We start from the raw sequence: 57,671 nt of genomic DNA on the forward strand, positions 1-57,671 counted from the left end.
TCAAAAGCTTCTTCGGCACTTTTAGGTTTTCCTAAAGCTTTTCCCTCATGCCATACTATCGTGTCACTGGTGACTAATATTTCATTGTCTTTAAGTTCACCCTCAAATGCACCTGCTTTCAATTCAGATAGAAAATCAGTGATTTCAACCCCTTTTAATTCCGGTGGATAAATTTCTTCGATATCTTTCAGTCTTATTTCGAAATCCAGATTTAAATCTTTGAAAAATTGCTGTCTGCGGGGTGAACCCGAAGCCAGAATTATAGTATATTTTTTTAATTTTTCTTTAAGCATTGTACTTAATATTTAAGGTGATAACCAGAATTGATAAAATCCCGAAAAGCAAAATCAATTTTAAAACGGTACTCAAATGATGAAAATCTTTTTGAGATTTGGCTCCAAATATTTTTACAATAAAATATAAAAGTGGAGCTAATACAAAAGCAAAAGCATATAGCGTAACGATTAAAAGATCGTTTTCCATGAAATATTTGTTGATATAAAGCAACGATAATATAAATGGAATAATGGCAAAGCCCAAGGCAATTTTTGCGGCTCTGCTAATTCCGATTGCAATTGGTAAAGTATTCATTCCTTGGTTATAATCGCCATTTACGTCTTCAATATCTTTAACTATTTCACGAATAAAATTAATCATAAAAGCGAATAATGCATAATCGATTAATATAGAAAACAAACTCGCCATTTGCGCCTGATTGTCCACATTTGTTGCGGGAAAAATATCAAAAACGCCAATTATAATAACGCTTAATGCCAATAATAATGCCACTACAAAATTTCCTAAAAGCATGATTTGTTTTAAGGTTGTAGAATAAAAATAAAGCAAAGAAGCAATCAGAATAAAAATAGTAGCGAAACCAGGTCGCATGATCACATTTGATAAATAAAATCCAATTGCGACACCGGTAATATTTAATCCGAAATAAATATTATAAGCTCTGGTTTCAGAGATTCCTTTTCCAATAACAACATCATTGGGTTTATTAATGGTATCAGATGCAACATCAAAAATATTATTGATTACATATCCTGCCGCGGCCAATAAAACTGTACTCAAAACCAATAATCCATATTGCCAATCAGCTAAAGCCAATGGAATATCCTGTTGCTTTAAAAAGGAATAGCGAAATAAAAGCTGCATAAACGCAAGCATCAGTAGGTTTTGGTATCGAATGAGTTTAAGGTATTTCATTTTCTGAAGGTTCTGAGGTTCTGAGGGGCTAAGTTGCTAAGGTTCTGATTTTTTATCGAATTAATAATTTACAATTTATAATTAACCATTATTAATCGTGTTTCCCACTAAAATGTTCCATCCATTTTCCCTGCACTTTCATTACTTGTTCGATTACATCACGTGCGGCACCTCTTCCTCCTTTTACGTGTGAGATATAGCGGCAGATATTTTTAATTTCCGGACTTGCATCTTGAGGACAAGCTGGTAATCCTACTAATTTCATTACATGGTAATCCGGAATATCATCACCCATATATAATACTTGTTCTGGCTTTATATTATAAGTATCAGTGTATTCTTTAAAGGTGAGCACTTTATCCGGAGTTCCTAGATGAATGTCTGTAATTCCTAAATTACGAAGTCTCACACGGACACCTTCATTGCTTCCTCCAGAAATAACGCAGACATTATAGCCACTTTCTACAGCCGCTTTCATGGCGTAACCATCACGAATATTCATTGTGCGAAGAATTTCTCCCTCATTCGTTACAAAAACTGAACTGTCTGTTAGTACGCCATCAACATCAAAAACAAACGTTGTGATGTCATTCATTATTTCCTTATAACTTTTTGCCATTATGCTGTATAGATTGTGTTAGTATTTTATAAATATTCTTTTGATTTTCATTGGTTAGATATTCCAAATGTGCTTCAATTGTATTGGAATCATTGCGTTTTGCAGGTCCGGTTTGTGCGTCGACCGGATCTAAAGTTTTTATTTTTTCAGCGGTTTCCTGAATCAGCGGTTTTAAAATATCGAACGGAACCTGATTTTCTTCGCAAATTTCCTGACCAATCTGGTATAAATGGTTTGTAAAATTATTGACAAAGACAGCTGCTACATGTAATGCTTTACGCTGCTCTGAATTTATGGGAAAAACAGCTTTAGAAATACTTTTCGCAACTGTTTCTAAAACGCGGAAATCAAAGGTGTTATCGGCTTCTAAACATATCGGAATCACCGAAAAATCAATTTCTTTATTTTTAGAAAAAGTCTGAAGTGGATAAAAAACGCCTTTACGATTTTTATCATCCAAAGTTTCTATTGAAGCAGTTCCCGAAGTATGAACCACTAGTTGATTGTTAAACGGTAATTGTTGAGAAACTTCTGTAATGGCGTTATCTGTAACTGCGATAATGTAGAGATCAGATTCTTTTAGATCCTCATAATTGCTAACAATTTTTTCAAATTCAATTAGAGAACTTAATTTTTCTTTTTTTCTCGAAAATACTTGTACAATTTCAACAAGCTCACTTTTTGTGAAAGCCTTAATCAGATGCTGTGCAACATTTCCGGAGCCAATTAACGTTATTCGAATCATATCGCAAAATTAGTATTATTTTTTTTAAAGTGGATTGCTTTTAGCTGGTTTGTCTTTTGTTAAAAAAACACCAGAATTGTAGAATCTTTACCGCAAAGTAAAAACCCGTTACTTAACTAATTATAAGTAACGGGTTTATCCTGAATTTTAGTGTATTTATAGTTTTACTGCGCCTTTTGAAACACTTTCACTAATTGTAGTTTTGGTAGTATAATCTGTTTTTTTAGTAGAAATTAATTCAATTTTTTCACTGGCAGAACCATCAATTGTAACCGCTTTTGAAGAAGTGGAGTTGAATTCAACATCTTTTAAAACTATATTTTTACCGTTGTAAATTTCAAATATTGACGGGCTTTGGATATCTAATTTGGCGTTGGTGATTTTAATTCCGGTTGCATCAATTATAGAAATACCTTTTTCAGCTGAAATAATCAAATTAGAAAGCTCGATATTTTGAAGATTCATTTCAGGCAAACCTTGTAAAAATACAGCTTGTTGCGCTCCTTTAATCGTAATGTTTTTGATTGAAATGTTTTTAAACTGAGGTGTTTCCTCGTTTACCGGAACAACTTTAGTATTGATTTTAGTTCCGCCTTCTGCCAATGTTTCGGCAATAGATTTTCCTCCATAATAAAGATCAAACGAAATAGCTTGTGATGGAATATCAGTCATATAAATATCAGAAATAAAGATGTTTTCAACGATTCCGCCGCGTCCGCGAGTACTTTTAAAGCGAAGTCCAACATCTGTTCCCATAAAAGTACAGTTTGAAACATGAAGGTTTTTTACGCCTCCAGACATTTCACTTCCTACGGTTACGCCGCCATGGCCGTGATATACAATATTGTTTTTAACGATAATATTTTCGCACGGAATACCTCTTTCACGACCATCTTTGTCTTTTCCTGATTTAATGCAAATTGCATCATCACCAACATCAAAACTCGAGTTTTCTATCAATACATTTTTGCATGATTCTATGTCAATACCATCTCCGTTTTGAGAATACCACGGATTTCTAACGGTTATATTGCGAACTATTAAATCTTCAATCATAAGCGGGTGAATGTTCCATGCCGGTGAATTTTGAAAAACCGGTCCATCAAAAAGAACTTTTTTACTGTTTTGAATGCTCACCAATACAGGACGAAGAAAATCATGAATAGGCTCAAAGTCTTCTTTTGTTTTTAAATCAAGACGCACATTTTGATCTGCTCCAACGGCAGCTTTCTTAAAATTTTCAGACGGATACCAGGTATCTTTTTTTTCATTCAGAACTCCACCAGATGCAACAAGTTCTTTCCATTGACTCTCAGTTAATTTATTCTTTTTAACTTGTCTCCAGGCATCTCCAGAGCCATCCCAGACACCATTTCCGGTAAAAGCAACATTCTCAAGATTTTTACCATAAATAGGAGAGATGCAACGCCACGTATTAAGACCTTCAAAGCTGGTCTGAATGAGGGGGTATAAATTTTTATCGCTTGAAAATTTTATCAATGCACCTGTTTCAGCATGTAATTCTATATTGCTCTTTAATATAATTGGTCCAGTAAGCCAGATTCCGGGAGGAATAATTATTTTTCCACCTCCTTTTTTTGAAACGGCATCTATGGCGTCGGCGAAAGCCTTGGTATTTAAAACAGAGCCTCCGTTGACAGCTCCAAAATCTTTTAAGTTTACTGTATTGTTTGGAATCGTAGGCTCCTGAATTTTAGGCATTTTAAATTCAATATTCTCATAGGAATCATAAGACTTTGAATTTTGGGCATTTGTATAATTAGACCAACTTGAAAATAGGGCCGCCAGTGCAAAAGCGAATAAATTAATTGATTTAGTTTTCATGCTTTTAATTATATGAAGTTTGGTTTGTTAGCTGCTACAATTCTTATAAATGAGTTTTTTTATTAGTTGAAATTTAAAAAATACTTTCATTAATAAAAAAACCAATAATGTAATCGATTACACAAATCTAATAAAAAATATTAAGTATTAAGTAAAAAATTTAACTCAATTATATGACGATTGTTAATGAAACTTAAAAGTAAAACTAGTCTTTTTTGGTTTTTATTAACAAAAGACAAATATTGGAACTCAACATTTTTAAGTACTTTTGTGGCACTTTTATACAATGTAATTCCTCAGAAATGGATAAAAAAATATTCTCTTTTTTGTTTTCTACACGATTAATGGCCGTTCTTTTTTTAACATTTGCAATCGCAATGGGTGTTGGAACTTTTATCGAAAGTAAGTACAATACTGACACAGCCAGAATTTTAATTTACAATACATGGTGGTTCGAGGCTATAATGGTCTTCTTTATGATCAACTTCTTCGGAAACATCAAACGTTATCAACTATTAAAAAAGGAAAAATGGGCAACTTTATTGCTGCACGTTGCCTTTATATTTATTCTTTTAGGAGCTTTTATTACACGTTATATTAGTTATGAAGGTGTAATGCCAATTCGCGAAGGGGCAGCTGAAAACCAGATCCTTTCTGAAAAAACATTCTTAACTGTTTTTGCAGATGGAGAATATAAAGGAGAAATGAAACGCAGAGTTTTTGAAAAAAATCTACTGTTATCTCCCGTGACAAATAATGATTTTAGCCTTTCTGGTAAATTTGACGAAACACCTTTTGAAGTTTCCTATTCAAATTACATTTTGGGAGCTAAAGAAATGGTTAAACAGAATCCTAACGGTACTTTATATCTTAAACTGGTTGAAGCAGGAGAAGGCGGGCGTGAAGAACATTTCTTAAAAGAAGGAGAGGTTCAAAATATTCACAATGTATTATTTGCTTTGAATAAGCAGACCGATGGAGCAATTAATATTAATACTACAGGGGAAAAATATACAATTCAGACACCATTCGAAGGTGAATTTATGCGAATGGCTGATAAATTTAAAGGAAGTGTAACAAAAGATAATGTGCAGCCTTTAATGATGCGTTCTCTATACAGTATTGGCGATATCAGAATTGTTTTCCCTGATCCGGCTGTTAAAGGAGTTATAGCTTATGAATCAAATAATGATTTTAAAGCAAAAAACCATAACGATGCTTTAATTGTAAAATTAAAAGCAGACGGGCAGGAAAAAGAAATTACACTTTTGGGATCTAAAGGTAAAATTGGGGAACCAAAATCAGTTAAAATTGGTAAGATCGACTACACTTTATTCTATGGAAGTAAGGCATATATTACACCTTTCAAAATTAAACTGAATGATTTTATTGCTACAAAATATCCAGGGACAGAAAAAAGTTATTCTGCTTTTGAAAGTAAAGTAACCGTTCAGGATTCATCTGAAACTTTTGACGCCAGAATTTATATGAATCATGTATTAGATCATAAAGGATATCGTTTTTTTCAATCAGGATTTGATCCGGATGAGAAAGGAACAATTTTATCTGTAAATCATGATTTTTGGGGAACTTCAATTACCTACTTAGGCTATTTTATGTTATTCTTCGGTTTAATGGCAATTATGTTTACCAAAGGTTCTCGCTTTACAGATTTAAAAAGAAAACTGGAGAAAGTAAAAGAGAAAAAAGAGAAGCTAATTACTATTTTGGTTTTAATGATTGGTTTAAGTGGTTTTGCTCAGGCTCCACATGTTCACACACCAGGTCATGATCATAATCATTCAGCAGATCCAAATGACCATGCCAATCACGTTACAGCGGCACCAAGTCAGAGACAATTAGACTCTTTATTGTCAATCTACAAAGCTCCGGAAGCTCATGCTGCCAAATTTGGACGATTGATCATTCAGGATGCTGGAGGTAGGATGAAGCCAATTAATACTTTTTCATCGGAATTATTAAGAAAGGTAAGTCATGATGACAAGTACAATGGAATGAATTCTGATCAGGTATTTTTGTCAATGACGCAATATGCTCAGGTTTGGATTCAGATTCCTATTATTTACATCAAACCAGAAAACGACAGTATTCGTAGAATTATCGGGATTGAAAAAGGAGCCAAATTTGCTCCCTTTGTAAAGTTCTTTGATGAAAATGGAAATTATAAACTTTCTCCTTATTTAGACGCAGCTTATAAAGCAGCTAATCCAAATAGTTTTGAGAAAGATTTTATCGAAACAGATAAGAAAGTAAACTTGATGGAATCTGCATTAAGCGGCAGTATTTTGAGAATTTTCCCAATTCCAAATGATCCAAATAACAAATGGATTTCATATTTAGAAATTGATCACGCTGGTTTAAAGGGAATAGACGCTACTTATGTAAAGCAAATTCTTCCTTTGTATTTTAGTGCTTTAAACAATGGTTCAATTTCTAAAAACTTTAATACCGCTGATCAGTTGGTTGAAAGCATTAATGGTTTTCAGAAGAAATTTGGAAGTAAAGTTCGTCCAAGTGAAAAGAAAATAGATCTTGAAATCGCGTACAACAAATACAATATTTTGCCAAAAATGTTTTATTGGTATTCGTTGTCTGGAATCTTGATGTTGATGTTTACTTTGTTTAGTATTTTCTTTGATAAAAAGTTTTTGCGCATTACAGTAAATGGTTTTCATATTTTAATTGGGTTAATATTCGCGCTTCATACCGTAGCTCTAATAGCTCGCTGGTATATCTCAGGACACGCACCGTGGAGTAACGCTTATGAAGCAATTGTGTACGTGGCGTGGTCAACAATGTTCTTTGGATTGGCTTTTGACAGAAAATCAAAGCTTACGGTGGCATCTGCAGCGTTTGTGACGGCCATGATTTTCATGGCATCAAACGCCAACTGGGTTGATCCTGAAATTGCCAATTTACAACCTGTTTTGAATTCGTATTGGTTAATGATTCACGTTGCCGTTATTGTGGCAAGTTACGGGCCTACTGCACTTGGAATGATTCTAGGTTTTGTGGCCTTGGTATTGATCTTCTTTACCAATGAGAAGAACAAAGCCAAAATGGAACTAAACATCAAAGAAATTACCTATATCAACGAAATGTCAATTACAATTGGTTTGATTATGTTAACTATTGGTAACTTCTTAGGTGGACAATGGGCCAACGAAAGCTGGGGACGCTACTGGGGATGGGATCCAAAAGAAACCTGGGCTTTGATCTCCATTATGGTTTATGCGTTTGTAATTCATGCTCGTTTTGTTCCATCTTTGAGAGGAAAATGGTTGTTTAACTTAATGACAATGTACGCTTTTGTTTCAATCTTGTTTACCTATTATGGAGTAAATTTCCACTTAGTTGGATTGCACTCTTACGCAAGTGGAGAAGCTCATTCATTAAGCTGGATTTGGTATTCATTAGGAACAATAACTTTAATAGGAATTGTTACGTATCCGAAATACAGCAAATATTATAAAACTAAAAAAGTCAAAAAATAGATAATTATTGAAAGTAATTATTAATTCATAAAAAAGGTTCAACATTACGTTGAACCTTTTTTTATGAATTACTTGAAACAATTTATTTATATAGCAATAAGACTTTTTGGGTTTAAGAGAAATATCTTTTTCTAAACCAAAAAGCAACATTTACTAAAGCTATTAATGCAGGAACCTCTACTAAGGGGCCAATAACACCTGCAAAGGCCTGACCACTATTTATACCGAATACCCCAATAGCTACCGCGATTGCCAATTCAAAATTATTGCCAGTCGCCGTAAAGGCAATTGCAGTGCTTTTTGAATAATCAGCGCCAAAATATTTTCCAATGAAGAAACTTATTAGAAACATTATAACAAAATAAAGTACCAGCGGAATGGCAATACGTATCACATCCATCGGAATCTGAACAATCAGTTCACCTTTCAGACTAAACATCAGTACAATTGTAAAAAGCAGCGCAATCAAAGTAATGGGGGAGATGAAAGGGATATACTTACGCTGAAACCATTCTTCACCTTTTAATTTTATCAAAACATAACGACTAGTAATTCCCAAAGCAAAAGGAATTCCTAAATAGATTCCAACACTTTCTGCAATTTGCTTAATGCTGATATCAATGTTAAAACCAGTATAACCAAAATAAGGTGGCAATACGGTAATAAAAAGATACGCATAAAAACTATAAAGCAAAACCTGAAAAATACTATTTAAAGCGATTAATCCGGCAGCATATTCTCTGTTTCCATCGGCTAAGTCATTCCAAACGACAACCATGGCAATACAACGAGCTAATCCAATTAAAATCAGGCCCATCATATAATCAGGATAATCTTTTAAGAAAACTAATGCTAAAAGAAACATTAAAATTGGACCTATAATCCAGTTTAAAAACAAGGAGGCTCCTAATATTTTGGTATTTTTAAAAACGCTACCCATTTGTTCATACTTCACTTTTGCTAACGGAGGATACATCATCAAAATAAGTCCAATAGCAAGTGGAATATTTGTTGTTCCACTGGAGAAAGAATTAATTATGCTCCCACTTGATGGAACAAAATATCCAATAGAAATACCAACTGCCATAGCAAGGAAAATCCAAAGGGTTAAAAAACGATCAAGAAAACCAAGTTTTTTTCGTTCTGCAGCTGGGGCGCAATGATTTACTGGCATATTATTTTTTTAATTCAGAAAAAACATATAACATTTCAGTCGCAATCTGCAAGCTTCGTTCCTGATATTTTTCGGTTTGTTGTGGTGAATTATCAAAAGCTTTAGGGTCTTCAAAAGTAATAGGAATACGTTTTGCTGCACCCGCAATAAAAGGGCATCCATCGTCTGCTTGTGAGCAGGTCATAATAGCTGCAAAATCATTTTCCGGATTAAAAACATGATCATACTTTTTCGAAAATCCGATTACAGGAGATTGTGCTGCTGCAAATTTTATCGCATAAACTGGATTACTTCCCTTGGAAAGTACTTCAATAAGAAACCCTGATTTTTCAAGAGTTTCTGCAACTTTTGGAAATAATGCTGTGGCTTCCGTTCCGCCAGAATAGCAAAAAACATTTTTTACATCAAAATGATAGGCCGCCGTTTGCGCCCAAACCTGCGATAAATGACTCCGTCTTGAGTTGTGGGTACAAATAAAGTTTAATCTGATCTCTAGATTTCCATTTACCTTTGACCGGATAAAATCAATCAGAGGTTGTAATGTTTGTTTACGATCTGCTGTAATATTTTCAAAATCAAATAAAGAAACAGTTTTATTTAATTCTGATAATAAAGTATTTGAATTTGACATTTTTTCTAAGAATTAATTAGCAGCATCCGCCACCAGGTGTGCAAGAATTGGCAGTATCGGCATTTAATTGGGTAAGTTTTAATTTGGGTTTCTCAGATGGAACTCCACATTGTTCCTGCGCTAAGCAAGCTGTCTTTTTATTAAGTAGTTCAAAATCTTTTCCGTTAAAACCTAAGTCATATTTGCCAATTGTAGTATCCTGATATTCGACTTCGATTTCATGATCTTCTATTCCCAAAACTTTTTCTGAAAGCTCAATAATATGAATTAATTTTTGAGGTTTTAAACGGTGTTCAAAATCATTGGCATCCCAAAGTTGGAAATTCACAACGGTTTCTTTTCTAACGGTTCCGCCACAATCAATAAAGTTTTTGGTAATTAAACCCACTTCGGTAACATGAAAATGTTCCGGAACAAAGCTCCCGTTAGGTAATTGAAAATTTACTGTTTCAACAGTAGTAAGCAATTTTTTAATTTCTGAAAGTTTCATAATAATCTGATTTAATAATTAGCAACATTCTTTTTTATTTTTCTCAATATGAAGCGCGATAGTTTCAAAGAAACCTTTTATTTTTTCAAAACCAGCTTCGTTAATGCAGTAACAAATAGCGTTTCCATCAATATTACCTTTTATTAGACCTGCGCTCTTAAGTTCTTTTAAATGCTGTGAAACAGTTGGCTGCGAAAGAGGTAGTTCGTTCACAATGTCACCACAAATACATGTATTTACTTTTAAAAGGTATTCTATAATAGCAATTCGTGCCGGATGGCCTAAAGCTTTTGTTAAAGTAGCCAGTTCGTTTTGATGATCTGTAAAGTGATCTGATTTAGATGCTCCCATTGTTTTATATTTATATTGCAATATTACGATATAGATTCTAATAAAAAAAGAAAATAACGCATTATTTTCTTTTTTTACTCGTCTAACCCATGCTTAATCAGTCATTTTTCCAGACAATACTAGAACTATGGCTACTATAAGTAAGAAACAGGTTAAAAATATAATATGACTTAGTAGCGTTAACAAGAATGCTTTTGTTTTTGACATCTTATTAAAAAATTGAATGTTAGTCCAAAATGTCAAAATAACTCCTATTATATAAGTCATCGTTGAAAACTTCTCAACATGATTTTTACTACTTAAATATAATAGGATAGGAAATGTCAAAATTTGTACAAAGAGTCTTTGTGAAGCTTTGAAAGTATTGAGAACAAAAAATTCAAAAAAATTATAACCTTGTTTCCTGAATACTATAAAGGTTCCAATAGTATAAATTGGTATAGTAGCAATGGTTACCCATGAAAAATGTGCTGCCATCCATTCGTTGTAATCACTCAAATCTATACCATCATCATTGGTATTTGCAAATATATTGATTTCGTAATAATGACATAAAAACCCGTATAAAGCCCCAAGAACAGCAACTAACGACAAAGGCTTAAAATGTTTCACACGTTTCCCTTCGATAAATTCTCTGATTGAATGTCCAGGTCTTGTAAATAATTGCTTTAAAGAATAGGGAATTCCTTCGTCAAAATGCAATAGACCATGTTGGATATCATGCCATAAAAAATGAGCATTAATCTTATGTGTTTCGGCCGTCTGTCCACAGTTGTTACAGTAGTGGCCTTTAAAAATCTTATTACAGTTTTTACAGATTATTTCCATTCTAATTTTCTTTATAATTTTTTATTTCAAATTATTCAATTGCATTCTTTTTAAAACCATTAGGAAACATAATAGCGAATAGCACTACAATCAATAAAAAGTTGTATTCAACGCCATTTCTTCCTCCGCCAACTACAAACCAGCCTTCTTCAAAATGAACTAAAACAATTCCCATTAGTAAAACAAAAATGGTTACAAATCCTGCCAGTTTTATATATTTATTCAGGATTAAAAGTAGCGCTGCCACCACATGTGATAATTTAATTGACCAGGCGAGAAAAACACCAAAAGGAGCAAACCCAATCTGATTCAGATATAAATTCCCGAAATCATTAATACCGTTATTAAACATTCCGAAAACGGAGTGGGTGAGAAGAATAATGGCCACAGCAATTCTTAATAGTAAAGTTCCGTTCATGATTTGTTTTTGTTAGTTGAATTAAAAATAATAAAAAAACGCACATTAAATAAATTAATATGCGTTTTGAGTTTTAAGCGACCTTTATTTTATACTTTTCCTAAAGTATACAATTGTGTCATTGTTGGTGTTAAGCTTCCTCCAGCTGGCTCAAGCGTAATTCCAAAGGCTTCAGCTTCGTTAGTACGATCTACAGCGAATATTTTATTTGAGTTCCCTTCAAAATCGCTTAATAAACCAATACTTGTTGGTGTAAGCACCGGACTTAATTTAAGAGCCCAAACCTGGTAAACCATTCCTTTTGGTGGTTTTGGTAAACCTGCGGCATCAATATAAGTTGTTTTGGTGTCTTTGTTCCAATACACTTTTGCAAATGATGTCGGCGAAACAGCCTGACCACCAAGTGTCACACCAGTGTTTTTAATGTCTCTAACAATAGTTAAATTCTTTTCTGTTTCTTTATTTTGCTGATCTAAGTAAGCAAACTCTCTTTCGATTTTAGTTTTTTCGTTACCAACCGTTGCAATGGCATCTTTGGTTTTAGTTAATTCTAAAGTTTGATACCCAAGTCCCAAAAGTAAAAGAACTGCCGCGGCCCAGCCTACATATTGAGACCATTTCGAAGCAGGTTTCATTTCTACTACTTTGCCATGTTTCAATTCTAAACGAGCTTTTATTTTCTCAAAATTCGCTACCGAATGAAAAGGAGAGAAACTTGACGATAATGCTACAATTGCTTTTTCTATCGAAATGATTTCCTGATCAACTTCTGGGCTTTTTTTAGCCATTTCGGCTATTTCTATATTTTCAGTTTCGGTCAATAAACCATAAACGTAAAGTTCTAGAATTCCTGAGTCTATATATTCTTGTGCTTCCATTATATTTTAAGATAATTACGTAAGTCGTTAATACAGTTTCTGTTTTGCGTTTTGATAGTTCCCAATGGCATTGCCAATTCTTCTGAAGCTTCTTGTTGGGTATATCCTTTAAAAAATAATAAATCAATAATTTCAATACATTTTGGTTTCAGTTTTTTGACGAATTCCTGAATCCCAATAGTATCAATTCTATTTACTAATTTATTACTGTCGTCTAACAGATGTACGAAATTATCTGAGGGAAGGTTTTTTTGGCTGTTATTAAAATCTTTAGATCTTAATTTATCTATAGAGGTATTTCGGGCTATATTAAGGATCCAAGTGTAAAAACGACCTTTACTTTCGTTGTAAGAATCAATATTTTTCCAGATTTTGACAAAAACTTCCTGCAAAACATCTTCAGCTTCTTCTCTGTTTCGGATTAGAACATTGATGACCGAAAATAAACTTTTGGAATACATATCATACAAGTGGGTAAAAGCTCTTTCGTCTTTCTTGTAGATTAAAACTAATAATTCTTCTTGACTCATTGATTTAAGGTTTTTAAGTTTTTAAATAAAGTTTCAATACTTTTTTCATTCCCTGAGATAAAGATAATTTATTTTTCTGTTAATATTTTATTTTTTTTAACAGTCTTAACCCTAGTAAAACAAAGCCTTGAGAAAAAATATCACTTTTTTTTCATTTTTTTAAAACCAAAAGCAATCCAGTCTCGTATATGCTATTATAACATAGATAAATAAATATTGAAAATAGCAAAATGCCCGAAAACATATTGAATGACAATTGCTTAAGCGATATTAAAATTTAGCCTTAGTGGAAAAGATTAAAAAATAAAATCTAACAAGTAAAAAGTAAACTATGAAAAATCTGAATAAATTAAAAATTTTGATTGTAGCGCTGACTTCTGTTTTGGCATTGACCAATTTTGATTCCAAAGACTCCCGAAAAGGAATAGTCAGGCTCCATCATTCAACTTTAAATAGTACACTTTGTCATAGTTATTTTATTCAATTTAGTCATAAAGTATAAAAATATAATAGTTGGTGTCCCCGGACTTCCAACCCGAAAATTATTAAAAAACTGTATTTCCAAAATTAAACGAATTTAGAATTTTCCTTATACACGCCATTAAAAAGATCAGCTGGGAAATATGAATTAAAGTTTAAATAATTTTCAATATAACCGGGAGGCATCAACTATAATTAAAAGATAAAACAACTATAATATAAGAATTCAGGATAGCACCAATTCTTATTTTACAAGATTAAATAATATTAATTCATGGTTTGATTTGTTTGTATGGGGAGAAGCCTAACGAGTGATTAACGTTAGGCTTCGTTTTTTTATTTAACTTATGTTTAATAAAAATAAAGCAATCAAAATCTTTACGGAAAATAGATTTTAACTAATTTTATAAAAAATTAAACGATGAACAAAATAGTATTTTTAGTTTGTAGTGCAGTCTTTTTAATGGCTGCACAACTTCAGGCGCAAACAAGTATTAATAAATCTAAAACAGAAAAAGTTATGGGAAAACAAACCATCTATCAATTTAAAGTGGAAGATTTATCAGGAAACACTTTTGATTTTGCTTCTTTAAAAGGAAAAAAAATCATGATTGTAAATACGGCTTCAAAGTGTGGATTAACACCTCAATACAAAGATCTTGAAGCGGTTTACAAGGAGTATAAAGATAAAGGTTTCGTAATTGTTGGTTTTCCAGCTAATAATTTTGCATCTCAGGAACCAGGTACCAATGAAGAAATTCAAACATTTTGTCAACAAAATTACGGTGTGACTTTCCCAATGATGGATAAAGTTTCTGTAAAAGGAGATGATATGTGTGAGGTATATAAATTCTTAACGCAAAAATCTAAAAATGGTTTGCAGGATTCTGAAGTAGAATGGAATTTCCAAAAATACCTTATCAATGAAAAAGGCGAGTTGGTTAAAGTAATTAAGCCAAAAACATTAGTAACAGAGCCAGAAGTGATTAATTGGATTAAAAGTTAATTCAAAATAATCGAAACCAGAAAATCCACAAATTTGAATGTAAATTCAGGTTTGTGGATTTTTTTTTAGGAGCAGGGCTAGAGGACTTGTTTTTGAAAAGAAGTACTTAATTGTATTTAATTTATTTCTGCAAAACTGCAATAATTCTTTTTTCAATAGCTGGTTCAGCATCTGAATGTCCTCCATCTTCAAGGTATACAACAGATCTTTTAAGTTTATGGTGTAAGGTTTCAGCATGTTCAACAGGGCAAATTGAATCCTGTTTTCCATGGATGATAGTTACTGGAATGTCATCGAGAGCATTTGTATTATTCAAAATATAGTTTTCTTCAATGAAACAATTATTACTTAAATAATGCGCTTCCATAATTGCTAAAGATTCGAACGGGAATTCTTGAATAATAGCTTCAATTTCCATTTCAGTAATTCCTTTTTTAAAAATAGATATTTCGTAAAATACCCATTCATAACAATAAAAAGCCCTATTTTCTGGAGTTCCATTCAGCATTTGATCCAAGTAATATTCAGATATGCTTAAAGCTGAATCTTTCGGAACGTTCTTCTTAAATCTGTTCCATTCTTTAGGAAATTCATTTTCAACTCCACCATTTAGAAAATGATCAATTGATTTTTTGTCTCCAAGAAAAACACCTCTTAATAAAAGACTTTTTACTTTTTCAGAATTTTGAATAGTAAAGACAAGACTTAGTGTTGTTCCCCATGAACCACCAAAGACATTGATTTTTTGGATGTTTAAATGTTTTAAAAGAACATTGATATCATCAACAAGATCTTGAGTTGTATTTTCTTTTATACAACCAAAAGGTTTGCTTTTTGAAGAGCCTCTTTGGTCAAAAAAGATAACTTTATGTTTCTTAAAATCAAAGAAACGTTTGTCTTGTTCAGAAAATCCTGCGCCAGGACCTCCGTGAAGAAATAAATAAACTTCTCCATCATCAGCGCCACAAACTTCATAATAAATTTCATGAATTTCACTAACTTTAAGATAGCCATTCTCTAATAAGGAATTTGTCTCCAATATTTTTTTGATTGAATTTATTTTTGAAACATCTATACAAAGTTCGTAAAGTGTTTATTGATAAAGCTTTGCGAACATTACGTTTTCTAAGCATAAGCTAAGCTTTGCGTTCTTTGCGATTAAGCAAGAATCAGCTGCATGAAAACCAAATCCAACCAGTGATCAAATTTGTAACCCACTTCCCGAATTGTTCCAGTTACGACAAATCCAAATTTTTCATGAAAAGCGATACTTCCGGAATTATCTGCATCAATTGCACCAATCATTACATGATAACCTTGTTCTTTTGCTAACCGAATCAATTCCGTTAATAATTTTGATCCAATCCCTTTTCCAATCACATTATCAACCACATAAACGGAATGCTCAACCGTATATTGATAACCAATTTTTTCACGGAATTGCCCATAACTTCCAAAACCAACTACTTCACCATCTAAATCAGCGACTACAATAGGAAGATTTTTGGCAGTTTTATCTTCAAACCATTTTGTTTGCACTTCCAGAGTTTGAACATCATAGTTATAATTTGCTGTTGTGTGCAAAATAGAAAAGTTTACAATGTCCAGAATTTTTTCTAAATCATTTACTGTTGCAGGTCTCAGAGTAAGGCTCATGGTTTTATAGGATATTATTTTGTGTTTAGTTCAGCTAACAAAGTATCGACTTCTTTAGTATTCCAGGTCATTTCTGTACAAATGACTTTGGCATCGTTGGCATACTGCAAAGCTAATTTTTTGTCTTTAATTTTATTGTAAAGCCGTGCGATGAGCAAGTTTCCATCATAAGAATCATTTAATTCTAAAGAATGTTTAACCCAGAAAATAGCTTTTTTAAGACTTTCAGTATCTTTAATATGTTTCAGGTATGTTTGCCCAATATCTTTTAAAAAACTGGCATCGTTCCAAACTAATTTCTGAGTATCTGCAAGTGTTACTTTTTTATAAAATTGCCATTTTTCAGTTCTTTCGGCTAAAGTCAAATCAAATTTAAAAACCAAAGAATCTGTTTTCTGTAATCGAATTGATTTTGCAACTTCTCTTTGTTTGTAATAGTTTACCGTATCTAAATTGTCAACTAACGGACGAAGCAGTTCTGTTACAATACTTTCTATTTTACGATCAACACGATTTTGTGAAGCTACAGCTGCAAACTCCTTTTGATGTTTTAAAACGTATTGAAATTCTCGTGAGTTAATATCAGTTACGCCATTTGCAATAATTCTCCAGTTGGTTTCGCTAATCAATTGTGCATCAGATTGAGTATTGAGATAAGTATGTGTTGCAGGAGATAAATCGGTTCTGTCTTTTCCTTTTTTCAGGGTATTTAAGTAAGTAAAAAACTTTGTTGAATCAATTGGATCTGAAAGGAATTCTTTTTCCAAATAAGGCAATTGCATTCTTGAATTGAGGGCGTATTTTACCTCGGTCATGAATTCCGTCGTTTTCATTTCTCCTTTTAAAGCGTATAAAAGAGTTTCATTGGAATCCAAAAATAAAAAAGTAGGCAGCGATTTGGTGTTGTATTTATTTTTTAGTGCGATTCCTTCTTCTTTTTCAATGTTTTTCCAAATGCAAACGTAATTTTCCTTTAAAAAATCCATCACGTTTGGATCACTAAAAACTTCTTTTTTCATTTGATTACAATGAGGACACCAGTCAGCATAAAGCATTATAAAAAGTGGTTTTCCTTCTGTTTTTGCAATTTCTAAAGCTTTTTTATAAGGCGGGTCATCAGGCACAAATTGATTTTGTGATTTTACGGTTTGTATTGAAATACAAAGCAAAAAAAGATAAATGAAACGCATAGAAAGTTTATTTTGATCAAAAAAAAGCTTTTACAAATATATTTCCTTTTTCTAAAAACGGCCTTAATATCTTCCCAATTTATAAGTAAATCAAATGTGAAGTTTGTAACTTTGTGGTATCAAATGAAATCTTCAAGTTTAGATTTCCTTTAAAAATAATACGCCATACGAATGATTTACCCCAAAATACCGCTTGCTCAAAGCATCATCGAAATTTGTTTAGCAAAAGGAATTACCAATATTATTATTTCTCCGGGATCAAGAAATGCGCCTTTAACCATAGGTTTTGCGCAAAATTCTAACTTTACTTGTTATAGCATTGCAGATGAACGTTGTGCAGCCTTTTTTGCATTAGGTATTGCACAACAAATTAAAAAGCCAACAGCCATTGTTTGTACTTCAGGTTCTGCCTTATTAAATTATTATCCGGCTGTGGCCGAAGCATTTTACAGTCAAATTCCCCTGATTGTAATTTCTGCAGATCGTCCACAAAGTAAGATAGACATTGGCGATGGACAAACCATTCGTCAGGAAAATGTTTTTCAGAATCATTCTGTTTTCAATGCTAATTTAACGGAAGAAGCTTCAGAAGAAAATGATTTAAAAATCAACAGAGCGATCGAGACGGCAATTCTTCAAAAAGGTCCGGTTCATATTAATGCCCCTTTTGAAGAACCTTTATATGAGACTGTAGAAGCACTTTCAGTGCAACCAAAAATCACGCATTCAGAAGAAATCATCGGATCAAAAACTATTGAAAACGTAGCCGCTTTTGTTTCGATTTGGAATGCAGCCAAACGTAAATTAATCATGGTTGGCGTTAACGAGGCGAATGGTATCGATCAGGAAATTATCGACAACCTGGCACAAGATCCATCAGTTGTAGTCTTAACAGAAACGACTTCAAACTTGCATCATCCGGATTTTATAAATAGTATTGATACTTTAATTACACCGTTTGAAGATGTTGATTTTAAAGAGCTTAATCCAGATGTTTTAGTGACTTTTGGAGGAATGATCGTATCTAAACGTATAAAAGGATTTTTGCGCAAACACAAACCAAAAGAGCATTGGCATATTGATACTTTGCGGGCATACGATACTTTCAATGCTTTGACACAGCATTTTGTAATGCAGCCCAACGATTTCTTTAAAGATTTGTTGTCAAAAACGGAGTACACAAAAAGTAAATATGCCGAAAAAATTGGTACAATTTATAATTTTAGAAAAATTAGAAGAAATGAATATCTGGAAAAAATCCCTTTTTCAGACTTTAAAGTTTTTGAAAAAGTAATTGAATCTCTGCCTAAAAACAGTCAATTGCAAATTAGTAATAGTTCAGCAATTCGATATGCACAATTAATTCATATCGATCCTTCGATAGAAGTTTTTTGTAACCGAGGAACGAGCGGAATTGACGGCAGCACATCAACAGCAATTGGCGCTTCAGTTGGCAGTGGAAAACCTAATGTTTTTATTACGGGAGATATTAGTTTCTTGTACGACAGCAACGCTTTATGGAATACTTATATTCCCAAAAACTTCAAAATTATTTTAATTAATAATGGAGGAGGAGGAATCTTCAGAATTTTACCAGGACATGAAGAGAAACCTGTTTTTAATACTTATTTTGAAACATCCCATCATTTAACTGCGGAACATCTGGCAAAAATGTATCAGTTTAATTATTTGACTGCTTCTGATACTTCATCCTTAGAAACTAAAATTCAAGAATTATACGCACAAGATGATACTCCGGCCATTTTGGAGATTTTCACACCTACTGCAGAAAATGATGTTGTTTTAAAGCAATATTTTAAAGAGTTAAAATAAAAGATATTAAGTGTCATGAAAATGGCACTTTTTTTATCCAAAATATTTTTCGCTTTCCCATTTTCAAACTTCGTACATTTGCAGCTTAGAAACTTAGTCGCTTATTGGCTTAGAACCTTAAAGAATATGATTGAAATAGGAAAATACAATACACTTACCATATTACGTGATACCAAAGTTGGTTTATTTTTAGGAAATCCTGAAAAAGATCCGGAAGGAATTCACGATATATTATTACCCAATAAATACGTACCAAACGAATTTGAAATAGGCGAAGAGCTTATAGTTTTTGTTTATTTAGACCACGAACAACGTCCGATTGCTACTACATTAGAGCCTTATATTTTATTAAATGAATTTGCCTTATTGAGAGTAAATTACACCAATCAGGTTGGTGCTTTTATGGATTGGGGAATGGAGAAAGATATTCTGGTTCCGTTTAAAGAACAAGCGCGTCCTATGGAAAAAGGAAAGCGTTATCTGGTTTACCTTTATATGGATGAAAAAACCAATCGTTTGGTAGCTTCAAGTAAATTGAACCAATTTTTGTCAAACGATCAGCTTACGGTTGAAAAAGGAGAAGAAGTTGATTTGATTGTTTCTCATATTACTGAATTGGGAATCAATGTAATCATCAATGAAAGACATAAAGGTTTACTATACAAAGATGAAGTTTATGATGACGCGATCAGAACTGGAGACAGAATGATTGGATTTATTAAAAATATTCGTCCTGATAATAAAATCGACGTTGCTTTACAAGTACAAGGTTATCAAAGCATTGAACCAAACGCAGAGAAAATTTTAGATGAATTGCGTGCCAATCGCGGTTTCCTGAGACTAAATGATGCTTCTCACCCTGAAGACATTAAGACAGTTTTAAAAATGAGTAAAAAGACTTTTAAGAAAGCAATTGGAGCTTTATATAAAGATAAACTGATCGAAATCAAGGAAGACGGTATTTATCTGGTAAAAGAAAATTAATATTTAAATTCCAATCTTTTCAAATTCCAAACTCCAACTTAGCAATATTAACAATATCTAGTTTGGAATTTGGAATTTTTTAAGTTTGGAATTTATTGAAACAAGAAAGGCTGCTCATTACAAGCAGCCTTTCTCTTTTTATTCAGTTTTAAAAAAAATTGTAATTAAAAAAAAACAGAAATAAAATTATTCGAATCCATTAAAAGAATAACAACTTTAAAAATTTTAGGAGTTACCTTTCATCTGGTATGTCTTTAAACAATCAATACGTCCATTTTAAAAGCAAAAAATCAATTTCACGGCTAATCCATTTGGTTGATAAAATAACTTATAGAATGTTTTGGTTAGCATTTTCCTCTTTTCGTAATCAATCTTATACTAATTACTTAAACAATTCTAGCATTTAACCTTAGGTGTTACTATCTCCTTCTTGAAGTTTTAACAAACGCATAAATCATTTGCTCATTAGTCAAAGGTTTACTAATAAAAACCGTAAAAAAATGAGCGACAAAATTTTTAATTTTTCTCAAAAAAAGTCATTTTTTAGGTTAATAAATCAGTGAAAGAAAATCAATCAAAAATCAGCGAAATAAAATGTATCTCATTGATTTCTAGGGTGTAAAATTACTTAATTATTTTTGAAATCCAATGTTAAATAATGTTATTTTTTGTAAGTAAATACTATTTACCATGATCTGGCGATAATTTAGCACAGACTTAAGCCGATTTGAGTAGGTAAAAATGTAAAAATGCTTTATTTTTACACTATAATTATTAAAACTAAACAAATAGAAATGGATTGGATTACTGCCAGAGAATTTGAAGATATCACCTATAAAAAATGTAATGGAGTTGCAAGAATAGCGTTTAACAGACCTAATGTACGAAACGCTTTCCGTCCAAAAACAACTTCAGAATTATATCAGGCTTTTTACGACGCACAAGAAGATACTTCAATAGGAGTAGTGTTACTTTCTGCTGAAGGCCCATCAACAAAAGATGGTGTTTACTCTTTTTGTAGTGGTGGCGATCAAAATGCTCGCGGGCACCAGGGCTATGTAGGTGAAGATGGACAACATCGTTTAAATATTCTTGAAGTGCAGCGTTTAATTCGTTTCATGCCAAAAGTGGTTATTGCCGTTGTCCCAGGTTGGGCAGTTGGTGGCGGACACAGTTTACATGTGGTTTGCGATATGACTTTGGCAAGTAAAGAACATGCAATTTTCAAACAAACAGATGCTGACGTTACTAGTTTCGACGGTGGTTACGGATCTGCTTATTTAGCAAAAATGGTAGGCCAGAAAAAAGCACGCGAAATTTTCTTTTTAGGGAGAAATTATTCAGCTCAGGAAGCAATGGATATGGGAATGGTTAATGCTGTTATTCCACACGATGAATTGGAAGATACTGCTTACGAGTGGGCTCAGGAAATTCTTCAAAAGTCACCAACTTCTATAAAAATGCTAAAATTCGCCATGAACCTTACAGACGACGGAATGGTTGGTCAACAGGTTTTTGCCGGAGAAGCAACTCGTTTAGCTTATATGACAGAAGAAGCAAAAGAAGGAAGAAATGCATTTTTAGAAAAAAGAAAACCGAATTTCGGAGAAAATAAGTGGTTACCATAAATAACAAATAATTGTTTCAAGTTTCAGGTTTTAAGTTGCGAAACGAAGTCCAAACTTGAAACCTGAAACCTGAAACAAAATTTAAAACTAAACAAAACAGAATGAAACATTGGATTGAAGCCGCCAGACTGCGCACATTACCTTTATCAGTTTCCGGAATTATAGTAGGAAGTATATATGCCTTATCAAACCCAACTGCAACTATTAATACACCAACCGAAGTTTTCAGCTGGAAAATTTTTGGTTTTGCACTTCTAACAACGCTTGGTCTACAGGTGTTATCCAATTTTGCAAATGATTACGGAGATGGTGTAAAAGGTACCGATAACGCTGATCGAGTAGGGCCGCAACGTGCTATTCAGAGCGGAGTGATTACACCTCAGGCTATGAAAAAAGCCATAATAATTACTTCAGTACTAACTTTGATTTCTGCAATTGTATTAATTTATTTTGCTTTTGGTGAATCTAATTTTGGATATTCTATCTTCTTCTTATTGTTAGGAATCGCTGCAATTGTTTCTGCAATTCGCTATACAGTTGGTAATTCGGCTTATGGATATAGAGGTTTTGGAGATGTTTTTGTTTTCATTTTCTTCGGATTAGTAAGTACTTTGGGGGTTAACTTTTTATATTCAAAAGAAGTAGACCCGCTTTTAATTTTACCTGCGATTTCTATCGGATTATTAAGCGTTGGTGTTTTAAACCTCAATAATATGCGTGATGAAGAATCAGACAGAAAATCAGGAAAAAATACTATTGTAGTTCAAATGGGCGGTGCAAAAGCTAAAATCTATCATTTTTCATTAATCATTACAGCAATGATTTTGGTAGTAGTTTTTGCTATTTTAAGCGATTATCGTTTTGATCAATATTTATTTTTATTGGCTTACATTCCTTTAACTAAACATTTAATTACCGTTTCTAAAAATCAAAATCCTAAGCTTTTAGATCCGGAATTAAAAAAGCTGGCATTAAGTACATTCTTGCTTTCTTTATTATTAACGGTTTGTATGATTTCATTGATTTCAGACATTTTCGTTAATCTGTTCATGGGAGGAAGATAAAAATTAAGGTTCAACTCTAAATTTTATAAAAATGAAAATTACATTCTACGGACACGCTTCTTTAGGTATTGAAGTTGGAGGAAAACATATTATTGTTGACCCTTTTATTACTGGCAATCCACAGGCTGCGTCAATTGACATAAATACATTAAAAGCAGATTATATTTTGCTTACACATGCACATGGTGATCACGTTTTAGACGTCGAAGCTATTGCAAATCGCACAAACGCTGTAATTGTTTCTAATGCAGAAATTACAAGTTATTATGCCAAATTAGGTCATAATGCACACCCAATGAATCACGGTGGAAGCTGGAAATTCGATTTCGGAAAAGTAAAATATGTAAATGCCATTCATTCCAGTTCTTTCCCTGACGGAAGTTACGGAGGAAATCCAGGAGGTTTTGTAATCGAAAGCGAGCATAAAAACATTTATATCGCCGGAGATACAGCACTTACCATGGATATGAAATTAATCCCGATGCGTACTAAATTAGATTTGGCTATTCTTCCAATCGGAAATAATTTCACCATGGATGTTGAAGATGCTATTATCGCTTCTGATTTTCTTGAATGTGATAAAATTCTGGGGTATCATTTTGATACTTTTGGTTACATCGAAATCAATCATGAAGAATCAATCCGTAAATTTTTCGATAAAGGAAAAGATCTAATGCTTTTGGGAATCGGAGAATCGATTGAATTATAATAATTTTCAGGAGCTAATCCCGCTATCCGCTATATCTTTTGTGCCGAACACCGGCACAAAAGGATATCGCTCCTATCGGGGCTAGGGGACTTGGTTTCAAAAGAAATTATTTTGGCATAATTTATGTCATTCTGATTAGGCAAATTCGTGGTTAAAAACTTATTCTAACATCAATATGAATTTTAAAAAAATTGCCCTATTTCTTTTGATTACAATTTCATACAACACTTTTGCTCAAAAAGATGGTTATTGGGACAAAGAACGCGCCACTACTAAAGAAATTATCGTTTCTGCACGCGACCGAATTACTTTAAAAACAGAAGATCTTCCTGTAGGAACTACAGAAATCGTCTACCGAATTACACTTTTAGACGAAAACCAGCAAATGGCAAACAGTTTGGTTTCAGTATTGAAAGCGATTCCAGATCCAACCGGAATCAGCCAGGGTTCTGCCGGAGCCGTTTTCTTAATGTCAAAAATTTCCGGAGACGATAATTGTACGTATGCACTTTTTACTTCAGAGGAAAATGCAAAAAAATACATCGATGACGGAAAAACAGACAAATCTTGCTACGCACAAGTAAACGAAGTTAGCAAGGATGCAAAACGCTTATCATTAGACAAATCCTCTTGTTTAGGGCAAGATATCAGTACAATTTGGTTTGGTTTTCACAGTAAAAACTGGCTTTTAAATCAAAAAATTGTTTTAGAAGTTGTGCCTTGGGTTGACACCAAATTAAACCGTGGCTGGAATCAGGATAACAAAAACGAAATTATCAGCTTATGCAAAACATCAACAATGGCGCAAAAAATGGCCAATTCTGATGATTTTTGTGTCTGTATTTTAGACAAAATTATAAAGCAATATCGTTACACAGAGTTCCAAAAACTATTGCCAATCGAAAAAAACAAAGTCTATAAAGATTTTGGAAATGCTTGTTATAAAGATGCTGATATCTCTAAAAACGTTTATAATGACTTAAGAGTTCAGGCTTCTACTTTAATCAAGCTTCAAAAATACAATGAAGCAATTCAGAAACTGAACACCATCATAAATGATGGAAAAGCAACGGCAATTGATTATGGCTCTGTTGGGTACTGCTATATATTAACCAAACAATATGCAAAAGCACTTAAGTTTCTTAAAGAAGGTGAAAAATTAGACGACACCGAATTATTAGTAAAACTAAATTTAGCCCATGTTTATCTGGTTAGTGATGATTATAGTGAAGCAAAAGTAATTTATAAAAAATACCAGACTCAAAACGTAACAGATAGTTTAAGCTGGAAAGACAAAACAAAAAAAGACTTTGAAGTTTTTCAAAAAGCAGGATTACCATCCAAGGACTTCGAAAAAGTTTTAAAACTTTATAATTAAGTCACTGAGATGCTGAAATACTAAGGTTCTAATTTAGTAGTTTCTCAACATCTTAGCGTCTTAGTAACTTAGCATCTAAAAAATGAAAGCAACTTACCATAAATACATGCTCGAGTTTAAACGCCCTTCAGGAACTTCCAGAGGTGTGATGACCGAAAAAGAAACATGGTTTATTGTTCTTGAGGAGAACGGTAAAAAAGGAATAGGTGAGTGTGGTATTTTGCGTGGCTTAAGTGCAGATGATCGCGATGATTATGAAGAAAAACTTAACTGGGCTTGCGAGAATATCCATTTGGGAGAAACTGCACTTTGGGAAGCTTTGTTAGAATTTCCTTCAATACAATTTGGGATTGAAATGGCTTTTTTATCCCTTAAAAATGAAAACCCATATCTCTTATTTCCTTCTGATTTTACCAGTAATTCTAAATCAATTGTTATAAACGGTCTCGTTTGGATGGGAGAAGCTTCTTTTATGAAAGAGCAAATTGAAGAGAAATTAGAACAAGGTTTTGATTGCATAAAGCTTAAAATTGGTGCTATAGCTTTTCAGAAAGAATTAGAATTATTACAATTTATAAGAAGTCATTTTTCTGCAGAACAAATTGAAATCAGGGTAGATGCCAATGGTGCTTTTGCCTTAAACGAAGCTTTAGATAAACTTAATCAATTAAAAGTATTTCAGTTGCATAGCATTGAACAGCCAATAAAAAAAGGAAACGTTTCGGCTATGGCTGAATTATGCAAGACGACACCTTTTCCAATTGCATTGGATGAAGAATTAATAGGTGTATTTTCATTAGAAGAAAAAGAAGCTCTGTTGAACAAAATCGAGCCACAATATATTATTTTGAAGCCAAGTTTTGTTGGCGGATTTAGAGGAACGCAGGAATGGATTGATTTAGCAGATAAATATAATATTGGTTGGTGGATTACCTCGGCCTTAGAAAGTAATATTGGACTTAACGCCATCGCACAATGGACTTTTACCTTAAACTCGATAATGCCACAAGGTTTGGGAACCGGAGCTCTTTATACGAACAATTTTGATTGTCCACTTGAAGTTTCACAAGGACAATTATGGTACAACACAACTAAAAGCTGGAATTCTGATCTTTTAGAAAAAATATAAAATATATCAAATAAAGTTAAGCGTAACAAAGACAAAAAAACGGCTGTCCCTTTGCAACCTTAAGCCTTTGAACCTATTTTCTCATTCTTTCCCTCCACGTAATCCGGCTTGCCAATCTTTGAGTTCTTGCCATTTACCTTCATAAGCCATTAACGCTTGTTTAGCCCAGGTACTGGGGTTGTGTATCGCGTAATTTTCTCCACCAGCGTCCAAAATTGCCTGTAATTTTTCGGTCGATGATTCTGACAAATCATGCCATGTAGTTATTCCCGCTGCATTGAATAAAGCTTCAATTTTTGGTCCAATTCCTTCCACAATTTTCAAATCGTTTTCTTTTACTTTTTTGCCCAAAATGTTTTTCGCCTGGGCAGTATCAAATAATAAGGTTGGTGTGATCTGAAGTATAGATTTTTTCTGGCTTGGTTTTGCTTTTTTTTCTGCTAAGTCAGCTTCTAAAGATGAAATGCGTGCCATTAAACTTTTTGTATGAGTTTTACAGGCGTCTAAATCTGATTGTAAAGACGATGCAAGAGAATGCTCCGATTTTGATGACGTTTTCTTTCCTAAATAATAACCTAAAATTCCAAAGATTAGCCCGGCTAATAAAGGGATTAAGACGCAAGAGATATCCATGATTATAAGTTTTAAATTGAATATTTCAGTTATCGTTCGGACTTATAGCGTGATGTTAAATTCCTATCAAATTTAACAAATATATAAATGCAGAATGTATTAGCAATCCGTTAATTATTTGTTATTGTTCTGATTTTTAAAGAATTATATTAACATCGATTTATAAGCGAGGAAACAGATCTCCGTTTCAGGACTGAATTAAATTGAGTAACTTGCATTAAATTAATTACAGTATCAAAATGATAGAAATTGAAAGAAAGTTTCTTGTAAAATCTAGTGATTTTAAAGAACAGGCTTTTGCTCAAAATCAAATTGCACAAGGTTATCTGAGTTCTCTTCCGGAGCGAACTGTGCGTGTTAGAATTAAAGGAAAAAAAGGCTTTCTTACTATTAAGGGAATTGTTCATCATGGTGGTATGTCCCGATTTGAATGGGAAAACGAAATTCCACTAGATGAAGCGCAGGAATTGCTGAAATTATGCGAAAAGGGAAAAATAGAGAAAACACGTTTTGAAATAAAAGCAGGAAAACATGTTTTTGAAGTAGATGAGTTTTACGGTGAAAATGAAGGCCTGATTATGGCTGAAATTGAACTGGAATCAGAAACTGAATCTTTTGAGAAACCAGACTGGCTTGGAGAAGAAGTTACAAATGACGAACGTTACTATAACGCATATTTGAGCAAAAAGCCATTTAAAACCTGGGAAAAATAATAAATATATGGTAGAATATGATTTGATAATTGTTGGAGGCGGTCCGATTGGACTGGCTTGTGCAATTGAAGCTCAAAAGAAAAATTTACGCTATTTAATTATAGAAAAAGGCGCGATTGTAAATAGTATTTTCAATTATCCTTTATACATGACGTTCTTCTCAACAGCTGAAAGATTAGAAATTGGAGACATTCCTTTTAATTGTTTAGCACCAAAACCGGGTCGACAAGAAGCTTTAGAATATTATAGAAATATTCACCGCTATTTTAATTTTTCGATTCATTTATTCGAAAAAGTGATTAGTATTCAAAAACAAGAAAACTCAATTTTCAAGATTGTTTCAGATAAAAATTCATACGAAGCAAAGAACGTTGTTATCGCAACTGGTTTTTATGATATTCCTATCGAGATGAATATAAAAGGCGAGGAGCTGTCTAAGGTGCGTCATTATTACAAAGAAGCACATGAATATGCTTTCAGAAATGTTTTGATTGTTGGCGCTAATAATTCTTCTGTGGATGCAGCTTTGGAATGCTGGAGAAAAGGAGCAAACGTTACGATGGTTATTCGTAAAAACGAAATTAATAACAGGGTAAAATATTGGGTAAAACCGGATATCGAAAACCGAATTGCAGAAGGAAGTATTAAAGCTTATTTTGAATCCAATATTAGTGAAATTCGGGAGAATGAAGTTGAAATTGGAACACCAGATGGAAAAGTAACAATTGAAAATGATTTTGTTTTAGCTTTGACAGGATACAAACCAGATTTGACTTTTCTCGAAAAAATGGGAATTCAACTTTCTGAAGATGAGCTAAAAATACCAGTGTACAATCCGGAAACAATGGAAACGAATGTGGAAGGTTTATTTTTGGCTGGAGTAGTTTGTGGCGGAATGCAAACACATAAGTGGTTTATAGAAAACTCACGAGTTCATGCCAATATGATTGTGGATTACATAACTTCTAAATAAAAAAAGTTTGCCACGAATTACACGAATTTCCACGAATTAAAATTTGTACGATCCAATTTTGTACGCAATTCAATTTGTAGAAATTCGTGTAATTCGTGGCAAAATAAATTAAGAACTACAAGAAAGCATAGAACAACCTACTTTTGAGCGTGCCCAATCTGGTCGTTTTGCAAACCATTTTTCTGATTCAGGTTGTTCATTATATGGTTTTTGTAATAACAAGTATAACTCATTTATTAAGGAATAATCTCCTTTGTCTGCGTCATCAATTGCCAATTGTGCCATATAATTTCGCAATACATATTTAGGGTTAATTTGATTCATTTTTTCAGAACGATCTTTATCTGAAAGCGCTTCCTCGTTTAATCTTTGAAGATATTCGGCGAACCATTTCTTCCAGGAATCCAAAATAGTTCCAGTAATTTCTTCCGGTGAATAAAAAGAATCCTTAATTTTTTCAATCGAACTTTCTACAGCGTCCGCTTTTGTAACCTTGCCTAAATTTCTAAAAAAGATAGTCATATCCGTTTCAGATAATTGCAGAGCTGATTCTAAGCCCTCAATTAAATTACTGTCAGTATAAGTTGAAGTAAATAAGCCTAATTTACTTAAAAACATTTCTTTATAATCTATTTCGAAATCATTTATAAAAGACTCCAATATCTTTTCTAAAGGTTCTGCTTCATTAACTAACGGGTAAAGCGCATTGGCTAACTGATACAAATTCCATTGTGCAACCTGAGGTTGATTACCAAATCGGTAACGTCTGTTTTGGCTGTCGGTTGTATTGGGTGTCCAATTTGGGTCGTAGTTTTCCAACCAGCCGTAAGGACCATAATCAATCGTTAATCCGTGAATAGACATATTATCCGTATTCATAACACCATGAACAAAACCAACACGTTGCCAATCCACAATCATTTTGCGTGTTGTGTCTGCGACGGTTTTAAAGAACTGTATGTATTGCTCTTTTGGTTCGCCTTTAATTTCAGGGAAATAATGTTTGATAGTATACTCAACAAACTCTTTTAAATTTTTCAGTTCGTTTCGTGCGGTAAGCATTTCAAAACTCCCAAAACGTATAAAAGAAGGTGCTACACGACAAACAATAGCTCCTTTTTCGTAAGCTGGATTTCCATTGTATAATACATCCCTCAACACCTGATCTCCAGACAGCATAAGCGAAAGAGATCGGGTAGTGGGAACACCCAGATAATACATGGCTTCCGCACATAAATACTCACGTATTGAGGAGCGCAAAACCGCCAAACCATCAGCTGTTCTGGAATAAGGAGTTTTTCCTGCGCCTTTTAATTGTAAGGTAAAAAACGTGTTATTATGCTCAACTTCCGTTAAATTAATAGCACGACCGTCGCCCAATTGTCCGGCCCAATTCCCAAATTGATGGCCTGCATAACACATGGCATACGGACGTGTTTCAGGAAGAATCTCTTTTCCTGAAAAGGCATTCAAAAATTCTTCCGACTGAATTTCAGCAGTTGTTATCCCAACCATTTCAGCTACTTCGTTAGAGGCATGAATTAAAGTTGGATTGGAAGGTTTTGCTGGATATACAAAGGAAAACAGCGTATTTTTTACCTGACGAATCTCATTCGTTTCATCTGGATCTGCTGGTAGTTCAGATGTAAATCTGTTATTTATTTTTAAATTTTTCATTTTAATTTTTACTTTCTTTTTGCCACGAATTCACGAATTTATTTAAAATATTTAGAAACAATCATTCGAGAATTGGTGGCGGAAATTCTATTCTAAAATTAATCCACAGAAACCTTTAATATGGAATAAAAATTTTAATTAGTTCATTAATCTGTCTGCGTACATTTTTTTTAATTTTTGAACTTTTGGATCGATTACGATTTGACAATAACGGGTATCCTGATTGTTGTTGTAATAATTTTGATGATCTTCTTCAGCTTCATAAAATACTTCAAAAGCTGTTAATTCTGTTACAATTGGATCTTCGTAAAAGGGTTTTACTTCTTCAAAAACCTGCTCTGCTATTGCTTTTTGTTCTGCATCATGATATAAAACGATAGAGCGGTATTGCGTTCCTACATCGGCTCCCTGACGGTTTAATGTGGTTGGATCGTGACTTGTCATGAATATAAAAATTAAGTCATGATATGAAATTATGTCAGGGTTGAAGGTAACTTGTATGACTTCGGCGTGGCCAGTTCTGCCAGTACAAACTTCACGATAGGGAGGATTTTTAATAAAACCTCCTGAATAACCTGATTTTAAAGATTCTACACCATTTAAACGCTGAATTACAGCTTCAATACACCAAAAACATCCACCACCAAAAGTAGCTACTGATAAATTTTCCATAAAATAGTATTGTTAAGTTTTATATGCCCTATTAATCCGATAGAATATTATGATAATTTGTTAAAAAAATCACATTTTAGTTAAATATACTAATCAGTTATTGAATGTTTGAAGTTTACAATTGATAAATTCGCAATTTTGCAAAAAAGCCATTATATTTGCATCAAACTCAGGCATACTAATGGATAGCAAAAATAATACCATCACTTTAGAAACTTATTTTCAGGATTTTCGTAAAAATATCGTTGGCATTAATCAGGAATTTACGTCTCCGTACGGCAAAAAACAGATTATTTACACCGATTGGACTGCCAGCGGAAGGTTATATCGACCAATTGAAGAGAAACTTCTTAATGATTTCGGACCTTTTGTAGCAAATACACATACGGAAACTACTGTGTCAGGTACTGCCATGACAAAAGCGTACCATCATGCCAGAAATATCATCAAACGCCATGCAAATGCGAGTCAGGATGACGTTTTAATTACAGATGGAACCGGTATGACTGGTGTTATCAATAAATTTCAACGTATTTTGGGGTTAAAAATCCCTGAAAACCTTAAAGATTTTACCACTGTTCCAGCAGAAAAGAAACCTGTTGTTTTTATTTCGCATATGGAACATCATTCTAATCAAACCTCATGGTTAGAAACTATTGCAGATGTTGAAATCATTCCATCATGTGAAAAAGGTCTTTTTAGTCTTGAAAATTTAGCCGAATTATTAGAAAAATATAATAATAGAACAATAAAAATCGCCTCTATTACTTCCTGTTCGAATGTTACTGGTTTAAAAACTCCTTTTCATGAAACAGCAAAATTAATGCACCAACATAACGGAGTTTGCTTTGTAGATTTTGCGTGTTCAGGACCTTATGTAGAAATTGATATGCATCCGTCAGATCCGGAAGCGTATTTGGATGCTGTTTTCTTTTCGCCTCATAAATTCTTAGGTGGCCCTGGAACTTCTGGTGTTTTGATTTTCAATAAAAAATTATACAATAATATGATTCCGGATTGTCCTGGAGGTGGAACGGTTAGCTGGACAAATCCTTGGGGAGAACATAAATATGTTGACAATATTGAGGATCGTGAAGATGGGGGAACTCCTGGTTTTTTGCAGGTTATTAAAACGGCATTAGCCATTGAACTAAAGGAAGAAATGGGGATTGAGAATATTCTGCAACGTGAACACGAAATTGTTGATTATGTTTTTGAAGCATTGGAACCAGTAGAGAATATTAAAATTCTGGCTGGACAACATAAAAATCGTTTAGGAGTGGTTTCTTTCTTTATTGAAAACCTACATTTTAATTTAGGAGTGAAATTGTTAAATGATAAATTCGGAATTCAGACAAGAGGAGGTTGCAGCTGCGCTGGAACTTACGGTCACTTTTTATTGCATGTTGATCAGGAAACGTCGAATAAATTGGTTAACGAAATCACGATTGGTGATTTGATCAAAAAACCGGGATGGATCAGAATGTCGATTCACCCGACTACAACGGATAAAGAAATCGCTTACGTTTGCGACAGTATTAAAGACCTGGCTAAAAATCACGAAACCTGGGCTTTAGATTATACTTATAATAGTAAAACCAATGAGTTTGTTCATAAAAATGCCACTTCATTTGAAGATGAATTAGTTGCTGGCTGGTTTAAATCTTAATGTTGGATTTTTTTATCACAAAGTGCACCAAGGTTTTTTTATTTTGCTAATGAATATAAAACACAAAGTTCACAAAGCTATTTCGACAATAGATTTTATAAAATATAAACCCGACAAGTTTTTAAAGCTTGTCGGGTTTTTTATTTCTTGTTTCCTGATTGATTCTTACTTCTTTTAAAAATTAAACTTCTAATATAGCCCCGATAGAGCCGTTATCCTTTGAAAGGAACGAACAAAGATATAGGCGAAAGCGGGACGGGTCGCCTTGAAAAATCGGACACATTTGCTTCTGAAAAAAAATCAGATACTACATGATTAGACGAACTCCGCCTAAGTCGGAAACTCGGTAGGAGAATTTATTACCAGGTGAACCGATGAACATGAAATTTTTTGGAATTTTCCATTTTTCAGAAAGTTCATCTATAATTTCAGGACCGAAGACACCTTTTATTTCAAGGAACTCGATGTCTATGTCGTCATAAGCACGATCTAAAACTTCTAAATCTTTCTTTAAATCTTCGTTGTTTGCATCGTCACTTTTGATGTGAACGATTTTAAGTTTTTTGGTAGTTTCATTATTTTCAACATATTGCAAAACTTTATTCAATATTGCGATATCATCGCCTTTGGTAAAAAAGACAAATTCCTGTGAATTAATTTCGATACTCATTTTTTGCAAATATCGGTTGCTGACAATTACCATTCTTCGTAGCGGCTGATAGAAATATTCTAAAGCTTCGATTAAAAGTTTGATGAGCATAACGCGATTCAACATGATTCCGATGAAAATTAATGACGGAATCATATACTGCAAAAACGTATAAAAGGCATTGATATTCAATTTCATATTACCAATAAAGGCAGCAATAATAAAAAGTACTGCAGTTACAACAGCGATGCCTCGTGCACGCTCTGGTCTTGGCAACTTTCGACGTTTGAATTTTAATAATAAATTCCCAATTCCGAATAAAGCCATTACCGCCAAAAATGAAAAAGTATAAACACCAGCCAGAGATTCTAAATGGCCGCTTGTAGCGAACAACACTGATACACAAAGGACTAAGAAGCTAATTACGATTCTATAATGTGAACCTCTTTTATTTTGTTTCAGAAAAAAATTAGGTAGAATTCGGTCTAAGGTCATTCGGTTTAACAATCCCGAAACCCCAACAAAAGAAGTTAAAACGGCACCACATAAAACAAGAACGGCATCAATAGAAATTAGCCAGGCCAGCCAGGATCCGCCGGTAGTTTCGCCAAGGTGCGCTAAAAGTGATTCTTTGTTTTCACCAACTTCCGTCAGTGGAATAACACTTATTAATAATATGGCAATGACAGGATTGAAAAAGCTGACAATTGCCCACATGTTTCGGAGTGTTTTTGGAAAAACGCCAGCTTCTTGTTCTTCAACAAAATTAGCAGAACTTTCGAAACCAGAAATTCCAAGCATAGCGGCAGAAAAACCGAGAAAAAGAGCTGTTTTTATATTTCCGGAAGCAATTGGTGTTTCCCAGTTAACGTGAAATATTTCGAGACCATTATGTAACAAAAACCATAACGACGCTAAAACTAGCAGACTTAAAGTGGCAAGATGGGTCAGAAAAATAATGACAGCAACAAATGCCGATTCTCCAATTCCTAAGATGGCAAGCCCGGTAAATAATATCAAAACAATTACGGTGGCTATGGTAACATTTAATCCTTCGAAAATTCCGTGTAGGTAATGCATTCCTTCAGATGCCGAAATTACAGCGGTTGCCATATAAGACAAAACGGTTAAAGTTGCAGCAAGAGAGGCAAGGCGTTTGGTAGAAGTATTTAATAAAACATTGTAAGCGCCTCCATTTAAAGGAATTGCACCAACAACTTCACCATAAATTCGTCTGAATAAAAATAAAACGACAGCAACAATTAATAGAGAAATCCAGGCATATTGACCTGCATATAAAATGGTTAGTGCTGAAACATATAAACAAGAAGAGCTAATATCGTTTCCGCAAATTGCTGTTGCCTGTAATTGATTTAATTTTTTATGTATAACTTCTTTCATGAGTATTGAAAATTAAAAACGATTAATTCAATAATAAAAGCAACTAAAATAAATCTTAAATAAGGCAGATATTTTATAAAGGCGGAAATATATTTAACTAATCAGAAATTTTGAATCTTCAATTTATGAAAATTATTTTGATTCCTGAAATTTTTTAAGTGACAATAAGGCTTGCTTCTGAATTTTTCCTTGAAAAAAACCTGTCCAGCCCAGTAAATATCCTGTAATACCAAAGGCTTGTTTGGACCATTTCCATACATCAAAATTATCAGTATGCTTAATAATTAAGCCATCCTGAAAAATAAATTCGGCTGAAATTCTATTTATTACTTTTCGATTTGTTTTGCTGAAGTTATATGTAGCAACCCACCTTGCAGAACCTGTAAATTCGTCTGCCTTAATATCTGAAAACTCAATTTTAATATTGCCTTTACTTCTTAAAATCAGCATTTCCCACATTTTAGAAACCTGTTCTTCTTTTAATAAACCAAAAGCGGGATCAATAAAATGCACTTTTGGGTGATAGCATTCACTCATTGTTTTAGCATCGGCATTTGCAAAAGCAGTGTAGAATTTTGCAATTAAATTTTCGTTGGCATTCATTTAAATAAAATTAGAATATAAATATAAGATTAATTATACTAAATAATTTATTTATAATGTACTAATTGCAGTTGCTGTATCAAATGTTTTTTTTGATTTATCGTATCCTGTAGAAAAGTAATTCATTTTGTTAACGGCAGTAAAATAACCCGTTTGATTTCCGAAAGATTTTGAGTTTCCGGCTATAATAAATCTGATTCCTTGAATGTCAGCTTTTTTGAGCTTGATCATTTCGGCCGGAGTGAAGTAATAATAAGAAGTTGTTTTGCCTTCTACCGTTTCTTTTACATTTTTATCAACGCAGGCAATAACGTCCCCGTTAGCTAAATCGACATAAACACCTCCGGCAATTCTTGCTTCAGCATTGGCTGTGGCAATTGATAATTTTAAAACTCCACCTTTTTCTGTCTTTGCTACCTGAACATCTGCCTCTCCTGAAAAAGCATACTTTTCACAGATAAACGTATAACTTTGCGTTGCCGGATAGCCTTTAGAACCTTTTACACTCATTTTTTCCTGAGCATTCGCAAAAGTTGAAAGTAACAGTAAGATTAAAAAAGGTGTTTTAAATTTCATAGTTATAGTTTATTGTCCTTGTATTTTAGAATCAAATTTTTCGTCCCAATCCATTGATTTTATTGCAGAAACTAAATTATCTTCATTTACAAAAACACGTAACTCCTTGTTAGCTACTTTTTTAGTATACAAAGCATGATAGCGGTAAATGACTTCTTGTTTAGTTCTGTAAACACCATCTAATTTCAAATCAATAAAACTTCCGTAATATTGTCTAAATCTTTGACAGGTTTTTGTTAATCGTTCTTCGGTTGTATTTTCCATAACCGACTTTGTAACTTCCGTTTCGTTGAAAGGTTTAAATTTTGACGTGTTACAGGTTTCTAAAACCCGTTTGCCCAAATCGTATGCTTTCTTCTGCTGATTGGCATTAACTTCGGCAGTTGGAACTTGTTTTATTTTTAAATCTTCGGTGTCCCGGGTTACAGTTTTAGATTTACATCCAATTAATAGCAACAAACATATAATCAATCCTGCTTTCTTCATAACTATTTATGTTATTTTTAATAATAAGTTCGGGTCGGGGCAATTTTCGATGTAGAAATTCAAATCATTACTATTGCAAACGCCGGGGTAATCTCCCCAATAATCTTCAATATCCTGTATAATCTGAAAATGTACGTGCGGTGCATAATCTCCGTTAACAGCTGCATTTCCAAGAGTTGCAATTTGTTCACCTCTCTTAAATTGCTTCCCAACGCTTAGGTCATTTATACTTTCTAACGATAAATGTCCGTATAAAGTATAAAATTTTTCATTTTCAACTTCATGTTCTAAAATGATGGTTGGTCCGTAATCACCCAAACCAACATTGTTTTTAAAACTATGTACTTTGCCATCAAGCGGCGCTAAAACTGCTGTATTGACTTTGGTCCATAAATCAAGACCAATGTGTATATTTCGCTCCGGAACAGAATCGTTTTTAAAAATTGTACTTCTTTTATATAATGTCCGTCCTTCTATATAACCGCCGAAAGCTACTTCAGCATTGTTTTTCTTTAAATAATTAGAAATAAAATTTTCAAATTCAGTAGCATTTTCTGGTTTGCTTTCCATTAATTCTTTATTCGTAATGGATAAATCTAAAGGGATATAATTTGAAAATTCAATACTTTCATCAATAATTTTAGTAGGTGGAATGGCTTTTAAAATAGAAACTAGGGTTTTCATAAAAGGTAAAATTTAGGCAACTTTTTCAATTATTATTAGTTCATTATGATCTTCTATGCGGGGCAGCATTTTTGAAGAGAATTGTTCAGGATTTATTTCTGCAATATACTTCCGATTTCTGAGATTATGTGCTTCATCCAGAATCATTGTGTTAAAAAGTACAAATCCCTGATCTTTTAATAAGGAGCAAACCCGTTCACTAAAAAATCGTTCAAATAAAAAATTTGGCATTTTCGTATCCTCAAAAATATCAATAATAATAAGATTGTATTGGTTTTTGGTTTTTAAAACAAATTCAAAAGCATCATCAATTATAATTTCAAGTTGTTTGATTTGATTTAGGTTAAAATATTCATTTGCAATCTGAATCATGTCTGAGTCAATTTCGACACCAGTAATTTTGCCTTTATATTCAATTTCATCAACCAGCGTTTTTACAACACTTCCGCCGGCGACTCCTAGTAATAAAATATGATCCATATTAAGAATGGCTTTATATCCGATGTTACGTAGTCCATACCTTAATATACGCTGCAAACTTCCGTACGAATAATTGGTATTTTCAGAGTCTAAAACCAATTCGCCATTTGTCCAGGTAACTTCGATCATTTTACTTCTTGCCGATTTTTTCTTGAAAATTTTGATTGGAATCAGATAACTAAAAATTTTTTGAATCATTTGTAAAGCTTTTACTCAAAAATACCATTTTAAATCTTTTATTTTGCACGAAACAATAAATTTTAATGAAGAAACAATTGTACAAATTCATCTTTTTTAAGCTAATGGGCTGGAAAATAAGAGGAATTGAAAATGCGGAAGTGAAAAAATGTGTGATGATGGTGATGCCACATACAAGTAATCATGATTTTTATTTAGGAATTTTTACCCGTGGAATTTCGGGATTAGAAATGAACTGGGTTGGAAAGAAAGAATTATTCAAATTTCCTTTTGGATATTATTTCAGAAGTGTAGGCGGTGAGCCCTTAGATCGTTCGGGTGGATTGAATAAGGTTGATTCGATTGCTGCTATTTTTGAACGTAAGGAGGTTTTTCGCTTAGCAGTGGCTCCTGAAGGAACACGTAAAAAAGTAACTGAAATTAAAAGTGGTTTTTATTATATCGCACTTAAAGCAAACGTGCCAATTATTCCCGTGGCTTTTGATTGGGGGAAAAAAGAAGTTAATTTAGGAAAGCCGTTTTATCCGACTGGTGACTTTGAAGCCGATTTACAAATTTTAAAAAAACATTATGAACATGTTATAGGTAAAATTCCTGAGGATGGATTTAAATTGTAAATTTTGAATATTTTTTTCAGTTACGTGAGAATCGCTTAAATGAAAAATAATTTTAAAAATTTTAAAATACGCGAAAATTTCGAATCACGGGATATATACCTTAAATGTCCCGTTTTTATAAAAAAATACAATTTTCTCAACTTCTCCTTCTTTTGAAATAAAATTTGAGTTTTTAACTTCGACAGCATTTCTTGTTTCTGTTTTTACTTCTTCCTTATAATTAATTTCAGAAAATAAATCTCCGCCGATAAAATCTTCAGAAGATGAAATAGGGGTGAGAGGTTTTACAATTTCTGTAGCTATTTCATTATTTGTGTTTAGAATTTGATCTTCCGCTTTAGGAAAGCTTCCTTTTCCATTTAAGATCCAATATAAATCTACATCCGGAAAAACATCCAAAATTTTCATCACAAAATCTAAACTAGGTTTGTTTCTTCCTGAAAGGAGATGAGACATACTGGAGCGCTGCACTCCAATTTTGTCAGCAAAAGAAGAAGCATTTAGACCGTAATAATCTAATATAATTTCAAGCCGTTTTACAAAATCATCGATGTTTACCATTGTAAATTATTATTTTAAAAGATCATGTTTACAAATGTAACTAAAAGAAAGTAATAAAACAATTTTACAGTTGTAAATCGTACTAAACAGCTATAAAGTAATGAACTATAACTTTATATATAAGTATATAACTTATTGAAATATAACGTTTAATATATTTAAACATAAAGTACTAACAAATGTTAATTGATAATTGCAAAATTAACTAATTAAGGCCTGACGTATTGTTTACAATTATAAATTTCTATGTTTTTAACTTGTTTACAATTGTAAAAATAAAGATGTTTACTTTTGTAAACTAATCAAAAGACAATGAATTTAGAAGAATTATTTAAGCTGCACAAAGAACAATCTATAGAAGGACGTTACTTGACATTAGATCACATTCAGCCTTTATTAGACAAATTAAATACCAATAATCAAGTCCAGATTATTGGCAAATCGATTTTAGATAAACCTATATATAGTTATCAAATTGGTACAGGAGAAACTCGTATTTATCTGTGGTCTCAAATGCATGGTAATGAAAGTACAACGACCAAAGCTCTTTTTGACTTTATTAATGTATTGAATAGCGGCTCAGACTTTGCGAAAAAATTATTGGAAAAGTTCACTTTTTATGCTATTCCAATACTTAATCCCGATGGAGCAGCGCTTTATACACGTGAAAATGCCAATAAAATTGATTTGAATCGTGATTCTCAGAACCTGACTCAACCTGAAAGTAAGGTTTTGAGGGAAGTTTTCGAGAAATTTAAACCGCATTATTGTTTTAACCTTCATGATCAGCGTACTATTTTTGGCGCTGGTAATACTGGTAAACCTGCAACAGTTTCTTTTTTAGCGCCTTCTTATAATCAGGAAAGGGAGATAAACGAAAACAGATTAAAAGCTATAAATGTCATCGCAGGAATCAATGATACACTACAACAATATATTCCAGGACAAGTTGGTCGATTTGATGATTCATTCAATATCAACTGTATAGGGGATACTTTTCAATTTTTGGGCGTACCAACAATTTTGTTTGAAGCAGGTCATTTTCCTAATGATTACGAACGTGAAATAACCCGAAAGTTCATATTTTTCTCACTTATTTCGAGTTTTGAACTGCTTTCCGAAAACGATTTAGTTGATAATAGAATTAATGATTATTTGAATATTTCACAAAATAAAGTGGTTTTTTATGATTTTATGTATAAAAACATCAAAATAAATTATGATGGTATCGAAATTATTACGAATTTTGTCGCACAATACAAAGAAGAATTGATTGAAAATAAGATTCACTTTAACGCCTACATCGCAGAAGTAGGTGAATTAGAAAATTATTTTGGACATTATGAATATGACGCTCAGGGAGCATTTTATTCCGATAATCATAATAGTTTTCCGAAAGTGAACGAAAAAGCAGATTTTTATTTAAATAAAAATGTTAAATTTGTTAACGGATTGATAAAAAGTTAATTTTTATGTGAATTTGTTGTTTTTTATATATATTTTTATACTTTGTAATAGCAATTAGTAATATTAATTAAAGAATTATGAGTAAATTTCGTTTAGATGAAGTAGATCACCAGATTTTAGATATGTTAATAGACAATACGAGAGTTCCGTTTACTGACATTGCAAAAAAACTATTGATATCTGCTGGAACAGTACATGTTAGAGTAAAAAAGATGGAAGACGCCGGTATAATAATGGGATCTTCATTAGCCTTAGATTACGACAAATTAGGGTATTCATTTATTGCTTATGTGGGTGTATTCCTTAATAATACATCTCAAACAAAATTTGTATTAGAGCGAATCAATCAAATTCCATTCGTAACAGTGGCTTCTGTAACTACAGGAAAATTTAATATTTTTTGTAAAATTAGAGCAAAGGACACTAAACACGCGAAAGAAGTTATCTTCATGATTGATGATATTGACGGAGTTTACAGAACTGAAACTATGATTTCATTAGAAGAAAGTATAAACGATAAGAAGCGTTTGATGCATACTATTTTTAAAAATATGTAATATTTTCTTGAATGCTATATTAAAATATAACCTCAAGTTTATTCTTGGGGTTTTTTTATGACTAATTAACCAACCAACTACAACACGATTATGTACACGTTGCCAAAAATTGAACGTTTTAATCAAGATGTTCTCTCAAAATACCACATTTATAATAGTGTTTTTATAACATTACCCTTTGATTCTATTGACAATACAGGAGTTTTACTTCCTTTATTTACAGAAACTTGCGAAACGGGTTTTAGAAAACAGGAAACACCAAAAGAAATTTTTGATTTCTTCTCAAATAAATACCTGAATAATGCTTCTGAAAAAGAAAAAATCGATTTAATGTTTCGATTTATTCAATATATAGAACGTCAGATTGTATTGTTTGATGCTATTGAAGATGCTGCTTTCCCTGCAGTTAATAACATGGAAGGACGTGGATCTTTGCGTGATATCAAAGAAAAAACAGATGCTAAAGAGAAAAACGAGGAACTAATCGAATTTCTTGAAAGCTTTAATGTGAGAACCGTTTTAACGGCACATCCAACACAATTTTACCCTGGACCTGTTTTAGGAATTATCAATGATTTAACGGATGCCATTCGATCAAATGACTTATTAAAAATAAAACAGTTACTGGCACAGTTAGGAAAAACACCTTTTATTCAGAACGAAAAGCCAAATCCATATGATGAAGCGGTGAGTTTGATCTGGTATTTAGAGAATGTGTTTTATGCAACTTCCGGTGAAATTGTTCATTATTTGCAAAAAAATATCCTTCAAGGAAATGCCATCAAAAATCAATTAATCAAACTTGGTTTCTGGCCAGGAGGTGACCGTGACGGAAATCCTTTTGTTACAACTGAAATAACTTTAAAAGTAGCGGAGCGCTTGCGTACTTCTATTTTAAAGTGTTATTATGTTGAAATGAGAAACTTAAAAAGAAAGTTAACTTTCTCAGGTGTAGATACTTTAGTAGCTGAACTTGAACATAAACTTTATCGTTCTGTTTTTTACTCTAAAGGTGAAATTTACATCACATTGGAAGAGTTATTAGCACAACTAAATAAAATAAGAACTATAATTATCGAAAAACACCAAGCGTTATATCTTGACGAATTGGAAGCGTTTTTGGTAAAAATCAATTTGTTTGGTTTTCATTTTGCAACTTTAGATATTCGTCAGAATAGTAAAATTCATGATGCTGTCTTTAAAGATGTCGTTAATCATTATTTAAACTCTGATTCAAAAATTTTCCCGGAAAACTACTTTGAATTATCAGAGACAGAAAAATTAGATGTTTTATCTAAGGTTAAAGGACAATTAAATCCTGCTGATTTTAATGATGAAATAACAAGATCAACATTAGAATCTGTACAAGCTATTAAGACTATTCAGGAGCGCAACGGTGAATTTGGTGCTAATCGTTATATTATTAGTAATAATGAAAGCGCATTAAACGTAATGGAAACTTTCGCGATGATTCGTTTGAATAATTGGGAAAACCCGACTGTTGATATTATTCCACTTTTTGAATCGGTTGATGATTTACAGAATGCTCATGAAATTATGGAGCAGTTATATACTAATCCAGAATATTCTAAACACTTACAAGCAAGAGGGAATAAGCAAACTATTATGCTTGGTTTCTCTGACGGAACTAAAGATGGTGGTTATTTGATGGCTAACTGGAGTATTTACCAGGCCAAAATCTCATTAACTGAAATCTCCAGAAAATATGGTATTGACGCTATTTTCTTTGATGGACGTGGTGGACCTCCGGCTCGTGGTGGTGGTAAAACACATAAATTTTATGCTTCTTTAGGACCAAAAATTGAAAATAACGAAATTCAAATTACTGTCCAGGGACAAACAATCAGTTCGAACTTTGGAACTTTAGACTCTTGTCGTTATAATATCGAAAACTTGTTGAGTGCTGGTGTTACAAATCAGGTTTTCAGTAAAGAAGACAACGAATTAAGTGCTGATGAAACTCAAATTTTGACACAATTAGCTAATTTAGGTTATGATAAATATTTAAGTTTTAAAAATCATCCAAAATTCATTCCTTATTTAGAGAAGATGAGTACGTTGAAATACTATTCTAAAACTAATATTGGAAGCCGTCCGTCAAAAAGAAGTAAATCAGAATCTTTGGATTTTGCAGATCTAAGAGCAATTCCGTTTGTTGGCTCATGGAGTCAGTTAAAACAGAATGTACCAGGATTTTTTGGAGTAGGTTCTGCTTTAAAACATTTTGAAGAAAGCGGTCAATGGGATAAAGTGAGTGATTTGTATCATAATTCATTATTCTTTAAAACACTTTTAGAGAACAGTATGATGTCATTAGCAAAATCATTTTTACCACTAACGGCATACATGCGAAATGATCCTGAGTTTGGTGAATTCTGGCAAATTATCTACGATGAATTTTCAGAAACAAAACGTCTTTTGCTTAAAATTGCAGGTCATAAAACTCTGATGGAAAACTACCCTGATGGTATAGCATCAATTCAAATAAGAGAGCGTATTGTATTGCCTTTGTTGACGATACAACAATATGCCTTATTAAGAATTAACGAATTGAATAGTGATAAAAGCGGTAATGAAGAATTAATAAAAGTATACGAAAAAATCGTAACAAGATCTCTTTTCGGAAATACAAACGCGAGTCGTAACTCTGCTTAAAGATTAGAAAATTTAAATTTATTTTATATAAAACAGTAAAAATGAATTCAAGTCAATTATCAGAAAACGAATATTCAGGAGGATTTGCAACTTATATCAAAGAAGCCGGAAATGTAAATTTGATCGAAGAGTTAGAAATTTCACTTCATGATTTTATCAGGTTTGTACAAAACATTCCGATGGATAAATTTGATTATCGATATGCGGAAGGGAAGTGGACCATCAAAGATATCATTCAGCACATAATGGATTGCGAGCGCATTTTTGCCTACCGTGCTTTACGTTTTTCAAGAAATGATAAAACACCTTTGCCAAGTTTTGAGGAAGATAATTATGCAAATAGTACAGATTCAAACAGCAGAAGTATTCAGGATTTATTAACTGAACTTTCTGCGTTAAGACATTCAAATTTATTGTTTTACAAAAGCTTATCTGAAGAGCAACTTAAAAGAATTGGAACAGCTTCAAATAATCAAATTTCTGTTCGCGCTTTAGGCTTTGTTATTATTGGACATCAAAAACATCATCAAAATGTTTTTCAGGAGAGATATTTATAACCCCTCCATTTAACTATAAAAAAAATCCTGTGAAATTTACTTCACAGGATTTTTGCTTTAACAAAGACTATTTATTCCTTTCAACAATAGCGAGACCAATGCGGATTTTATCGTAAGATAATTTTTCTTCAAAATGGTCGTAATAGGGTTTTAATGCTGTAGGATATTCAAGCTCTACTTGTGCTTTGTGCAATTGTTTAACTTCATCATCAGTAACAAACGGACTTAAATCAATGTCTGCTCCATCTACATATAATTTCGCTAAATGCGAGATAATAGTTGTTTGGCCTAAATTACGTTTTCCGGCAATTTCTTCAATACTGTTCCCTTCGTTAAAAAGCGCTAAAGTCGTTTTATAGGTATTACTTTCTTTTTTAACTTTGGTATTTGCCTTTTTTACTTTTTCATAATAAGTAATGGCATCTATGAATTCTGAACCGTATTTTTCAAGTTTAGCTTTACCGACTCCTTCAACCGCAAGGAATTCTTCATCACTCATTGGTCGCAATGTTTCCATTTGCCTTAAAGCAGCGTCGCTAAAAATTACATAGGCTGGAACATCTTCATCCTTTGCAATCTCATAACGCAATTTTCGAAGTATTTCAAAAAGAGAATTTTTAGTTGCTTTAGGTTTTGTTTCTTTTATTTCGTTTTTATCAATTACTTTTTTAACAACAGTTGTCAGTTTTACTTTTTCACCTTCAAATAATACTTTTTTAGCAAAAGGCGTTAGTAATATTTTGTTGTGTTGGTGGAAGGCAATTTCGCAATATCCCAAATTAATTAGCTGAATCAAATATTGATTCCAATCATACCATGAGATGTCAGCGCCAATTCCGTACGTTTTTAAGCTTTGATAATTTTTCTCGTATATATACGCGTTTTTTGAGCCTCTTAAAAAATCAACAATTACTGCTAATGGCTCAGATTCCTGCAAACGACTAATAGCTGACAATGCTTTTTGCGCGAGAATCGTACCATCGAAAAATTTTGGTGGATTTTTGCAAATATCGCAGTTACCGCAATTCTCTTTAACTAATTCTCCAAAGTAAGAAAGCAGAATTTTTCGGCGACAGCTTAATGCATCTGCATATTGTTTCATTCTTTCTAACTTTGCCAGCTGAACATCAGAATTCAAACCTTCAGAGGCAAATTTTTGCAACTGAATAACATCGGCATAACTTTCAAACAAAACCGTTTCTGCTGGTAATCCGTCACGACCGGCACGGCCAATTTCCTGATAATAACCTTCAATATTTTTTGGCAAATTATAATGAATAACCCAGCGTACATTTGATTTGTCAATTCCCATTCCGAAAGCAATTGTAGCACAAACCACCTGACAGTCGTCATTTATAAATTCATCCTGTGTTTTCGCTCGAAGTTTATTATCTAAACCTGCATGATATGCTTTTGCTGAAACACCACTTTTTTGTAATTTCTGAGCTAATTCTTCCGTAGTTTTTCTACTTAAACAATAAATTATTCCAGATTCGTTTGGTTTATTCTCTACGAAATCAATAATTTGTTTTACACGGTCAAGCGCCGGACGAACTTCTAAACTCAAATTCTTTCTATCAAATGAAGCGACAAAAGTTTTTGGATTTTTTAAATTTAGTTGTTTTGTAATATCAGTTCTCGTTGCTTTATCGGCAGTAGCGGTCAATGCCAGGATTGGAGTAGAAGGGAAGCGGTTTTTGAGATAACCCAAATTAGTATAAGCAGGTCTAAAATCATGTCCCCATGATGAAATACAATGCGCTTCATCTATAGCAATTAAGCTAATTGTCAATTCATTAAAAATAACATCCAGGTAAGATAAACTCTCCGGAGCAATATAAACGAGCTTAAAATTGTTGGATTTTAAATTGTCAATATAAAACTGTTGTTCTTCGCTAGATTGACTACTATTGATATAACATGCAGAAATTCCATTCGTTTTTAAACTATCAACCTGATCTTTCATCAAGGCGATTAAAGGTGAAATAACAATTGTAATTCCAGGTAAAACCAAAGCAGGTAATTGAAAACAGATTGATTTTCCTCCGCCGGTTGGCATAATCGCTAAAGTATCCTGACCAGCGAGTATCGTATTAATTATCGTTTCCTGATTTGGACGAAATTTTTCAAATCCAAAATTCTCTTTTAATTTGGCGTGTAGTAGTTCTGTATTCATTTTGGCTTACTTTTTTAAATAATAAATTTAAAGAAATTTCTTATAAAACATGAAAATAATAAATTTTATTATTTAAAGAAAATATCAAGTTACTTTGGTTAATAAAAAAAGGAACTCCAAAATAGAGTTCCTTTAAGTTATTTTTAAAGAGATAAATTAATCTTCATCGTCTTCATCATCATCTTCGTCTGCAATGTCATCCGGATCTTTATCTTCATCATCGTCGTCACCACCGTCCACATCTGGCTTGTCTTCTTTTTCATCTTCTTCATCATCATCAATATCATCATCAAGATCAAGACCTTTTACTGGTTCGATTGTATCAACATCAACGTCGATATCATCATCCTCATCGTAATTTTCAATTCTATCAGCAAGTTTGGTACTAATTTTTACTAAATAAATAGTGTCTTCAGTACGAACTTCGACAGCTTCTACTAATTCGTTTTTAGCATTTCTAAAACGGATAACATCCGAATCATCATAACCATCAGGAAATTTTTCAACCAAAAGATTCAAAATTTCATTGGTAAGTTTAGCGTAGTCTACTATAACTCTTTTCATAAAAATATACTATAAATCTAATAAATATGCGAAAATTAATGGAGCAACAATTGTTGCATCCGACTCAATAATAAACTTTGGAGTTTTGATATCTAATTTACCCCAAGTAATTTTCTCATTTGGAACTGCTCCAGAGTAAGAACCATAACTGGTTGTGGAATCTGAAATTTGGCAGAAATAGCTCCAGAATGGAATATCATGCATTTCCATATCCTGGTACAACATTGGCACCACACAAATAGGGAAGTCACCAGCAATTCCACCACCAATTTGGAAGAATCCAATTCCGTTAGCGCTATTTTTTGGATACCAATCAGCAAGGAATGTCATGTATTCAATTCCTGATTTCATGGTAGATGCTTTTAAATCGCCTTTGATTACGTATGAAGCAAAGATATTTCCCATTGTACTATCTTCCCATCCTGGAACGATAATTGGTAAGTTTTTCTCAGCAGCAGCGTACATCCAGCTATCTTTTAAATCTATCTCATAGTATTCTTCTAATACACCAGACAACAACATTTTGTACATGAATTCATGAGGAAAATAACGTTCTCCTTTATCATCTGCATCTTTCCAGATTTTGTAAATGTGTTTTTGCAAACGACGAAATGCTTCATGCTCAGGAATACAAGTGTCTGTAACACGATTTAATCCTCTTTCAAGCAAAGCCCATTCGTCTTCTGGTGTTAAATCACGATAATTTGGCACTCTTTCATAGTGAGAGTGTGCAACTAAATTCATGACATCTTCTTCTAGATTGGCTCCGGTACAAGAAATAATCTGTACTTTATCTTGTCTAATTATTTCGGCAAAAATTTTACCAATTTCTGCTGTACTCATAGCGCCAGCCATACTTACCATCATTTTAGCACCATTAGCCAATTGTTGTTCGTATGCTTTTGCAGCATCAACTAAAGCAGCAGAGTTAAAGTGTAAATAATGTTTTTCAATAAACTGACTGATTGGTCCTTTCATTTTTTTTTGTTTTTTTTGAATTAAAAGTTTAACCTTTTAGATGATACTGCAAATTAATAATTTAATAGATATTAACATTTAATTTGCAAGCTTTTTTTTATACTTTTTTTGTGTAGCCTAAAATCTTTAAAACATCGTCAGAAGTCTGTTGTTCTGAGAAAACCTCAGTGCCAATAATTCCATTTTCATCACGATCTATTAAAATATGTTTTGGCTGAGGAATCAAACAGTGGTGTAAACCTCCGTATCCTCCAATTGTTTCCTGATACGCTCCCGTATTAAAGAAACCGATGTACAATGGCTTTTCTTTGTTGTATTTAGGCAGATAAATAGCGTTCATATTTTGTTCTGAGTTGTAATAGTCGTCACTATCGCAAGTCAATCCTCCTAACAGAACCCGCTCGTATGTATCATTCCAACGATTAACCGCCAGCATAATAAAACGTTTATTTATAGCCCAAGTATCTGGCAAAGTGGTAATGAATGACGAATCAATCATGTTCCATTTCTCTCTATCATTTTGTTGTTTTTGATACAAAATCTGATAGATTGCGCCACCGCTTTCACCTACTGTAAATGAACCAAACTCTGTAAAAATATTTGGAACATCAACTTCGGCTTCATCACATGCAATTTTAATCTGATTGATAATTTCATCAATCATATATTGGTAATCATATTCAAATGCAAGAGAGTTTTTAATCGGGAAACCGCCTCCAATGTTCAAACCATCAAGAGTAGGGCATTCCTTTTTAAGTGCAATGTATACTTTAATACATTTTACCAACTCATTCCAGTAATATGCTGTATCGTTAATTCCGGTATTGATGAAAAAGTGAAGCATTTTAAGCTCTAATTTATCATTTTCCTGAATTTGTTTTTTATAAAATGAAACTATGTTTTTATATCCAATACCTAATCTTGACGTATAAAACTCAAATTTAGGTTCTTCCTCAGCTGCAATACGAATTCCAATCTTAAATTTACTTTTAATTTCAGCCTGAAGCAAATCTAATTCTTCATAGTTATCAATAATCGGAATAGTGTTTTTATGTCCGTTATTGATTAGTCTTGCAATGTTGGTAATATATTCATCTCTTTTAAAACCATTACAAATTACATACGTACTCTTGTTGATTTTACCGTTTTCTAACAAATTCTCCACAATATTAATGTCAAAAGCAGATGAAGTTTCAACATGAATATTATTTTTAAAAGCTTCATTCATAATATATTCAAAATGAGAGCTTTTTGTACAATAGCAATAGTAATACTTTGCTTCGTATTTGTTTTTTTCCATTGATTTTCTGAACCAGGCTTTTGCCTTATTGATATTTTCAGAAATTTGTGGTAAGTAGGTGAATTTTAATGGGGTACCGTATTGTTCAACCAATTTCATCAAATCGATATTATGAAATTGAAGGTTGTCTTTGTTTAATTTAAATTCCTCTTGTGGAAAGTAGTAAGTCTGATTAATTAGATCGGAATATTTTGTATTCATTTATTTTTCAATATTTTAAGTTGTAATTTTTAAATTTAGTAAACGGTGCTAAATCTAAAATTCAAACCCTAATATTGGCAAATACTATCTCTAGTTTTTCATGCTCTGCTTTTGAGAATAAAAACACATCAAAACAAAACGGACTTTTACTATTATAAAAACGGTTCAACATTCTTAGTAAAGAACTATTGAGGCGGTTTCTATAAGAACTAAAGTGTCTTTGTTTTTTATTTGTTTTCATCGTGGCAAATGTAAAAAATAATATATACCTAAAGCAATGCTTTTGATTAAAAAAAGTTTAAGATTTATAATCCTGAAACGCATCTAGAATCAATTTATTTTCAACGGATTGATTAATTTTTATTTTTCCGATTCCTTCAATCAGGGCAAATTGAATTAATCCATACTCATTTTTTTTGTCATGAATAAGCAATTCTAAAATCGGATCGATGTCATTTTCTTCAATTTGAACGTCATCGTAAATGTTTTTAAGAGCTGTTTTAATTTCTGCATATTCTTCAGTAGAAATTAAACCTTTATGCAATGAAATATAACTTTCTAAGATCATTCCAATTGCGATTGCCTCTCCATGCAATAAAGTTGTTTTAATTTCACTTTCTAAAAAATAACTTTCTATCGCGTGACCTAATGTATGACCAAAATTTAAAGCTTTACGAATGTTTTTCTCCGTTGGATCCTGAATTACAATATCATTCTTAATCTCAACTGAACGATAAATAAGTTCGTCAAAGTCAGCATAATCAATAGATTTTAAATCTAAAAATTGCTTCCAATAGGCTGCATCATATATAAGTCCATGTTTTAGCATTTCTGCCAGTCCAGACCGCATTTCAGCCTGTGATAAGGTTTCCAGATAATTTGAATCGATTAAAACCATTTGAGGTACATTAATAACGCCAATCTGATTTTTAAGATTTCCTAAGTCAACGCCCGTTTTTCCTCCAACAGAAGCATCAACCATCGATAATAAAGTAGTTGGGATATTGATGAAGTCAATTCCGCGTTTGAAAGTTGACGCTACAAATCCGCCTAAATCAGTTACTACGCCACCTCCAAGATTAATTATAAGTGATTTTCTATCAGCACCAAGCTCCGTTAGAACATTCCATATCTGAATACAGGTTTCAATATTTTTGTTGGCTTCTCCCGCCTCAAATTCAATAATTTCGATATTTAAATCGGTTTCAAGTAAAGGCAAAAATTTAGGTAAGCAATATTCATTTGTTTCATTATCAACTATAATAAACAAATTAGAGTATTTATTTTCTTTTAAATGTGTATTTAGTGCTTCGTATGCATTTTGGTTGAAATGTACGAGATAATTATTGGCTTGAATAGATTGCATATTTCTTTTTGGTTTATGAAACCACAAAATACGGCATTTTTAACTAAATAATATTCAAACTTTGTCTATAATTTGTTGTAAAAACGGCTTAAATAAAATGGTATTAAATAACGAAATTCTGTTTTGTGGTATTTTTTTGTCATTTTATAAAATGTTGTTTTTGTTAAAGCTTATTTTAGTACTTTAACAGTATTCAACGCAAAATACGCCCCCTTTTTATAAATAATATTCAAAACTCTCTCTATATTTGCACAAAAAACAACCTAAATGGAAAAAATATTCGATAACACTCAAGTAGCATTCTCGCTTAAAAGTGATACTGAACTTGACAGAGCTTATTTTCTTTTTAAAATGATTGACAGTGAACCTTTGGTAAGAATTGGAACTGCTGTAACTAATTTTGCAATTAAAGCGCACCTTCCGGTTGAAGGATTGATTCGTGCAACGGTTTTTGATCATTTTTGTGGAGGAATAAATGAAGATGATTGTATAACTGTAGTAGATAAAATGTTTACAAAAGGCGTTTCATCTGTTTTAGATTATTCAGTTGAAGGAAAAGAAGAAGAAGCTCAATTTGATGCAGCTTTAGAAATGACTTTAAAAACAATCGAATTTGCTAAAGAACGTTTAGCAATTCCGTTTGCCGTTTTCAAACCAACAGGTTTAGGTCGTTTTGAATTATATGAAAAATTAGGCGAAAAGCAAACTTTAAACCCAACAGAACAAGCAGAGTGGGATAGAGTAGTGGCGCGTTTTGATAAAGTTTGTAGTGAAGCACACAAAAAAGATGTTGCTTTATTAATTGACGGTGAAGAAAGTTGGATGCAGGATGCTGCTGATGATTTAGTTACCGATATGATGCGTAAATACAACAAGGAGAAAGCAATTGTTTTCAATACCTTGCAAATGTACCGTTGGGATCGTTTGGACTATTTAAAAAGATTACATGAAATTGCAAAAGCGGAAGGCTTTTTCATTGGAATGAAACTAGTTCGTGGTGCTTACATGGAAAAAGAAAACAAAAGAGCGGAAGAGAAAAATTATGTTTCGCCTATTTGTGTATCTAAAGAAGCGACTGACGTAAACTATGATGAAGCTGTTCATTATATGTTAGATCATTTAGAAACAATGTCAATTTTTGCAGGAACTCACAATGAATTAAGTTCTTATAAATTGATGGAGATGATGCAACAAAGAGGAATTGCAAAAAACGATCAAAGAATTTGGTTTGGACAATTATACGGAATGAGTGATAACATCAGTTATAACCTGGCTGAAAATGGCTATAATGTTGCTAAATATTTACCATTTGGACCAGTAAAAGATGTTATGCCATACTTAATTCGTCGTGCTGAAGAAAATACTTCTGTGGCCGGGCAAACAAGCCGTGAATTATCAATGATTAAAGCAGAACGCAAGAGAAGAAAAGGGAAATAAATAAGTAAATTTCCAACAAATAAAAAATCCAAATTCCAATTGTTACGATTGGAATTTGGATTTTTTTATTGGAATTTTATCTAATTTTTAAAAAGAAACCTGGCATTGTAAAACGACCATTCCTAAACGATCACTTTGTTTATATTCACCAACTAGCGTTTTATCAAAAACAGCTCTGTTTTGGTAGTTCAAACTGATTTTTGGACCAAAAGTACCAGTCGTATAATAATTTGCTCCCAATTCATACATTGTCATTGGCACGTCTAAAGCTTCTAAATCAGCAATTTGAGTCGCCAAATAAGGCTGAAAACGTCCTTTCTTTTCCTGATTGTCTGATTTTGCAAATAAATAACCCAATTGAGCATAATAGATGTTTCCGGTACCTACACCAATAAAACCAGCTCCGGATCCATTAATTAAATTTCCGTCTCCAACAGCAGGATTTGGTGTTGAAACAGATTGAATATAGTTTTTACCATAATCACAATTATTAAAAGAAGCATAAGCTGTTATAGCATTACCTTTTTCACTTAACGGACTATCATAAAAGACATCAAAACCTAAAACTTTCATGTCATCATATGCAATTGTTGCGTCCGGAGTCAGGTGCCACATTGCTTTTGCCTGAGTTAAATAGCCCAATGCCAAATTAAAAACTTTTTTTGTTCCTAAATAAGTTCCTTTATGGTAAGCGTCTTCCAATGATTCTTTATCTAAAAAAGAATAGGTTAGAATTCCGGAATATTGGGCTCTTGGCGTTTCTGTACTTACTGTGGAATTCAGGCCTAAATTATTTGTTGAATTTCTATATGGATTCGTAATTGCTGCACGGTAATTGAATTTTCCTAAATCTCCCTTTGCGTAAATACTTAAATTTCTATTTCCGAAAGTGGATGATGTATTGATAAACTGCTGATACATTGGCGTGTCTAAAGGAAGTTGAGAAGAAGAACTATTTGCTGAATAACGTGTTGTCCCTGCTCCCCAAGCTGTTAATCCACCACCAATATGAAGACTTTTGTTAAAATGATATTCTCCTAAAGCGTCCATAACAGAAAGTGGGGCATTTGAAGGTCCGCTATTTTGTGTAAAATTGATGTTGTTCTGACCAAACTGCAAATGGAAAAAGATATTTTCTGTTAGCATTCCCATTGCCTGTAAACGCAATCTTCTAATTACAATATCGTATGTGTCATCAACTTCATTTGAACCGATTTTACTTCCTGCGTTCAATTCAGCATAACGTCCCCAAACCTGAAGATTCATTCCGAATTTAATGTATTGAGATCCGTCTTTGGAGATGTTGACTACATTAAAAGGCTTGTCTTGTGCAAGAACATTAATAGTATTTAGAGCAATAAATAATAAAATCAGAATAATTCGTAAATGTGGCATTTCAATAATTTAAAAGGTAGTTAATATTATTTTTTATTAATTAAGAATTACTAAACTGAAGATTGCTAAGGTTTTTATAAATACCATTTTCAAGGTTTATAAGTTCCTGATGTGTTCCTTCTTCCGTAATTTTTCCGTTATCTAAAACTAAAATTTTATCAGCGTTTCTAATAGTCGAAAGACGGTGCGCAATAATAATACTTGTTCTTCCTTCCATCAATACTTCTAAAGCTTCCTGAACTAATTTTTCACTTTCGCTATCCAAAGATGAAGTTGCTTCGTCTAAAATTAAAATACTTGGGTTTTTAAGTAATGCTCTCGCGATTGCAATACGCTGACGTTGTCCACCAGATAATTTTACTCCGCGTTCTCCAACCAACGTCTCAAATTTTTCAGGAAAACCTTCCACAAAATTCAAAGCATTTGCCTGTTTTGCAGCCAGCATAATCTCTTCATCTGTCGCATTTGGTTTTCCGTATGCGATGTTTTCTCTAATTGTTCCTCCAAATAAAATAACATCCTGCGGAACAATACTCATGTTTCCGCGAAGATTTTCTAAGTCGTAATCGTAAATGTTTTTTCCATCCACCAGAATCTCACCAGAAGTTATATCGTAAAAACGTAGTAATAAAGAAGAAATAGTTGATTTTCCTGCACCACTTGGGCCTACAATCGCTATTTTCTGACCGAATTCAGCATTGAAATTTACATTTTTTAAAACTTCAACTTCCTTGCGGGAAGGGTAACTAAAAGCTACATTTTTGAAAGAGACAGTACCTTTAATTTTTTCAATAGGTGTTGTTTTTGGATTTGCATTGATTGCTTCCGGAGTTTCTTCTAATAATTCAAAAACACGTTCTGTTGCTCCAACTGCTTTTTGAATTTGAGCATACATCTCGGCAATTCCACCAAAAGAAGCACCAATAAAAGTGGTATAAAGAACGAATGAAATTAAATCACCCACACCTTCAACTTCTCCTTTTATCGTCAATGTAATTCCGTACCAAACAACGGCAACTACGCATCCGAAAAGACATAAAATGATAAACGAAGCAAAGTAACCTCTATACTGACCGCCTTTAATAGCGATTTTTACAATCTCTTTTATCTTATTTTTATAACGTTGAATTTCATACCATTCATTAGCAAAAGCTTTAACGTTGCTGATTCCTTGTAAAGTTTCTTCAACAATCACCTGACTTTCTGCTACTTTATCTTGTGTTTTTTTGCCGTATTTACGAATAAATCTACCAAAAATAACGGCTGCAACGGCCACAATCGGAACAATAGCCAACATCATTAAAGTCAATTTCGGGCTAATGTTTCCTAAAATGACAAAACCTCCGACAATTAATATAAACTGACGTAAAAATTCGGCAATTGTAGTAGTAAAAGTGTCCTGTAATTGTGAAATATCAGCGCTAATACGGCTGTTTAATTCTCCGACACGTTTTTGAGAATAAAACCCCATTGGCAGTTTTACCAGGTTCTCATATAAGGCAAAACGAATATTTGAAAGTGAGTTTTCAGTAAAATTTACAAATAGAGAAATTCTAAAGAAGGAAAAGATAGCCTGCAGTGTTAGAATTACCATAAGTCCAACAGCAATTTCATTTGCCCTGCTTAAATCTTTATTAGTAACACAGTCAACAAGCATTCCCATTAATTTAGGGAAGGCGAGGGCAGTGGCACTAGTTAACAGGAGGAAAATTAAGCCAAGGAAAAACTTCCATTTGTGGCCTTTACCATATTTAAAAATTCGGATTGCTTTTTGAAGGGAGTTAGAGTCTAATTTAGCTTTAGGTAAATCGTTTTCTTGAAATCTAGCCATTTGAGTATACTATTAAGGTATGCAAATGTAAGACTCTAACTAGTGAATACAAAAGAATATTCTAAATTACCTTTTGACATTTCGATTTTTAACTAAATAATAAGAAAGCGCCAATTTTTATTTCCTTTTTAAGAAGCTGAAAAATAGCCTAGTAAATAAAAACATTAAAAAATAATTGATTTTTTTTCTAAAAACACTTGCAAATACGAATTCTAGCTGTATATTTGCACTCGCAATCACACACGATAGCAACCTAGTAAAATAGGGCGATTAGCTCAGCTGGTTCAGAGCACCTCGTTTACACCGAGGGGGTCGGGGGTTCGAACCCCTCATCGCCCACAAAGAAACTCCTTAAGAAATTAAGGAGTTTTTTTATGTCAAAAAGTAGTTTATTTTGTTCCTCAGAATTGATTAAATCATTTATTATCCCATAATTTTTTCTAAATGTTTAGGGTATCGCACTAAATCATTAGCAATATCACCATCTTTAAAAATATCAAAAGAGTTATACCCTTTTAGAATTTCTACACCACAAAAACGATAATTACTTGTAATATTTAAAAATAAATCTTCTGTTCCTTTTCCTTGCATTAGAGACTGCTGAGGATTGTCAAAACTTTCAGCGGGAGCATTAAAAGTAGCAGAAATCATAAATTTTTTTCCTTGCATTTTTCCACCTGTCCCATATTGTTTGGTTAAATCTTCTCTGGTTCTACCATCTCCTGAAAGAAACTTTTGACTATGTAATCCGCTATTGAAAACTTCATCTACATATTTTTTATAAATCCACGGCGTACCAAACCAATTAACAGGTGTTTGAAGAATTATAATATCAGCTTGGAGATGTTTTTCTACTTCTTCATCTGCGTCGTAGCCGTCTTCTACTTTCGTTTCTAAAATTTCATAATTTTTTGATTCAAAAAAATCTTTAGCTTTTTGGCTAAAAGCATCGTTTAATAATCCTTCTGACCAATTAGGATACGTTAAATGTGTATTGATCAATAATACCTTTTTCATCTTTATTAAAATTTCTTGATTTTGTAATTAAATAGTGTAGTCAATTGAACTCATATGTGCTTCGCCCATACGGTCGCCGTAAACAGGGAATTTTGTAAAACAAATTTCTATACCTTGAATATCTTCCTTTGTTAAATGAATTTTTGACGCGCCAAGGTTTTCCAATAAATGTTCCTCAGTACGAGTACCAGGAATTGGAACGATATTCGGACTTTTAGCAAGTAACCACGCTAGGGCAACTTGAGCTGGAGTTGCATTCTTTTTTTTAGCATACTCTTTTAACCATTCAATCATAGGCATGTTCAATGGTAAAAATTCTTTTGAAAAACGAGGAAAACCCGCTCGGAAATCTGATTCTTTGTCGAATTTAGTGCTTGTATCGTATTTACCTGTCAAAAAACCGGCACCTACAGGAGCCCACGGAACAAATCCGATACCTAAATCTTCACAAGTTTTCAGCACTCCATTTAACTCGACATTACGTGTCCACAATGAATATTCTGACTGAACAGCGGATACTTTTTGAACGGCATGTGCGCGCTGTATTGTTTTTGCACTTGCTTCGGAAAGTCCAAAATGCAAAACTTTGCCTTGTTGAATAAGCTCTTTAATAGTTCCCGCAACTTCTTCGATTGGTACGTTAGGATCAACTCGATGTTGATAATATAAATCAATATGATCGGTCCGAAGACGTTTAAGTGATTCTTCAACAACTTTCTTAATTCGCTCTGGCCTGCTGTCTAATCCAACAGTACCATCGATTGCAAACCCAAATTTTGTGGCAATTTTGACTTCATTACGAAAAGGCGCCAGCGCCTCGCCAACAAGTTTTTCATCTGTATAAGGACCATATACTTCTGCTGTGTCAAAGAATCTTACTCCATTTTCAAATGCGGTGCGAATTGTTTTAATAGATTGTTGATGATTTGCAGGTGGGTTGTAGTTTCCTACCATATTCATGCATCCAAGACCAATTTCAGAAACTTCCAGAGTTCCTAGTTTTCTTGTTTTCATATTGTTATTTTTATTATCATTAATTTGTTTTGGATATGATGAAGTATTCGTTGCTGACAATAAATTTGGCGCAAATAGCAAACCAGCACCAGCAAGTGCCGTTTGCTGAATAAATTTTCTTCTTGAATTTTCTTCGTCTTTCATCTTTATTTTTTTTAATGATACAAAATTAAGTTCAACCCAGAGAAGCAAAGGAAACGGATCACTAATAAAAAGGAAACAAATTACGGATAAACAAAAAACGCCATCT

General features: G+C 32.9%; 55 protein-coding genes and 1 tRNA gene (2 of these 56 cut by a window edge). 20 read left to right on the plus strand and 36 right to left on the minus strand.

The window, feature by feature from the left end; translation table 11 throughout:
• From BUA98_RS05655 to BUA98_RS05675, 5 genes are all read right to left on the minus strand, one after another.
• Nucleotides 1-293, minus strand: partial view of a Maf-like protein gene (locus BUA98_RS05655; RefSeq protein ID WP_072970670.1) — the 5' portion only. 292 nt of this gene lie to the left of the window's left edge; 293 of the gene's 585 nt are visible here — the first part of the coding sequence; the start codon lies at nucleotides 291-293; the stop codon falls past the left edge of the window.
• Nucleotides 286-1,212 (minus strand): geranylgeranylglycerol-phosphate geranylgeranyltransferase, encoded by a 927-nt coding sequence (locus tag BUA98_RS05660; RefSeq protein ID WP_072970671.1) that lies wholly within the window; start codon nucleotides 1,210-1,212, stop codon nucleotides 286-288. Before BUA98_RS05660 ends, BUA98_RS05655 begins: the two co-directional genes overlap by 8 nt.
• Nucleotides 1,213-1,303: 91 nt before the next feature.
• On the minus strand, nucleotides 1,304-1,831 hold the full coding sequence (locus BUA98_RS05665) for a KdsC family phosphatase (protein ID WP_072970672.1): 528 nt from the start codon (nucleotides 1,829-1,831) through the stop codon (nucleotides 1,304-1,306).
• Complete coding sequence (locus BUA98_RS05670; RefSeq protein WP_072970673.1) at nucleotides 1,815-2,576, minus strand: Rossmann-like and DUF2520 domain-containing protein; 762 nt, start codon at nucleotides 2,574-2,576, stop codon at nucleotides 1,815-1,817. The genes BUA98_RS05665 and BUA98_RS05670 overlap by 17 nt, the downstream gene beginning before the upstream one ends.
• A gap of 156 nt (nucleotides 2,577-2,732) precedes the next feature.
• Nucleotides 2,733-4,421: a glycoside hydrolase family 28 protein gene (locus tag BUA98_RS05675; RefSeq protein ID WP_072970674.1), complete on the minus strand. Its 1,689-nt coding sequence runs from the start codon at nucleotides 4,419-4,421 to the stop codon at nucleotides 2,733-2,735.
• Between the two features lie 302 nt (nucleotides 4,422-4,723).
• On the opposite strand from BUA98_RS05675, the gene ccsA reads away from it, so the two are divergent.
• Nucleotides 4,724-7,936 carry a cytochrome c biogenesis protein CcsA gene (gene ccsA, locus BUA98_RS22665; RefSeq protein ID WP_072970675.1) on the plus strand — a complete coding sequence of 1,071 codons (3,213 nt, stop codon included), beginning with the start codon at nucleotides 4,724-4,726 and terminating at the stop codon, nucleotides 7,934-7,936.
• Between the two features lie 112 nt (nucleotides 7,937-8,048).
• Here the strand turns inward: ccsA and arsB are convergent, their stop codons facing one another.
• From arsB to BUA98_RS05720, 8 genes are all read right to left on the minus strand, one after another.
• Entirely contained in the window at nucleotides 8,049-9,110 is a 1,062-nt protein-coding gene (gene arsB / locus BUA98_RS05685; RefSeq protein ID WP_072970676.1) for an ACR3 family arsenite efflux transporter, read from the minus strand.
• Between the two features lies 1 nt (nucleotide 9,111).
• Nucleotides 9,112-9,741 (minus strand): arsenate-mycothiol transferase ArsC, encoded by a 630-nt coding sequence (locus BUA98_RS05690; protein ID WP_072970677.1) that lies wholly within the window; start codon nucleotides 9,739-9,741, stop codon nucleotides 9,112-9,114.
• Between the two features lie 16 nt (nucleotides 9,742-9,757).
• Entirely contained in the window at nucleotides 9,758-10,231 is a 474-nt protein-coding gene (locus tag BUA98_RS05695; RefSeq protein WP_072970678.1) for a DUF6428 family protein, read from the minus strand.
• Between the two features lie 18 nt (nucleotides 10,232-10,249).
• Complete coding sequence (locus tag BUA98_RS05700) at nucleotides 10,250-10,582, minus strand: ArsR/SmtB family transcription factor (protein ID WP_072970679.1); 333 nt, start codon at nucleotides 10,580-10,582, stop codon at nucleotides 10,250-10,252.
• Nucleotides 10,583-10,675: 93 nt separating this feature from the next.
• Nucleotides 10,676-11,410, minus strand: a complete 735-nt coding sequence (locus BUA98_RS05705) for a DUF3667 domain-containing protein (protein WP_072970680.1) — start codon at nucleotides 11,408-11,410, stop codon at nucleotides 10,676-10,678.
• A 31-nt stretch (nucleotides 11,411-11,441) separates the two neighbouring features.
• Entirely contained in the window at nucleotides 11,442-11,828 is a 387-nt protein-coding gene (locus BUA98_RS05710) for a DoxX family protein (protein WP_072970681.1), read from the minus strand.
• Between the two features lie 89 nt (nucleotides 11,829-11,917).
• On the minus strand, nucleotides 11,918-12,706 hold the full coding sequence (locus BUA98_RS05715) for an anti-sigma factor (protein WP_072970682.1): 789 nt from the start codon (nucleotides 12,704-12,706) through the stop codon (nucleotides 11,918-11,920).
• The gene (locus tag BUA98_RS05720; protein WP_072970683.1) at nucleotides 12,706-13,236 is read right to left on the minus strand and encodes an RNA polymerase sigma factor; all 531 of its coding nucleotides are present in this window, start codon (nucleotides 13,234-13,236) and stop codon (nucleotides 12,706-12,708) included. Before BUA98_RS05720 ends, BUA98_RS05715 begins: the two co-directional genes overlap by 1 nt.
• Nucleotides 13,237-13,567: 331 nt before the next feature.
• Between BUA98_RS05720 and BUA98_RS22325 the strand changes: the two genes are divergently transcribed.
• Together BUA98_RS22325 and BUA98_RS05725 are read left to right on the plus strand one after the other, a co-directional pair.
• Complete coding sequence (locus BUA98_RS22325; protein ID WP_159433451.1) at nucleotides 13,568-13,738, plus strand: hypothetical protein; 171 nt, start codon at nucleotides 13,568-13,570, stop codon at nucleotides 13,736-13,738.
• A gap of 399 nt (nucleotides 13,739-14,137) precedes the next feature.
• Nucleotides 14,138-14,722 carry a glutathione peroxidase gene (locus tag BUA98_RS05725; protein ID WP_072970684.1) on the plus strand — a complete coding sequence of 195 codons (585 nt, stop codon included), beginning with the start codon at nucleotides 14,138-14,140 and terminating at the stop codon, nucleotides 14,720-14,722.
• Nucleotides 14,723-14,843: 121 nt separating this feature from the next.
• Here the strand turns inward: BUA98_RS05725 and pip are convergent, their stop codons facing one another.
• From pip to BUA98_RS05740, 3 genes are all read right to left on the minus strand, one after another.
• The gene (gene pip, locus BUA98_RS05730; RefSeq protein ID WP_159433452.1) at nucleotides 14,844-15,761 is read right to left on the minus strand and encodes a prolyl aminopeptidase; all 918 of its coding nucleotides are present in this window, start codon (nucleotides 15,759-15,761) and stop codon (nucleotides 14,844-14,846) included.
• A 119-nt stretch (nucleotides 15,762-15,880) separates the two neighbouring features.
• Nucleotides 15,881-16,378, minus strand: coding sequence for a GNAT family N-acetyltransferase (locus BUA98_RS05735; protein ID WP_072970686.1), 498 nt, complete (start codon nucleotides 16,376-16,378; stop codon nucleotides 15,881-15,883).
• A gap of 14 nt (nucleotides 16,379-16,392) precedes the next feature.
• Nucleotides 16,393-17,568: a thioredoxin family protein gene (locus BUA98_RS05740; RefSeq protein WP_072970687.1), complete on the minus strand. Its 1,176-nt coding sequence runs from the start codon at nucleotides 17,566-17,568 to the stop codon at nucleotides 16,393-16,395.
• Between the two features lie 171 nt (nucleotides 17,569-17,739).
• On the opposite strand from BUA98_RS05740, the gene menD reads away from it, so the two are divergent.
• From menD to BUA98_RS05775, 7 genes are all read left to right on the plus strand, one after another.
• Nucleotides 17,740-19,401 carry a 2-succinyl-5-enolpyruvyl-6-hydroxy-3-cyclohexene-1-carboxylic-acid synthase gene (gene menD / locus BUA98_RS05745; protein ID WP_072970688.1) on the plus strand — a complete coding sequence of 554 codons (1,662 nt, stop codon included), beginning with the start codon at nucleotides 17,740-17,742 and terminating at the stop codon, nucleotides 19,399-19,401.
• A gap of 126 nt (nucleotides 19,402-19,527) precedes the next feature.
• Nucleotides 19,528-20,385, plus strand: coding sequence for a CvfB family protein (locus tag BUA98_RS05750; RefSeq protein WP_026985045.1), 858 nt, complete (start codon nucleotides 19,528-19,530; stop codon nucleotides 20,383-20,385).
• A 794-nt stretch (nucleotides 20,386-21,179) separates the two neighbouring features.
• Complete coding sequence (locus BUA98_RS05755; protein WP_035681238.1) at nucleotides 21,180-22,013, plus strand: 1,4-dihydroxy-2-naphthoyl-CoA synthase; 834 nt, start codon at nucleotides 21,180-21,182, stop codon at nucleotides 22,011-22,013.
• Between the two features lie 101 nt (nucleotides 22,014-22,114).
• Entirely contained in the window at nucleotides 22,115-23,077 is a 963-nt protein-coding gene (gene menA / locus BUA98_RS05760) for a 1,4-dihydroxy-2-naphthoate octaprenyltransferase (protein ID WP_072970689.1), read from the plus strand.
• Nucleotides 23,078-23,108: 31 nt separating this feature from the next.
• The gene (locus BUA98_RS05765) at nucleotides 23,109-23,786 is read left to right on the plus strand and encodes a metal-dependent hydrolase (protein ID WP_072970690.1); all 678 of its coding nucleotides are present in this window, start codon (nucleotides 23,109-23,111) and stop codon (nucleotides 23,784-23,786) included.
• 175 nt (nucleotides 23,787-23,961) lie between these two features.
• A complete protein-coding gene (locus BUA98_RS05770) occupies nucleotides 23,962-25,164 on the plus strand; it encodes a tetratricopeptide repeat protein (RefSeq protein ID WP_072970691.1) in 1,203 nt (400 codons plus the stop codon).
• Between the two features lie 82 nt (nucleotides 25,165-25,246).
• Nucleotides 25,247-26,293 carry an o-succinylbenzoate synthase gene (locus tag BUA98_RS05775; RefSeq protein WP_072970692.1) on the plus strand — a complete coding sequence of 349 codons (1,047 nt, stop codon included), beginning with the start codon at nucleotides 25,247-25,249 and terminating at the stop codon, nucleotides 26,291-26,293.
• An 81-nt stretch (nucleotides 26,294-26,374) separates the two neighbouring features.
• Here BUA98_RS05775 and BUA98_RS05780 read toward each other — a convergent pair whose 3' ends face one another.
• A complete protein-coding gene (locus tag BUA98_RS05780; RefSeq protein WP_072970693.1) occupies nucleotides 26,375-26,926 on the minus strand; it encodes a hypothetical protein in 552 nt (183 codons plus the stop codon).
• Between the two features lie 239 nt (nucleotides 26,927-27,165).
• Between BUA98_RS05780 and BUA98_RS05785 the strand changes: the two genes are divergently transcribed.
• Nucleotides 27,166-27,639, plus strand: coding sequence for a CYTH domain-containing protein (locus BUA98_RS05785; RefSeq protein ID WP_072970694.1), 474 nt, complete (start codon nucleotides 27,166-27,168; stop codon nucleotides 27,637-27,639).
• Between the two features lie 7 nt (nucleotides 27,640-27,646).
• Entirely contained in the window at nucleotides 27,647-28,612 is a 966-nt protein-coding gene (locus tag BUA98_RS05790; protein ID WP_072970695.1) for a YpdA family putative bacillithiol disulfide reductase, read from the plus strand.
• 108 nt (nucleotides 28,613-28,720) lie between these two features.
• Here BUA98_RS05790 and BUA98_RS05795 read toward each other — a convergent pair whose 3' ends face one another.
• Complete coding sequence (locus tag BUA98_RS05795; protein WP_072970696.1) at nucleotides 28,721-30,289, minus strand: protein adenylyltransferase SelO; 1,569 nt, start codon at nucleotides 30,287-30,289, stop codon at nucleotides 28,721-28,723.
• Nucleotides 30,290-30,427: 138 nt separating this feature from the next.
• Nucleotides 30,428-30,961: a peptide-methionine (S)-S-oxide reductase MsrA gene (msrA, locus tag BUA98_RS05800; protein ID WP_072970697.1), complete on the minus strand. Its 534-nt coding sequence runs from the start codon at nucleotides 30,959-30,961 to the stop codon at nucleotides 30,428-30,430.
• A gap of 181 nt (nucleotides 30,962-31,142) precedes the next feature.
• On the opposite strand from msrA, the gene BUA98_RS05805 reads away from it, so the two are divergent.
• On the plus strand, nucleotides 31,143-32,630 hold the full coding sequence (locus BUA98_RS05805; protein ID WP_072970698.1) for an aminotransferase class V-fold PLP-dependent enzyme: 1,488 nt from the start codon (nucleotides 31,143-31,145) through the stop codon (nucleotides 32,628-32,630).
• A 307-nt stretch (nucleotides 32,631-32,937) separates the two neighbouring features.
• Here BUA98_RS05805 and BUA98_RS05810 read toward each other — a convergent pair whose 3' ends face one another.
• The 6 genes from BUA98_RS05810 to BUA98_RS05835 form a co-directional block, all read right to left on the minus strand.
• Nucleotides 32,938-34,680 (minus strand): APC family permease, encoded by a 1,743-nt coding sequence (locus BUA98_RS05810; protein WP_072970699.1) that lies wholly within the window; start codon nucleotides 34,678-34,680, stop codon nucleotides 32,938-32,940.
• A gap of 132 nt (nucleotides 34,681-34,812) precedes the next feature.
• A complete protein-coding gene (locus BUA98_RS05815; protein WP_072970700.1) occupies nucleotides 34,813-35,283 on the minus strand; it encodes a nuclear transport factor 2 family protein in 471 nt (156 codons plus the stop codon).
• A 51-nt stretch (nucleotides 35,284-35,334) separates the two neighbouring features.
• The gene (locus BUA98_RS05820; protein WP_072970701.1) at nucleotides 35,335-35,859 is read right to left on the minus strand and encodes a hypothetical protein; all 525 of its coding nucleotides are present in this window, start codon (nucleotides 35,857-35,859) and stop codon (nucleotides 35,335-35,337) included.
• A gap of 9 nt (nucleotides 35,860-35,868) precedes the next feature.
• Nucleotides 35,869-36,345: a hypothetical protein gene (locus BUA98_RS05825; protein ID WP_072970702.1), complete on the minus strand. Its 477-nt coding sequence runs from the start codon at nucleotides 36,343-36,345 to the stop codon at nucleotides 35,869-35,871.
• 6 nt (nucleotides 36,346-36,351) lie between these two features.
• Entirely contained in the window at nucleotides 36,352-37,029 is a 678-nt protein-coding gene (locus BUA98_RS05830) for a peptidoglycan DD-metalloendopeptidase family protein (protein ID WP_072970703.1), read from the minus strand.
• Between the two features lie 12 nt (nucleotides 37,030-37,041).
• Nucleotides 37,042-37,707, minus strand: coding sequence for a spermidine synthase (locus BUA98_RS05835; protein WP_072970704.1), 666 nt, complete (start codon nucleotides 37,705-37,707; stop codon nucleotides 37,042-37,044).
• Between the two features lie 65 nt (nucleotides 37,708-37,772).
• Here BUA98_RS05835 and BUA98_RS05840 point away from each other — a divergent pair, with 65 nt between their 5' ends.
• Nucleotides 37,773-38,324, plus strand: coding sequence for a 1-acyl-sn-glycerol-3-phosphate acyltransferase (locus tag BUA98_RS05840; RefSeq protein ID WP_072970705.1), 552 nt, complete (start codon nucleotides 37,773-37,775; stop codon nucleotides 38,322-38,324).
• Between the two features lie 84 nt (nucleotides 38,325-38,408).
• Here BUA98_RS05840 and BUA98_RS05845 read toward each other — a convergent pair whose 3' ends face one another.
• Nucleotides 38,409-38,885 (minus strand): helix-turn-helix domain-containing protein, encoded by a 477-nt coding sequence (locus BUA98_RS05845; RefSeq protein ID WP_072970706.1) that lies wholly within the window; start codon nucleotides 38,883-38,885, stop codon nucleotides 38,409-38,411.
• Between the two features lie 312 nt (nucleotides 38,886-39,197).
• On the opposite strand from BUA98_RS05845, the gene BUA98_RS05850 reads away from it, so the two are divergent.
• From BUA98_RS05850 to BUA98_RS05865, 4 genes are all read left to right on the plus strand, one after another.
• The gene (locus BUA98_RS05850; protein ID WP_072970707.1) at nucleotides 39,198-40,352 is read left to right on the plus strand and encodes a M14 family metallopeptidase; all 1,155 of its coding nucleotides are present in this window, start codon (nucleotides 39,198-39,200) and stop codon (nucleotides 40,350-40,352) included.
• Nucleotides 40,353-40,429: 77 nt separating this feature from the next.
• On the plus strand, nucleotides 40,430-40,909 hold the full coding sequence (locus BUA98_RS05855; RefSeq protein ID WP_008468989.1) for an Lrp/AsnC family transcriptional regulator: 480 nt from the start codon (nucleotides 40,430-40,432) through the stop codon (nucleotides 40,907-40,909).
• Nucleotides 40,910-40,999: 90 nt separating this feature from the next.
• On the plus strand, nucleotides 41,000-43,585 hold the full coding sequence (locus BUA98_RS05860) for a phosphoenolpyruvate carboxylase (protein WP_072970708.1): 2,586 nt from the start codon (nucleotides 41,000-41,002) through the stop codon (nucleotides 43,583-43,585).
• Between the two features lie 41 nt (nucleotides 43,586-43,626).
• Complete coding sequence (locus tag BUA98_RS05865) at nucleotides 43,627-44,142, plus strand: DinB family protein (RefSeq protein WP_072970709.1); 516 nt, start codon at nucleotides 43,627-43,629, stop codon at nucleotides 44,140-44,142.
• Nucleotides 44,143-44,209: 67 nt separating this feature from the next.
• Here the strand turns inward: BUA98_RS05865 and recQ are convergent, their stop codons facing one another.
• The 5 genes from recQ to aroB form a co-directional block, all read right to left on the minus strand.
• Nucleotides 44,210-46,318 carry a DNA helicase RecQ gene (gene recQ, locus BUA98_RS05870; RefSeq protein ID WP_072970710.1) on the minus strand — a complete coding sequence of 703 codons (2,109 nt, stop codon included), beginning with the start codon at nucleotides 46,316-46,318 and terminating at the stop codon, nucleotides 44,210-44,212.
• A gap of 156 nt (nucleotides 46,319-46,474) precedes the next feature.
• Nucleotides 46,475-46,882 carry a DNA primase gene (locus tag BUA98_RS05875; protein ID WP_072970711.1) on the minus strand — a complete coding sequence of 136 codons (408 nt, stop codon included), beginning with the start codon at nucleotides 46,880-46,882 and terminating at the stop codon, nucleotides 46,475-46,477.
• Between the two features lie 9 nt (nucleotides 46,883-46,891).
• On the minus strand, nucleotides 46,892-47,860 hold the full coding sequence (locus tag BUA98_RS05880) for a deoxyhypusine synthase family protein (RefSeq protein ID WP_026985069.1): 969 nt from the start codon (nucleotides 47,858-47,860) through the stop codon (nucleotides 46,892-46,894).
• Nucleotides 47,861-47,957: 97 nt separating this feature from the next.
• Nucleotides 47,958-49,361 (minus strand): type III PLP-dependent enzyme domain-containing protein, encoded by a 1,404-nt coding sequence (locus BUA98_RS05885; RefSeq protein WP_072970712.1) that lies wholly within the window; start codon nucleotides 49,359-49,361, stop codon nucleotides 47,958-47,960.
• Nucleotides 49,362-49,659: 298 nt separating this feature from the next.
• Nucleotides 49,660-50,727: a 3-dehydroquinate synthase gene (gene aroB, locus BUA98_RS05890; RefSeq protein ID WP_072970713.1), complete on the minus strand. Its 1,068-nt coding sequence runs from the start codon at nucleotides 50,725-50,727 to the stop codon at nucleotides 49,660-49,662.
• A 267-nt stretch (nucleotides 50,728-50,994) separates the two neighbouring features.
• Between aroB and BUA98_RS05895 the strand changes: the two genes are divergently transcribed.
• Nucleotides 50,995-52,164 carry a proline dehydrogenase family protein gene (locus tag BUA98_RS05895; protein ID WP_072970714.1) on the plus strand — a complete coding sequence of 390 codons (1,170 nt, stop codon included), beginning with the start codon at nucleotides 50,995-50,997 and terminating at the stop codon, nucleotides 52,162-52,164.
• A gap of 87 nt (nucleotides 52,165-52,251) precedes the next feature.
• On the opposite strand, the gene BUA98_RS05900 is transcribed toward BUA98_RS05895, so the two are convergent.
• Both BUA98_RS05900 and BUA98_RS05905 read right to left on the minus strand, forming a co-directional pair.
• On the minus strand, nucleotides 52,252-53,559 hold the full coding sequence (locus tag BUA98_RS05900; RefSeq protein ID WP_072970715.1) for a porin family protein: 1,308 nt from the start codon (nucleotides 53,557-53,559) through the stop codon (nucleotides 52,252-52,254).
• 40 nt (nucleotides 53,560-53,599) lie between these two features.
• A complete protein-coding gene (locus BUA98_RS05905; protein ID WP_072970716.1) occupies nucleotides 53,600-55,390 on the minus strand; it encodes an ABC transporter ATP-binding protein in 1,791 nt (596 codons plus the stop codon).
• Nucleotides 55,391-55,654: 264 nt separating this feature from the next.
• On the opposite strand from BUA98_RS05905, the gene BUA98_RS05910 reads away from it, so the two are divergent.
• Nucleotides 55,655-55,729 (plus strand) — tRNA-Val (locus BUA98_RS05910).
• An 84-nt stretch (nucleotides 55,730-55,813) separates the two neighbouring features.
• Here the strand turns inward: BUA98_RS05910 and BUA98_RS05915 are convergent.
• The 3 genes from BUA98_RS05915 to BUA98_RS05925 form a co-directional block, all read right to left on the minus strand.
• Nucleotides 55,814-56,407: an NAD(P)H-dependent oxidoreductase gene (locus tag BUA98_RS05915; protein ID WP_072970717.1), complete on the minus strand. Its 594-nt coding sequence runs from the start codon at nucleotides 56,405-56,407 to the stop codon at nucleotides 55,814-55,816.
• A 27-nt stretch (nucleotides 56,408-56,434) separates the two neighbouring features.
• Nucleotides 56,435-57,565 carry an aldo/keto reductase gene (locus BUA98_RS05920; protein ID WP_139256992.1) on the minus strand — a complete coding sequence of 377 codons (1,131 nt, stop codon included), beginning with the start codon at nucleotides 57,563-57,565 and terminating at the stop codon, nucleotides 56,435-56,437.
• A gap of 105 nt (nucleotides 57,566-57,670) precedes the next feature.
• Nucleotide 57,671: a 1-nt sliver of a helix-turn-helix domain-containing protein gene (locus BUA98_RS05925; RefSeq protein WP_072970718.1), read on the minus strand. Its footprint extends 881 nt past the window's final position; only 1 of the gene's 882 nt is visible here; its start codon lies beyond the right edge, outside the window — the gene reads right to left on this strand; its stop codon straddles the right edge of the window (only 1 of its three bases is visible, at nucleotide 57,671).

The organism is Flavobacterium saccharophilum (assembly GCF_900142735.1).
Classification (GTDB): Bacteria; Bacteroidota; Bacteroidia; order Flavobacteriales; family Flavobacteriaceae; genus Flavobacterium; species Flavobacterium saccharophilum.

What these genes read in the sequence shown, in the direction of transcription:
- BUA98_RS05660 (WP_072970671.1), bottom strand. Translation starts at nt 1,212, where the DNA reads ATGAAATACCTTAAACTCATTCGATACCAAAACCTACTGATGCTTGCG.
- BUA98_RS05665 (WP_072970672.1), bottom strand. Translation starts at nt 1,831, where the DNA reads ATGGCAAAAAGTTATAAGGAAATAATGAATGACATCACAACGTTTGTT.
- BUA98_RS05670 (WP_072970673.1), bottom strand. Translation starts at nt 2,576, where the DNA reads ATGATTCGAATAACGTTAATTGGCTCCGGAAATGTTGCACAGCATCTG.
- BUA98_RS05675 (WP_072970674.1), bottom strand. Translation starts at nt 4,421, where the DNA reads ATGAAAACTAAATCAATTAATTTATTCGCTTTTGCACTGGCGGCCCTA.
- ccsA (WP_072970675.1), top strand. Translation starts at nt 4,724, where the DNA reads ATGGATAAAAAAATATTCTCTTTTTTGTTTTCTACACGATTAATGGCC.
- arsB (WP_072970676.1), bottom strand. Translation starts at nt 9,110, where the DNA reads ATGCCAGTAAATCATTGCGCCCCAGCTGCAGAACGAAAAAAACTTGGT.
- BUA98_RS05690 (WP_072970677.1), bottom strand. Translation starts at nt 9,741, where the DNA reads ATGTCAAATTCAAATACTTTATTATCAGAATTAAATAAAACTGTTTCT.
- BUA98_RS05695 (WP_072970678.1), bottom strand. Translation starts at nt 10,231, where the DNA reads ATGAAACTTTCAGAAATTAAAAAATTGCTTACTACTGTTGAAACAGTA.
- BUA98_RS05700 (WP_072970679.1), bottom strand. Translation starts at nt 10,582, where the DNA reads ATGGGAGCATCTAAATCAGATCACTTTACAGATCATCAAAACGAACTG.
- BUA98_RS05705 (WP_072970680.1), bottom strand. Translation starts at nt 11,410, where the DNA reads ATGGAAATAATCTGTAAAAACTGTAATAAGATTTTTAAAGGCCACTAC.
- BUA98_RS05710 (WP_072970681.1), bottom strand. Translation starts at nt 11,828, where the DNA reads ATGAACGGAACTTTACTATTAAGAATTGCTGTGGCCATTATTCTTCTC.
- BUA98_RS05715 (WP_072970682.1), bottom strand. Translation starts at nt 12,706, where the DNA reads ATGGAAGCACAAGAATATATAGACTCAGGAATTCTAGAACTTTACGTT.
- BUA98_RS05720 (WP_072970683.1), bottom strand. Translation starts at nt 13,236, where the DNA reads ATGAGTCAAGAAGAATTATTAGTTTTAATCTACAAGAAAGACGAAAGA.
- BUA98_RS22325 (WP_159433451.1), top strand. Translation starts at nt 13,568, where the DNA reads ATGAAAAATCTGAATAAATTAAAAATTTTGATTGTAGCGCTGACTTCT.
- BUA98_RS05725 (WP_072970684.1), top strand. Translation starts at nt 14,138, where the DNA reads ATGAACAAAATAGTATTTTTAGTTTGTAGTGCAGTCTTTTTAATGGCT.
- BUA98_RS05735 (WP_072970686.1), bottom strand. Translation starts at nt 16,378, where the DNA reads ATGAGCCTTACTCTGAGACCTGCAACAGTAAATGATTTAGAAAAAATT.
- BUA98_RS05740 (WP_072970687.1), bottom strand. Translation starts at nt 17,568, where the DNA reads ATGCGTTTCATTTATCTTTTTTTGCTTTGTATTTCAATACAAACCGTA.
- menD (WP_072970688.1), top strand. Translation starts at nt 17,740, where the DNA reads ATGATTTACCCCAAAATACCGCTTGCTCAAAGCATCATCGAAATTTGT.
- BUA98_RS05750 (WP_026985045.1), top strand. Translation starts at nt 19,528, where the DNA reads ATGATTGAAATAGGAAAATACAATACACTTACCATATTACGTGATACC.
- BUA98_RS05755 (WP_035681238.1), top strand. Translation starts at nt 21,180, where the DNA reads ATGGATTGGATTACTGCCAGAGAATTTGAAGATATCACCTATAAAAAA.
- menA (WP_072970689.1), top strand. Translation starts at nt 22,115, where the DNA reads ATGAAACATTGGATTGAAGCCGCCAGACTGCGCACATTACCTTTATCA.
- BUA98_RS05765 (WP_072970690.1), top strand. Translation starts at nt 23,109, where the DNA reads ATGAAAATTACATTCTACGGACACGCTTCTTTAGGTATTGAAGTTGGA.
- BUA98_RS05770 (WP_072970691.1), top strand. Translation starts at nt 23,962, where the DNA reads ATGAATTTTAAAAAAATTGCCCTATTTCTTTTGATTACAATTTCATAC.
- BUA98_RS05775 (WP_072970692.1), top strand. Translation starts at nt 25,247, where the DNA reads ATGAAAGCAACTTACCATAAATACATGCTCGAGTTTAAACGCCCTTCA.
- BUA98_RS05780 (WP_072970693.1), bottom strand. Translation starts at nt 26,926, where the DNA reads ATGGATATCTCTTGCGTCTTAATCCCTTTATTAGCCGGGCTAATCTTT.
- BUA98_RS05785 (WP_072970694.1), top strand. Translation starts at nt 27,166, where the DNA reads ATGATAGAAATTGAAAGAAAGTTTCTTGTAAAATCTAGTGATTTTAAA.
- BUA98_RS05790 (WP_072970695.1), top strand. Translation starts at nt 27,647, where the DNA reads ATGGTAGAATATGATTTGATAATTGTTGGAGGCGGTCCGATTGGACTG.
- BUA98_RS05795 (WP_072970696.1), bottom strand. Translation starts at nt 30,289, where the DNA reads ATGAAAAATTTAAAAATAAATAACAGATTTACATCTGAACTACCAGCA.
- msrA (WP_072970697.1), bottom strand. Translation starts at nt 30,961, where the DNA reads ATGGAAAATTTATCAGTAGCTACTTTTGGTGGTGGATGTTTTTGGTGT.
- BUA98_RS05805 (WP_072970698.1), top strand. Translation starts at nt 31,143, where the DNA reads ATGGATAGCAAAAATAATACCATCACTTTAGAAACTTATTTTCAGGAT.
- BUA98_RS05810 (WP_072970699.1), bottom strand. Translation starts at nt 34,680, where the DNA reads ATGAAAGAAGTTATACATAAAAAATTAAATCAATTACAGGCAACAGCA.
- BUA98_RS05815 (WP_072970700.1), bottom strand. Translation starts at nt 35,283, where the DNA reads ATGAATGCCAACGAAAATTTAATTGCAAAATTCTACACTGCTTTTGCA.
- BUA98_RS05820 (WP_072970701.1), bottom strand. Translation starts at nt 35,859, where the DNA reads ATGAAATTTAAAACACCTTTTTTAATCTTACTGTTACTTTCAACTTTT.
- BUA98_RS05825 (WP_072970702.1), bottom strand. Translation starts at nt 36,345, where the DNA reads ATGAAGAAAGCAGGATTGATTATATGTTTGTTGCTATTAATTGGATGT.
- BUA98_RS05830 (WP_072970703.1), bottom strand. Translation starts at nt 37,029, where the DNA reads ATGAAAACCCTAGTTTCTATTTTAAAAGCCATTCCACCTACTAAAATT.
- BUA98_RS05835 (WP_072970704.1), bottom strand. Translation starts at nt 37,707, where the DNA reads ATGATTCAAAAAATTTTTAGTTATCTGATTCCAATCAAAATTTTCAAG.
- BUA98_RS05840 (WP_072970705.1), top strand. Translation starts at nt 37,773, where the DNA reads ATGAAGAAACAATTGTACAAATTCATCTTTTTTAAGCTAATGGGCTGG.
- BUA98_RS05845 (WP_072970706.1), bottom strand. Translation starts at nt 38,885, where the DNA reads ATGGTAAACATCGATGATTTTGTAAAACGGCTTGAAATTATATTAGAT.
- BUA98_RS05850 (WP_072970707.1), top strand. Translation starts at nt 39,198, where the DNA reads ATGAATTTAGAAGAATTATTTAAGCTGCACAAAGAACAATCTATAGAA.
- BUA98_RS05855 (WP_008468989.1), top strand. Translation starts at nt 40,430, where the DNA reads ATGAGTAAATTTCGTTTAGATGAAGTAGATCACCAGATTTTAGATATG.
- BUA98_RS05860 (WP_072970708.1), top strand. Translation starts at nt 41,000, where the DNA reads ATGTACACGTTGCCAAAAATTGAACGTTTTAATCAAGATGTTCTCTCA.
- BUA98_RS05865 (WP_072970709.1), top strand. Translation starts at nt 43,627, where the DNA reads ATGAATTCAAGTCAATTATCAGAAAACGAATATTCAGGAGGATTTGCA.
- recQ (WP_072970710.1), bottom strand. Translation starts at nt 46,318, where the DNA reads ATGAATACAGAACTACTACACGCCAAATTAAAAGAGAATTTTGGATTT.
- BUA98_RS05875 (WP_072970711.1), bottom strand. Translation starts at nt 46,882, where the DNA reads ATGAAAAGAGTTATAGTAGACTACGCTAAACTTACCAATGAAATTTTG.
- BUA98_RS05880 (WP_026985069.1), bottom strand. Translation starts at nt 47,860, where the DNA reads ATGAAAGGACCAATCAGTCAGTTTATTGAAAAACATTATTTACACTTT.
- BUA98_RS05885 (WP_072970712.1), bottom strand. Translation starts at nt 49,361, where the DNA reads ATGAATACAAAATATTCCGATCTAATTAATCAGACTTACTACTTTCCA.
- aroB (WP_072970713.1), bottom strand. Translation starts at nt 50,727, where the DNA reads ATGCAATCTATTCAAGCCAATAATTATCTCGTACATTTCAACCAAAAT.
- BUA98_RS05895 (WP_072970714.1), top strand. Translation starts at nt 50,995, where the DNA reads ATGGAAAAAATATTCGATAACACTCAAGTAGCATTCTCGCTTAAAAGT.
- BUA98_RS05900 (WP_072970715.1), bottom strand. Translation starts at nt 53,559, where the DNA reads ATGCCACATTTACGAATTATTCTGATTTTATTATTTATTGCTCTAAAT.
- BUA98_RS05905 (WP_072970716.1), bottom strand. Translation starts at nt 55,390, where the DNA reads ATGGCTAGATTTCAAGAAAACGATTTACCTAAAGCTAAATTAGACTCT.
- BUA98_RS05915 (WP_072970717.1), bottom strand. Translation starts at nt 56,407, where the DNA reads ATGAAAAAGGTATTATTGATCAATACACATTTAACGTATCCTAATTGG.
- BUA98_RS05920 (WP_139256992.1), bottom strand. Translation starts at nt 57,565, where the DNA reads ATGAAAGACGAAGAAAATTCAAGAAGAAAATTTATTCAGCAAACGGCA.